The sequence below is a fragment of the Paenibacillus sp. LjRoot153 genome (assembly GCF_964253085.1).
GTDB lineage: Bacteria > Bacillota > Bacilli > Paenibacillales > NBRC-103111 > Paenibacillus_E.
This window is the reverse complement of sequence record NZ_CAXUQH020000001.1, coordinates 3,862,986-3,920,656: the sequence shown is the minus strand read 5'-3', so window position 1 is coordinate 3,920,656 and position 57,671 is coordinate 3,862,986. Positions and strand designations below refer to the sequence as shown.

The window sequence follows — 57,671 nt, the reverse complement described above, 5'->3', positions numbered from 1 at the left end:
ATCCCGTGGTTCGATGCGATCAAGCACTTCAAACACGAAGCAACTGCCACCGAACGTCGCCCAGTCCTTCTGTAGTTCATTGAATGTGTTGGTGTTCATCTGCTTACAAAATTCTAGCCGATTCTTCATGCCATCTAGATCCATGCTGCCATTTACTAATATTTTATCATTCTGGGTATTCCGAATTTGATAAACACCCATCGCACGAAACGTTTGCTTATAGTTGGTGGCAAGCTCCTTTTTCTTCTGTTTGTCTAACATGATAATCAATACCCCATTTCTTTTAAAATCCTGGAAAGCGTAGTTAAACGTTCCCCGATCAACTCTCCGTCATCACTCAATGCTTGGCTGAAAAGCTTGATATCTTCGTTGATTTTCTCATTATCTGTACAAACGCCTACCGTCATGGCATCCCCTTGCAATCCGATTCGGTCAATAACGGGATTCTCGGGATTATACGCGTTCTCAAAGCGATATGCATCCTCTTGGAAATGCAGCTTTGTGCGGCACACTAGAATAGCCAAATCCAACACGCGGTGCAACGGCAGCTCTTCTGATTGACGTGACCATTTCTCGCCGGTATAACGCCAAACTTTAGCAGAGATATCAACCTTTCCTCTGTCGTTCCATTGAGCTAAACCTAAGGAAAGACCTTGCGTATCCGTGTTCTGCGTATATCTACCGTCAATATTGGCATAGTTCTCAACTACGATAACAGGTTTATGTTTGAGTGTTGTAGGGATTTTCATTGTGATTCCTCCATGTTTAAAATTAAGATTTCGATTTACTAATTTACTAATTTACTAAATATCAAAACCGATGATTGAAGTATACCTCAGCTTCTTTTTCAAGTCAATGGATGCCTGTATGTAGCGGTATGACAGATCCTAGAAAATCTGAACTAAAAAAACACAGCACCACCCCAACAGGGAAGCACTGTGTTTTATTTCTGCCTATCCGCTATGCCCTACCCGGTATCCGTTTCGTGGGCTCCGCAAGCTCGCATGCCTCTGGCATCATGTTGCCGGACGTCATTTTCGCATCAATCACATCTATGATCATTTGTAGGGAATTAATCTGATGTTGGATATTCTCCCTATGCTGCTGCAGCTTGACTTGTAGATATGGATGCTCAGTCAAATCGGACTCATAAGTTAGACCAAGAAACGGCTTCATCTCGTCCAATGACATCCCTGTCTTCTTCAGACAAGTAATTAGCTGCATGACTTGAAGATCTTCCGGATGATAAATACGATGACGGTTCTTCTTCCGATCCGCCTGAGGTAACAGTCCAATTTTTTCATAGTATCGAATCGTATCTTCAGATAAAGCGGATTGCTCCGCTGCTTCTTTTATTGAAAAACCTGCCGCCTCACTCATAAATCTCCAACTCCCTTTATGTACATTGACTTCATTATAAAACTTGGAGTTAACTCGAAGTCAATACATAATAATTTAATCCATATAGGGTTGACTTGAAGTCGACTCCAAGTTGTATAGTCAAATCCATACACAAACACATGCTTTGAATATGGAGGAAAATAACATGAATTCGAATCTTTCAGGTAAAATCGTACTAATTACAGGCGCCAGCAGCGGAATTGGGTTGGCTTTGACTCACCGGATGCTTCAAGAAGGCGCGCAAATCATTGCGCTCATTCGCACAGGATTTCCGAAAGACGATACATCGATTCAAGCAGCAATTGGTACGCATCAGTTGCGTGTCTACCATGCGGATTTGAGTGATTTTACAAGCTTAAAGACGGCACTTGGGCAAATTAAAAACAATGAACAGAAGATTGATCTCCTTTTCAACAACGCAGGTGGCAGCTTCCCCGAACTCATGTTATCAAAGCAAGGTCGAGAATTGCATTATGAACTACAAACCGTCGTACCCTATATCATCACGATGGAGTTAATGGCGCTTTTGAAGAACGGTACGCTGAAACGAGTCGTACATACCTCCACTAACGCGTTCAAAACGATGAAGCGTTTTGACCCTGAAACATTAGATCACCCCGCGCAATTTAAAATGCTGTTCGGCCCCTACGCGGCGTCTAAACTCGCGCTATCCTTATGGACGCAAGAACTCGCTCCCCATCTCGCCCTAGAAGGGATTAAGATGATCACTGTTGACCCTGGCGGCAATAATACAATGCGCGAAGGCAAACAATCGGGCATTCCCTTCTATCTCAAGCCGATCATCCGTTTATTTTTTCCACATCCTAGCAAAGGGGCCTCACTGCTCTATCAAGGTGCCCTAGGTGACTATATACCTGGTGCTTATCTGACGAATAACAAGCTTGTAGAGTTGAAATTCATCCAGCATGCACCTCGCGTGCTTGAGAAAGTTCGTACCATTTATGAGTATGCGTATAAGTAAATTGGGTAATAATGAATAGACGCGAACGGCGTTGCCCATACAGAAAAACTCCTGCAATCGTGGTTTACTAGCACTTTTTGCAGGAGTTTTTCCTACTCGCTTATAAGTCTTGACTTAGGCGAATCATATCGCGGCACTGAATACCATTTTCGAAAATTGGTTCCTTATAATGCCTTGTAAAGAAATCGAAATCCACACCATAAATGCGAAAACCACACTTCTGATAGAGACTTAGCTGCTGAACACCAGAATTTCCTGTGCCTATCTCAATCGTCTTATAATTTAACGTTCTTGCAGTTTCCACCGCATGCTTGACTAATTCCTTACCATAACCACGGCCTTGTTTTTTCGTTATTACCGCGATGTTCACCAGTTCAACCGTCTTCGGTCTTGTCGGAAGCAGCAAATAAGCACCGACAATTTCATGGTTTTCTTCCAAGACGAAGCATTTGCTTTGGTACACATAAGATTCAACCATCGAAAGCTCTGGATCAGCTAGAAGAAACAAGTGAATTGGATATTCCTCTGTTAACTGTAATTCTCGAATTTGCAACATTCTGTGTGCCTCCATCCTATTGTGATGGGTTTCAGAAGTGAAACTTTGCTTTAATCATCGCTGCGACATCCTCTGGACTTACACCTGCATTATTGATTCGCATGTAATTCTCTCTAACGATTTCACCATCTAGCGAGTTTAAACGATACTTATCCATGCTTTCTAGTAAATTCTGTTCAGATTGTGTAACGTTTCGTTTGGTAGGCTTATGCGCGAGTCGATGAGGGGTTTTATTCCGTTCAAGTCTCTCCTCCATAGATGCTTCAAGCTCAACGAAATAGATCTCGCCACCTTTGGATTCGAAAATCGAGCAGACTTTTTGCACGAAGTCCCAATCGGCTTGCTTATCGAAAGCCCATACATACGTGAAAATCAATCCATACAGTTCACTTTTCGCCACAGCCTCAAAAATCTCAATCCGAAATAAATCAACTAACCGCCATGTTTCTTGGGTAAACCCGAAATAGGGATGAAGGAGATCAATCGTCATATGATTATGAAAGAGCTTCAACGCGGTTGTTTGTTCAAGTGCGTGGCCGACTGTCATTTTACCAACAGCTTGCGGGCCGAATATGAGCACAAATTTCATAGCAGCACCTCTCTATATTTCATCCCTTATCCTTATTTTATCATGCCTAGTGCCCCTTTATTTGTAAAAAATGAGTAGAATTCAATTTTTCCGAGTTAGGATTACTCCTCTGCAGCTGTTAGTCCGAAATTTCCGAATTAACTCACTGTCCGCGTCATTACTATTGTCAGAACATAAGAAACGGCCGCCCGGAGGCAGCCGCAACTTAATTATACGTAATTTTCAAGCCCAATTCTGCGGCACGCACAAGCGCTGCGTCTGAGAATTTCGGCTTTTTGTATTTGACTTCGAACTCTTCCTTCGTAAGCGGTGTCCAATTGAAATCTCGATTCTGGTACACCCAAGTTTTCGTACCCCAATCTACATGGATGGTACGACTCGCTACCTTTTTCACAACGCCAATTTCAAGAATGACACCTGTTTTACCAAAAAATTTCGCACAAAACTTCCCGACCATTTCACTCACTCGAAACATCCTCATTTCCATTAGTCAAATCACGTAAAATACCAATTGCGATTTCAAAAGTATCCCTATCTGACTGAAATTCATCCAGAAAGGATTTTTTGAAAACTCGTTCGATCTCTTGCACCAATCCAGCAACACTTATCTCTTCCATATGCTTTATTATATAAATGGTAATGCTGCGAGCCTCACCATCGTATTCATCGTCTTGACTTCCATCTTCTAGCAATTGAATCGGATCCCACTGATCCAGATGATACTTCACAACGCCAATGATCGGCGAAGGATCAAACGGCAAAGTTGCTAAGTACTTATTCTCTTTCTTGATTTCATTCTTTATACTCCAAAGCATATAATTCATCTTGGTCTCATGCGATACAGCACGAAATTTCACAGAGTTTGCCTCCTTTGTTGCACACCAGCTTAATCTGCTTATTTCGTGTAAATCAGATCTATCCGCTGCGGTGTCGCCACCTAGCAGTTTATCATGTTAGCTGATGGATGCCAACTTTTTATATTTAATCACCTAAGTTATTAATGGCATTAATTATATGCAACCTTGTCTCTGCCAATCGATTTCTATTGTCATTTCGATCTTCAGGCTCCAACCAACCGAAGCCATCCCCCTCGTATCTCGGGAAAACATGCACATGCACATGGCCTAAATCATTGAATGTACCACCATTTTGGAGAATTGTGACACCATCTGGTTGATAAAGTGTTTTAATCACTCGTGATATTTTCATAACAGCTTTCAGCATAGCTACTGAGGTCTCTTCCTCCAGTTCCTCCAATTCAGTCACATGGCGCTTGGGAAGTAATAGTACATGCCCTTCATTTAACGGAGCAATATCTAAAAGACATGTCAACCACTCATTCTCGTAAACTACGTGAGCTTGAATTTGTTCGTTCGCTAGCTGGCAACCTAGGCACGTATTTTCCATCTCACACATTCATCCTTTCTGACCGTCGGTTAGTGTTATACGCTACTTATCTATTCCATTCATTCCTTGAATTTACCTGCTGGAACAAAAAAACAGCCCCTCCACAGAGTGACTGCCTAACATAAACATCCACGCTAACCGTTCAACTTAAATACGTATAGAATCCTTGCCCTGACTTGCGCCCGAGTCGCCCCGCCTTCACATATTTCCTGAGGAGCGGACAGGGCCGATATTTGGAATCCTTAAACCCTTCGTAGAGAATCTCCATAATCGATAAACACGTGTCCAACCCAATGAAATCAGCGAGCTCTAGCGGTCCCATCGGATGGTTCATCCCGAGCTTCATAACCGTATCTACAGCTTCCACCGTTGCTACACCCTCGTACACCGTAAAGATGGCTTCATTAATCATCGGCATGAGAATGCGATTCGAAACGAATCCTGGAAAATCCTGCACCTCAACTGGTGTTTTTCCAAGCTCCTTGCTAAGCTGAAAGATCGCATCGAATACAGTCTGGGACGTTTCGAGGCCTCGAATAATTTCGATCAGCGGCATTACGGGAACCGGGTTCATGAAATGCATCCCGATAACTTGCGAGGGACGTGTTGTCGCCGCAGCAATCTCGGTGATCGGTAGAGATGATGTATTCGTTGCCATAATCACATGAGGCGGACAGATCACGTCCAACTTCTGAAAAAGTGCCGTTTTCCATGACATATTTTCGGATATCGCCTCGATCACGAGATCCACCTTCTCAGCCTCTTCAATAACTCCCGTCGACTGAATGCGGCTAAGAATGCTTACTTTCTCTTCCTCCGTCAACCTCCCCTTCACAACACTCCGATCTAATTGCTTACGAATGGCCAACATACCCTTGTCGATCAAAGGCATAGATAGATCATGCCAAAGTACCTTGCGGCCTGCAGATGCAGCCACTTGCGCGATGCCGCTCCCCATCTGCCCTGCCCCAACTACCATGATGGTTTGTATAGACATCGTTCATCGCTCCTACTGCTTCATTAAACCGAACTATAGTCGCCGAATAGCATTTCTCTGCTACTCCACGCGAAGCAAGATCGCATCACCTTGCGCCGTACCACTACATATCGCTGCAATCCCGTAACCACCGCCAAGTCTACGAAGTTCATGAATTAAAGTAAGAATAATTCGTGTACCGCTCGCACCAATCGGATGACCAAGCGCAATGGCACCGCCGTTGACGTTAACTCGCTGCGAATTCCACCCTAATAGACTTTCACATGTGAGCACGACAGCGGCAAAAGCTTCATTCACCTCGAATCGATCAATTTGATCCAGCGTCATGCCCGTTTGCTGCAGCAGTTTCCGAATCGCTAACGCAGGCGTCGTAGCGATATAAGGCGCACGCTCGCCTACACTGGCATGGCCAAGTATCGTTGCGAGCGGTATTACGCCCTGTTCTACGGCAGCTTCTCTCGCCATGACTACCAAAGCTGCTGCGCCATCATTCACACCTGGCGCATTTCCGGCCGTAATGCTGCCTTGCTTATCGAATACAGGGACTAATCCGGCAAGCTTAGCTAAACTCGTATCCACACGCGGTCCCTCATCACGATCCACCACATTTGCACCAACTTGGACAGGTACGATTTCTTCTGCGAAAAAACCTCTTGAAATGGCTTGCAATGCTAATTGATGACTGCGTAAGGCCCACTCGTCCTGCTCCTGACGTCCAATATTGAATTCAGCAGCAATGCGACTGCCATGAAGCACCATATGCACGCGTTCGAATGGACATGTCAGACCATCATGAATCATTAGGTCGATCAGTCGCTGTTCGCCCATCCGTGCGCCCCAACGCGCATGCGTCGCCAAATATGGCGCGGAACTCATGCTTTCCATACCACCTGCCACCAATGCCGACGCATCTCCTGCGCGGATAATTTGGTCGGCCATGGTCACACTACGTAGCCCTGAAGCACACACTTTGTTGATTGTCTCCGACGTCACATTCCACGCCAGTCCCGCCCTTCGAGCCGCTTGGCGCGAAGGAATTTGTCCTGCCCCCCCTTGCAGTACCATGCCCATTATGACTTCTTCGATCAATGAAGGATCCAGAGTCGCGCGTCGTATGGCTTCCTTGATGACGATTCCCCCCAGTTCGACAGCTGGGATATCTTTCAACGCGCCACCGAACTTACCGAACGGGGTCCTCGCACCGCCAACAATGACGCTTTCTCGCATACACCTCGCCCTCCAGTCCATGCTCACGTCCTCTTAATCAAGCGAGTAATCGCTCTGCGCTGCTCATCTAATGTTGCTTCAACCATTTGGAGCATTTTAGCATCACGCATATATCGTTCAACAGGGAAAGCTTTCGTATATCCATAGCCACCGTGGATTTGAACAGCCTCAATCGCAACCGCCATCACCGTATCCCCAGCAAAAAGATTGGAATACGCACCTCCATCTCCTCCCTGACTCTCACGCCATGCGGCTTGATACGTAAGCAGTCTCGCAGCTTCAATTTGCGTTGCCATATTCGCTAGCTTGAATGCAATGGCCTGTTGCTGCGCAATCGGCTTACCGAATTGCTTGCGAGTCTTCGCATATGAGGTTGACACTTCCATCGCCGCTTGCGCGAGCCCTACCGCCAGTGCTGCGATGCCACTGCGTGCAGACTCCAGCGTCCGCAACGCAATCCGATGACCGTCTCCCTCCTCGCCAAGACGATTCGCCAATGGAATTCGGCAATCAACAAGTTCAATGGACATGCTGGGTGAACCACGCAGTCCGAGTTTTCGTTCTTTTTGGCCAATAATGAAACCAGGTGTCCCTTTCTCAATGATAAAAGCACTACTTACGTGCGGCGTAGACGCATTTCCCGTCAATGCATACACCAGATAGACGTCCGCTTCACCTGCATTTGATACGAAAAACTTCTTGCCCTGCAGCACGTAATCGTCCCCATCACGCAAAGCTTTCGGATGATGCTCTAGCTCATAAGCCTCCGCCACTGCACGTTCTGACCACGCATAAGCTCCCAGCTTTTGCCCATTTCCCATCGGACCTAAGAACATCTTTTTCTGTTCCTCGGTGCCGAACATCGAGATCGCTGCACTTGCTAGCGCACTGTGCACGAAAAGGGTATACCCTGTCGAAGCACAAGCACGAGCTAACTCCTCCAAAACCAAGCAATTCGTCAAAGCATCCGAGCCAAGTCCGCCATACAACTCAGGCACCAGAATACCCGTTAAGCCAAGCTCTCCCATGGTTTCGAATACATGGCGATCAAACCGTTCCTCTTCATCTCGAAGCGCCGCCGTCGGCGCAACTTCCCCTGATGCAAAATCGCGAACCATTGTGCGTATCATTTCCAATTCTTCTGAAAGGCTATAATCCATGTGGAGCCCTCCCTCAAGCCGCTTGCACTTCTAGCTCTTATCCTCCCATGTTGATCGTGCAATAGAACCATCCAAGGCCTCATAATCTTCATAACGAATCGCCTTATATAACTCGCTGCGTGTTTGCATGCTATCTAGTGAACCGATCTGCGTACCTTGCTGACGAATCTCCTCAAATACCCGCTCATATGCCTTAGCAGCGACACGAAGCGACGTAACCGGATAGAGCACCATGCGATAGCCCCAATTTTCGAATTGCGCTGCCGTATAGTACGGTGTACGTCCAAATTCAGTCATATTCGCCAACAGAGGTGCGTCCACTTCCTTTCGAAAATGCTGAAAGTCCTCTTCACTCTCTAGTGCTTCTGGAAAAATAGCATCCGCCCCAGCGGCGAGATAGTGTTTGGCACGGGTGACGGCTTCCGCCATGCCTTCTACCCCTTTCGCATCTGTCCGTGCAAGAATATATAGCGTCGGGCTGACGGCTTTGAGCGTGCGGATTTTTTGACACATTTCCTCGGTGGAAATGAGTTTCTTACCACTGAGATGTCCGCATTTCTTCGGCATATCTTGGTCTTCTATCTGCACGGCGGCAACTTTCACCTCCACCATCTCTTTCGCGGTCCGCGCGACATTCAGGATGCCGCCATATCCCGTATCGATATCGACCAATAACGGAAGTCCTGCTGCGCGAACGAGCTCCCTAGCTCGCTCTGCAACCTCGTTGGAATAGATAAGTCCCAAATCAGGTAAGCCTCTACTGGCCGTATAAGCAGCACCTGATAAATAAAGGGCTTGAAACCCTGCTTGCTTGGCGATTCTAGCTGCCATGCCATCGTGGGAGCCAACGATTTGGACAATAGGACCCGCTTCAACTAAACGACGCCACCCCGCAGCTAACTGTTCTTGACTCGGCTCCTCCTCAATCAACCATGACATAGTACCCTCCTGCGTCATACAGCTGTGCTGCAGACAAAATCAAATCACGAAAAGCGACATATACGCTGGTACTGTTGTCTGAATAAGCTTCTCATAATCGAGTGATAGCTTCATAATCTCTTCCGTTTGCTTCCGCGGAAAACGCGTTTGCACATTCGATTTGAACTTTTCAATCACCTTCGGCAGCCCTTCCGCACGCCGCTTGCGATGTCCGATTGGGTATTCACAAACGATTTTCCCCGTGGATGTTCCATCCTTAAAATAAATTTGAATGCTGTTCGCGATGGAACGCTTATCTGGATCCAGATAGTCCTTGCTGTACTGCTCGTTCTCAACTACAACCATACGCTCCCGAAGGGCATCAATGCGCGGGTCAGCAGCGATATCATCTTCATAATGCTCGGCAGTCAACGTACCATACAGCAATCCAATGGCAACCATGTATTGTAGACAATGATCTCGATCTGCAGGATTATGCAAAGGACCTTTCTTATCAATAATGCGCAGCGCTGATTTATGAGTTGTTAACATAACTTTAGTTATGTCTACTATACGATCCTTAACAAGTTCATGAAGGGTAAGTGCACACTCAACAGCGGTTTGCGCGTGAAACTCGGCAGGAAATGAAATTTTGAACAAAATATGTTCCATCACATAGCTGCTCAAAGGTCTAGCCAAGGTAAGCGTCTTTCCTTCGAAAAGTACGTCCTGGAATCCCCAGTTCGGCGCTGTCAGAGCTGAGGCATACCCCATCTCACCACCAACTGCCATCAGGGCCAAACGAACAGCTCGGCTCGTTGCATCACCCGCAGCCCATGATTTCCTAGAACCTGTATTCGGCGCGTGCCGATAAGTACGTAAGCTCGCTCCATCAATCCATGCATTGGAGACGGCGCTGCACACCTCCTCCTTCGTCCCTCCCAGCATAACTGCAGCCACTGCGGTGGAGGCAATTTTCACCAGATGGACATGATCCAATCCAACTGCGTTCAAACTATTTTCCAGTGCAAGCACACCTTGTATTTCATGGGCTTTGATTGCCATCGTTAAGACGTCTTTTATGGTAAAAGGCGCTTGCCCCTCAGCAATACGTTTTCGACTCACATAGTCTGCAATAGCAAGAATACTGCCTAAGTTGTCGGATGGATGCCCCCATTCTGCCGCTAGCCACGTGTCGTTGTAATCGAGCCAGCGAATCATACACCCAATGTTAAAAGCCGCTTGAACGGGATCCAATTCGTATCGAGTGCCGGGTACACGAGCACCACCGATCATATCTGCTCCTGGAACAATCGGACCCAGGTGTTTCGTGCAAGCTGGAAAACGCAGTGCAAGCAAGCCTGTTCCCAGTGAGTCCATGAGGACATGATGAGCAATCTGATACGCTTCCTCACTCTCAATCTCGGTATCCAGCACATAATCAGCAATCTCTACAATGAGTGGATCAAAAATCATCTCCCTCTGAGCAGGTTCTCTAGGCGTACTCATACGATCTCGTCCTCACTTTCCAAAAGCGTATCTCCTCCAGGCGGGTGTAAATCTCGCGCGCCCGTGTAACGAACACGTGGTCTGAATAGGCGATTGTTCGCGTGCTGCTCCATCACATGTGCACTTATACCAACCGTACGAGCTGCAAGGAACACCGGAGTAAACATCTCAATTGGAATGCCAAGCAAGTAATAGACAGGCGCGGCATAGTAATCCAAATTGGGATGCAGTCCTTTCTCTGTTCGCATCACGTTTTCCCCACGTACACACATGTCGTATAACTCCTGTTGTTGACATGCGGGTGCGAGCTTCGACAGCGCCTCCTTCATCAGCAGCGCACGTGGATCAGGTTTTCGCATATATACACGATGTCCGAAACCCATGATGCGCTCCTTCCGTGCAAGCTTAGAACGAATCAACGCTTCCAGATCAGCTTCTGAACCCGCTTCAAGCAGCATGTGCATGACCGCTTCGTTCGCTCCCCCGTGTAACGTACCTTTCAGTGAAGCAACCGCGCCAACAAGCGCTCCATAAATATCTGACTGTGTGGACGCGATTACGCGAGCCGTAAAGGTCGAATTCGGCAATTCATGCTCACTGTACACAATAAGCGATTGATCAAAAATCGCCACCTCCATCGGAGACGGAATCGTTCCTGTAATCATGTACAGAAAGTTAGCTGTATAAGACAGTTTGGGATCTGGTTCAATGAGCGGCTGCTTCGTGATGGCCCGGTAGCCATAGGCGACAATTTGCGGTACTTTGGCCAACAGACGTATCGCTTTTCGTCCATTCGCCTCGAGTGAACGATCATCGAGTTCATCATCAAAGCTCGCTAGCGCGGAAATGCTCGTTCGCAGCACATCCATCATATCTGCCCGATCCGGCATCAAATGGAGCATGGCACGCACATTCGGCGGTAATCCATACACAGATTGAATCTGATCTTCAATCGCTTGACGCCTTGTCACATTCGGCAATTCACCCTCTAGCAGCAGCCCAACGACATCCAAATAAGTCATTTGCTCAGCCAGCTCCATCAGATCGTACCCTCGAATCACGATTTCTTCCTTCTCCACATCGAGATATGAAATGCTGGTCTCACTGGCTATCACATGCTCAAGACCAGGCAAATAGTGATCACTCATGTTTTCGCTCTCCCTTCCTACGTGCTTTCAGAAAGCAGCAAACGCGAAATCACAATACGCTGAATCTCATTCGTCCCTTCATAAATTTGCGTCACTTTAGCATCTCGCAGATATCGCTCCACCTTCGACTCCTTCAAGCAACCCCATGCGCCACAGAGCTGAACAGCTCGCAAACATACTTTAACAGCCGTATCACTGGCAAAAAGCTTCGCTATGGCAGCCTGCTTCCCATACGAGAGCCCTTGGCTTTTACGCCAAGCGGCTTGATAGGTCAGCAGCCTTGCGCCTTCGATGTGCGTGGCCATCTCCGAGATATTAGCATCGAATTGCTCGCCGCTGAGCGCGCCAGATCCCGCTCCATATGCAACGACAGCGTCCAAGGCTCCTTGGCCTATCCCCGTTGCTTGCGCAGCGATCCCGATCCGTCCGCCATCCAGACTCCGCATCGCGATGCGGAAGCCATCGCCTTCCGGACCCAATCGGTTGTCCGCTGGCACGCTGCATGACTCAAACCTCAGCTCCATCGTAGTGGATGATCGGATGCCAAGCTTATTTTCTTTGGTGCCGAAAATAAGCCCTTCCGTTCCTTTTTCCACGATGAAAGCTGTACAGCTTTTTGACTTGTTCTGTGCATCCGTTATGGCAAATACGATATACACCTCCGCCTCCCCGCCATTCGTCACGAATAACTTGGAGCCGTTAAGCACGTACGCATCTCCTTCCTTCGTCGCTGTCGTGCGCATAGCACCAGCATCTGAGCCAGATTCGCTTTCCGTTAGACAGTAGGCGCCAAGCTTTTTCCCTTGTGCCAAGGGGAGTAGATACGTTTGTTTCTGCACTTCCGTACCATACGTATGAATCGCCCAGCTGGTCAGCGACGTATGTACGGAGAGCATGACGCCTGTCGAAGCACATACACGGGAAAGCTCCTCAATCACCATCGCATAGGTTAAGAAATCAGAGCCGCCGCCGCCGAATGCTTGTGGCCAGGGGATCCCAGACCATCCAAGCTCACCGATACTGTCGAAAATCCCACGATCAAAACGCTCATATTCATCCCTTTCTTCTGAAGTCGGCTCCATCTTCGCGAGTGCAAACTCACGGACTTTGGCACGGATATCTTGCTGATCTTGCGTATAAGAGAATTGCATGCGACGACCTCCTTCGACGTGTTCATGCTGCTAACACTGGATTGGCCGAGGTTGAATGGGTCGATCGTACTTCTTTGGACAAGTTGTAAACGCTTCCATTTATATGTTATATATACACGCTTTTGTTAGCCAATAGACTGCGCGGCGACAAAAAATGAAAAATACTCATGAAAAGAACCCCCTTCAGATTCATCACCGAAGGAGGTTCTTATTCAAACGGATGTTTACTTTGTAATAACAAGATCAGCAGTTATGGGTAAGTGGTCAGCTGCATTCGTATCGATAACGTTCCCTGCATTAATTTTCACATCATCAGATGTATAAATATAGTCAATACGACGATTGGGCTTATCTGAATAATAGTAGGAAGTATAGGCATCATTTAGACCGAGTTCTGCAAATACATCCTTATACTGCGCAGACATTTTTAGAATTTCTCGACTATCAGGTGTCGCATTGAAGTCTCCTACTAAGATACTTGTTCCTTTATCTTGATTTACAATGTCAAGGATCTCATTGACTTGTATATCCCTCTGTTCGGCTCTCTTATTATCAAGATGCGTATTGTAAAAGTTAATATGATTTCCTCTCACGTTAATCACCGTTTTCGCGAGACCGCGCTGCTCTGCAGGATATTGCGTATTATCGAGCAAATGATTTTCGCTAGAAAGAATAGGATATTTACTTAAAACAACTGTTCCGTATTGACGACGGGGTTCTCCCTCATTTAACGGATCATAGTCAAGATTTGCAGCAAACATATAATGCATGCCTAAGTAATTGGCTAACCATTTCGCCTGATCTTCGAAATCACTGCGCGCGGAAAAATGATTATCGACTTCTTGTAAACCAATGATATCGGCACCCGATGTTTTAATAACGTCAGCAATCCTGTTCAAATTCAAAATGTCATCTGTGCCCTCGGCATGATGAATATTATACTCCATCACTTTTATGGCAGTCTCTTTTCCTTTTTCAAAGTTTGCGGCATGAGATTCACTGCTGTACGAAAACATAGGAATCATAGACATCATTAAAACAGAAGTAACAATAACTGATTTTTTTAGCATGCACAACATCCTCTCGAAGTTATAGGTGAATATGCTACTATATTTTCATATTCTGTTTGATTTTTCCATAGTCTGATAGATTTAGATTGTTCACTGCATAGATTGTCCTACACTAGGACTATGTTTAAAAGAATTGTAAATTTATGTCGTTTTTATCATACGTTTGTACTCCTCGCAAAGCAAAAAGAGGCGCAACAAAACTGCACCTCTTTCCGTATTGCCGCTATTCGGACTTCATCACAACGCCAGCTGGCAATACCCGCTCGACATGCTCACGCAGTGAAGTATTCGTATATAACTCCTCACTGAAAATCGCAATAAGCCCGCTGTCCTCACGCGTTCGGATCAACCTACCCATACCTTGGCGTAGGCGAAGCAACATGTAAGGAATATCAACTTCTTCATAAGGTGAAGCTGCTGCCTCACGCTTGGCATTAAATACTGGATCCTGTGGAGGAAACGGCAGCGCCCAGACAATGACATTGGATAGTGATGGACCTGGAATATCGAGTCCCTCCCACAAGCTAACGGCAGCCAATACACTGTGCTCATTCTCTTGGAACGAAGCGATCACATGCGAAATTTCTCGATCCCCTTCATAATAAAAGGTTAGATCTTTACAATCCGAATGAGATGACATTTCAGCTTTGAAACGCTGCAATTCCTGATGCGTCGGGAACAGAATAAGCGCTCTTCCTTCCGTCCTTTTCAACAAGCCAACGGCTGAAGTCATCTTCTCTTGGAATGTTCCGCCTTCCGCGAAGCGAGGGGCAATGACTTCCATCCGTTCCGCATAGTCATACGGAGAATCCACGGAGAACGAAAGATATTTCTCCAAGCCTAAGCTGTTCGCCACATAGTCGAAGCTACCTTCCACCGAAAGTGTCGCGGAGGAGAAGACAATCGGCATTTTAGATGAAAAGACGTGCTCTTTCAGCACTTCCTTCACCGTTCTTGGCATAATAACAAGACTGAGTCCAGTAATGCTTTCTGTCGCCCAGCAAATGAAGGTATGATCGTTGCGGAATAACGCGAGCGCCTTCTGCATCATCTCCAGATGCTCCTCGACAATCTTCAGCTGATAGTCATTGAGGGTAAACATTTCTCCTTCAAAGACGAGCTCCTCTTCAATCTCAGACAAAATATCACAGAACGTATGAATCTCTCTTTTCAAGAGATCACTCATGATAATTTGCTTACGATCAGAACCTGCAATCGGGCGACAGGAGTTTTCCAACACTTCAAACATACGTTCGCTCTGCTCAATCGCACGATCAATACAGACGGCTAAAGTTTCACGAACTTCCCCTTTTAACAAGCGAATGACCAATTCCTCGAACACCATATGCTTCAACTTATAGGTCAACGCCTTTTGAGCAGCAGATTCCATCAAATGTCCTTCATCAAATACAACGGTGCAGTGATCTGGCAATAGTGGCAGCTGTCCCTCACGCTTTCTAGCGTCGTAGGTCCATACATGCTCCATGTAGAAATCATGCGAACATATGATTAAGTCTGCAGACTTCCTGTAGGATTCACGGGACAGGGTTTGTCCACACCGATGACGTTTATCACACACAAAGCAGTCTTGATAAGCATCCCAATTCATGCGGTGCCACTGCTCATCATTCAATTGCGGGTAGTTTTTGCGATCTCCGTATGCATAGAACGTTTGTAGTGCTTCACGCGTATGCACAAATTCAGGTAGTCCCTCATAAACCTCTCGGTACAGCCCCGTATCTTCGTGGCCGAATCTGGCTTCATCCAGTTTGACCAAGCAAGCATATTGATCCGGTGACTTCGCGAGTCGCGCATCAATTTCCATATTCAAATGACGAGAAATTTTGTCGATATCCCCACCTGGTTTCACGAGCTGCTCAATAAGCGATTCATCGGCACAGGCGATAATTGCCGGTTTCTTCGTAAAACGCGAATAACATAGCGCGTATAATAAATAGACCAACGTTTTACCTGTCCCAACGCCAGCTTCCGCAAAAATTGTCTGTTTCTCCGCATAAGCCCGTTCTAGCTGAAACGCCATGTAAATCTGTTCATCTCGAACTTCAAAACCTGCTTCAGGCAAAATGTCATAGAAGATATCCGCAATCCAGTCGGACACCTGCTGCATATATGGCTGTGCATGATCATATGCAAATGGATAACGTCCCACGTTTGTGCCCCCAACCCATAGTTTGAATCAAACTTGTATTATCTCATGAAAGTCTATTAAAAGCAAAAAAACGAACAGAAAATGAATAGCCCACTCCCTCAGCTTCGCCGCTGCCTGGAATGAGCCATCATTTTACATACTAAAACGTTCGCGATAGCCGCATTTCCGGCATAATTCTTCAACCACTTCTCGTCTGGAGAAGCCTTCGAACAAACGATTCGCACGTTCACCCTCTACGATTTCAGAGAAAGGTGTGTGGTTAATATTCCCTAGATTAATAACCCCTTCCCCATCTAAACAACAAGGAATGACGGTTCCATCAACTAGAATACCCGCTTGGTTGCGTAAGGCGTGGCAGAAGCCAGGACCTGAGATCTCCTCCGCTTTCAAATCAGGCCACTGGAATTCGTGATCCTGATTCAGATAGACGCGATCGGCGAGCTTTACGCCAGTTCCGCGGACGAACTTCTCATCGATTTTGTAATCGAGCTCGAACTCCTTCTCTAGCAATTCCAGCACTTCACGATTCCGATTCCGCTCTAAATTAGTCTGATTATCCGTATCCAAATTCCATAATCGGAAGGAAATAATGACATTCGATTTCGCAACGATTTCTTTAGCAAAACGCAGGATGCTCGTCACATAACCTTCCTTATCCTCAGATCCTTCATGGCCGTCAAAGCTGTGCAATGAGAAATTCATTTGGCGAAGTGCCGGTTTATCGAGCAGCTTGTGCCTATTTTTGTTAATAAGCGTCCCATTCGTTGTGATATTCACCTTGAAGCCCTTCTCGTGGCTTAGGTCTAACAGTTCATCGATCTTGGGATGGAGCAGCGGCTCACCCTTCACGTGCAAATAAATATGATCCGTATGCGGTTTAATTTGGTCAAGGATATTCGTAAACGTATCTATTTTGATGAAATTCGCTTGACGCTTCGTCTGCGGACAGAATGTGCAGGCCAAGTTGCATACACTCGTAATTTCAATATAAAACTTCTTGAACTTCTTCATGGTCGGACTCCGTTTCTTGTTTGCGCTACTATGATAGAGGCTATTATACCAAGCGAGGCGGCTGAATGAAAGGATTTCACACTTTTTAGAAAAACAACTGAACCATCCACCCAATAAAATACGCTGACGGTACTAGAAAAACTTGTGCTAGAAGCGTTCCAAGGAAGCGAGTCGTCATGAGTAAAGCGTAGATTTTACCTAGCTGCTTACGTTGAGATTCGTCATGTAATGCTTTGTCAGTTATGAGACCTAGCTGCGGATCAATGAATATTGTGAGCAAAATAGTAGCAATTCCGTTGATTAGACCTGACGCTTGTGAAGCTGTAGTCGCATGATCGGGCCATAAATGAGCCGCATATAGAGAGGCTAGAACGCCTACGGAGTAGAAAGCTGTAACGACAATATTGATGAATAGGAATCGTTTGGAAATACCGAGATAACGGAACTGACTTAGCTTCACTTTAGGCTTTTTGATATATTTGGTCGTGTTCTTCAGTTGTGAAATGGTTACATTCGTAAGCATTTTCGGCAGTGAGCCTGCAAGTTCGAGACGAGCAATGACTCTAGCGCTCAGGTTGATAAAAGTAGGAAATAACGCGATCGCGATAACCGTCCCGATGGAGGAAGCCAGCAGAGAAATGCGTAAATATCGCACCAAATCAAACGTCGGCTCATGCTTGGCAAAATCCACAAAATGCGCCGTCATCGGCGCCTGAATCAGGTTCGCTGTGCGTGATACGAGCACGACGATGCCGACCAGCGAAAGTGCTACCGCGAGTTTGTTCACCCGTACACCCGCATAGCGAATCGAGTACGAGAGCGTCTCTGCCGTGTGAATGATCATCGTTAAAATGAAAACCAAAATGAGTGTGTTGATCATGCGAAGTGTTCATCCTCTACTTGAGTGATAGGTGCTAAACGAACGAAAACCCACCTTCTGATAGTCACGTCAGGTGGATTTCTTGATGATTGGGTGAGGGAAATGATAGGTTCGAGCGACATTTTCAAACCTCAATCCTCGCTGTTCGGTGGAGCTTTCGGAAATAGATGGAAAACATGTCGTTAAATTCGCCGATTTCATTCAACTGGACAATTTAAATGGAAAATATGTAGCTAATTTCACGGATTGCAACGTTTCCAGCGAATTTTGGTGAAATTAACTACAGAAAATCCAGTTAAATTGAATTTTGGTAAGAAATCGTGAAGATTAGCTGTAGTTTTTACAGTTAATTGATTTAATTTGTGTAAGGGTTTTGATGTTGATGTTGCGACAGACTAACTTTGCTTTTGTTTTACTATTCGTGACACAGATCGAAATTTCCTTTATTGGTAATCGCGAAGCGCACAAGAACTAAGCCTATGTCTATGCCTTGCGGTCGTCACCGTACCATAGCTCACGGAACGTGGAGCTGTGTAGCAGTAGCTTCTCCGATGTGCCTTCCGCTTCGATGCGGCCATCTTTCATCACGATGATGTGGTCGGCACGCGTCAACGCGGTTTTGCGGTGCGAGACGACCAGGCATGTCGCATCTCTGCGACGCTCGAACATCCGCTCCCAGAGCTTCTGCTCCGTCTCGACGTCGAGCGCGCTCGACAGGTCGTCGAAGACATACAGCTCGGCGTCCCGCACGAGCATGCGGGCTGCGGCGGTCCGCTGCGCTTGGCCGCCGGAGAGCTTGACCCCGCGCGGGCCGATGACCGTGTCCAGCCCGCCAGGCAGCTGCGCGACGTCGTACTCGAGCACCGCTGCGTTCAAAGCCTGCTGCAAGCTGTCACCTTGCTCCGCTTGCCCGAGCAAAATATTATTGCGCAGCGTATCGCTGTATAGCCGCGGTACCTGCGCGGTATACGCGCTCTGCGGCGGTGCAAAGAAAGTGCCCGGATCTTCGACGGGCACGCCATTCCACGCAATCGTTCCGCTCTCTTTGGGCAGCAGCCCAAGAAGGGAACGAACCAGCGTGGTTTTGCCTGAGCCGATCGTTCCCGTGATGACGGTGAACGATCCTCTTTGCATGGCGAAGTGAATGTCAGCGATACCTCTACCCGTATCCGGGTAGGTGTAGCTGAGCCCATTCACTTCCAATCGTTGCAGCGGAGGCGCAGCGACGCTGTCGTTCGCTTGATCTGGGTCCATCACTTTATGGTCTGAGTCCATCACTTGGATGCTTTCTACCCCAAGCCCTTCTTTCCGAACAGCCGATTCACTCTTCCCTACCCGCTCCTTCTTCAAATACAACGGCTTCACCATCGTCAACACCTTCGCCGACGCTCCTTGCAACAAGAAGGTCAAACGCTCTAATGAAACACTCATTTGCTTAAAGTACGTAATAAACTTCCCGACATTCGTAATAAACTGCGTCACGAATGTCAAATAGTAAACGAATAATGCAAGGTCACCAACGGTGAACGTCCCTGCTCTCATTTTCGTCCCCGCCAAGAGAAGCAAAAGTCCCGTACCCAAATTGACCGAATTCGAGAAAACGGAGTCAAGTAATTCACTCATCAGTCGATCTTTCAGCATTGCTTTGCGACGCTGATCACCGAAGCTGCTAAACCGCTCCATGACTCTCTTCTCGGCGCCTGCCACTTGAATAGCCTGCACATTGCCGAACATTTCACTAATCTCCCCCGTTACTTTCGAGGTTGATTCCCGACTTGCCGCGCGATATTTCTGCAAACGAACGGTTGCAAGTTGAGCCGCCGTGATGACGATAACGATTGGCATAAACACGAGAAGTGTCATTTGCGCATCAATACGAATCAATATGTATCCTGAAACGAGAGCAAAACACGTCATCCCAAACACATCTACCGACCAGCTCGCCGCTTCCTCGGATTGATCAACATCATCTCGGAAGTGACTTATCGCTTCTCCTGGTGACACAGGAATCGCTTGTGCGCCTGGCTGCTTGAGAACATGCTCTAACAAATTGCGGCGAAGCAGCATCCCCATGCGAAAGCGAAAATTCACATCCGTAATGAATCCAATGATGATCAGTAGGATTCGTCCCAAAGCTGCCCCGATCAACAGCGCGATCAAGCCCCACACGCCAAACTTCAATGTAGCATTCCCCGTCAACGTATCGAAAAAAGCTTTTGTAATAAGACCCGGTGCAATTGGCGCCAAATAAATGATGGTCCATGCGAGAGCATTAATGAAATATCGGAAAGGTTTATACATGATAAGACCTTTTAAATACTGAAACGTTGTCATGCCAACACCTCCTCTAACCCTGTCGCGAGCAATTGGCTGAAGCGGGAATTCGGGTCGGCGGCCAACACTTCTCTTCGACCTGATTCCAGCACACGCCCTCCATCCAGAATAACGATGTGATCTGCACGCTGTACAGTGGCAAGTCGATGGGCAATCATAATGCAGGAGCGCTCCGATAACAATTTGGAAACGGCTTTCTCCATACGTTGCTCAGTCAAAGGATCCAGACGCGATGATGCTTCATCCATAATAACTAGTCCCGGATTCGTCAGGAATACGCGGGCAAAAGCCAACAACTGCGCCTCTCCAGCAGATAAACTGCTTCCCCCCGATGCAAGCCCCGTATCCAAGCCATCTGGCATTGCTTCATACCAAGCACCTAAGCCAAGTTCATGAAGTACCGCAACAATCTGTTCATCCCGAATTGACGCATCATAAAAGGTTAAATTATCGCGAATTGTCCCTTGGATGATTTCAATATTTTGTGTCACTAGCGCGACACGTTTTCGTAGCTCAGCTAGTTTACACGCGCGAATATCAGTACCACTGAGAGCAATCACACCACTTTGCGGATCATAGAAGCGCAATAATAACCTCGCAATCGTAGATTTCCCGCTCCCTGTTCGCCCAAGCAAGCCAAGCACTTCACCAGGCTTCAAAGTCATCGTCAAGTGATCAATCGTCGGCTGATCGTCATCATAACTGAATACGACATCTTTGAAGTCAACCCCAAGCGGTCCATCTGGAAGCCCAGCCCCAGGTCCATCTTGAATCTTTGACTTAATCGCGAATAGCTCACGAATGCGGGAAATACTTGCGTCTGCTTTTTGCAAATCCTCCATTTGCGTCCGAATCTTCTCGATCGGCTTAGCGAGTAATTCCGTGTAGAAGAAAATTAAATACACGGTACCTAAGGATATATGATTGCCATGCCATAAATAGGCGCTGATCGCGAACGCCATCGCATTCCCTAACGCGAAAACGAAGATCGACATGTTCCACATCGCACAGAAACCGAGGAAAGCTTTGACGCGTAACGGTAGCATTTTTCGGAGCATAGTATAGAAGCGATTCATCACAAAGCGTACCGCACCGTTGGCGCGAATATCCTCCGTCCCCTCCAAATGTTCCCCGATAAAACCATAAAACTCAGCATTTGCCTGCCGCCACCCTGCCCAAACAGGCACAGCAAACTGACGAATCCACCCAATCATGTAAATCGCGCATACGACGAAAACAGCCATTCCCACGCCAATCAACCAATTTTCCCGGAATAAAAGGACGAGAATACCCGCCATGAGCAGCACATTCCCAAATAAATGAATGATCATGGAGGAGAAGAAATTCGCAAGCGCATTCACATCTCCATCCACGCGTTCGATCAGCGAACCGGATGTATGACTCTTATGAAAGGACATATCCAGCGACAGGCAATGCGAGGCTAAATCAACGCGCAGCTTATTGGTCGTTTTCCAACCGACATTTTCACTGTAATAGGTCGCAATCACAGATACCAGTTGCTGCACCAATGCAAATCCGATAAACAGAAGCGCCGCAGTAAAAAGTGGCTGCATCGCCCCTTGCGACTGTGCCGTATCAATAAAATAGCGGATAATTTGCGGATTAATCAGCTGCAGCCCGATGGATGCGAATAATAAGAGTGTTAGTCCGATCAGCGTCCCCTTCTGAGGGAACAAATAGCGGCCAAGCAGCTCACGGTATTGTCCCATGGAGTTGCTGTTTTTTCGGTTTTTCTTCATTGTAATGGAGTCCTCCGTATTCCTCTCGACGTACACTCCATCATACTAAATTGACTCCTTCTCGACAACGGACTGTTTGGCTAAAATGAAAAAAAACCGCCTTTGGCGGTGGCTAATCGGGCCTTGAATAGTTGATCCCTTATGACAGCAGGCGTGGGAACTTAATAGAGATGGTTTCATTACATCAGCCGTCACCCACACTCAAAAATACCGCGATGTAATCATCTTCTTCTTCGTATAAAATTCAACGCCGTCTTTCCCATTGGCATGCAAATCGCCATAGAATGAATCCTTCCAACCTGAGAAGGGGAAAAAGGCCATCGGCGCTGGGACGCCTACGTTAACGCCAAGCATCCCCGCTTCTACCTCCTCACGGAATTGACGCACAGCTTTCGCATTCTCCGTGTATATAACTGCTGAGTTCCCGAAGCGGGATTGATTCACTAACGCCAAAGCGCTAGTCAAATCCGCCGCGCGGAATAACGACAAGACAGGCCCGAATATCTCCTCTCTAGCAATCGTCATCTCTGGTTTCACGTGATCAAAAATCGTGGCTCCGAGGAAAAAGCCGTCGCCCTCACACGCCTCCACCGTTCGCCCATCGATCAGCAGCTCAGCACCTTCCGTGATCCCTTTCTCGATGTAGCTCGCGATTCGCGTCCGCTGCTCATCTCGAATAATCGGTGTCAGCGTAACCTGCTCCTCCATCCCACTGCCAAGCACCAACCGAGCAGCAGCTTCTTGCAGCCCGCTTACAAACTCCTCCCCATCCCCCACAACAACGACAGCTGAACACGCCATACATCGTTCGCCTGCAGAGCCAAACGACGACATGACGATATTCTCAATCGTTTTCTCCAGATGCGCATCAGGCATGACGATGTGATAGTTTTTGGCGCCTGCGAGAGCTTGCACTCTTTTACCCGCCGCAGATGCTCTCTCATACACATACTTAGCGACAGGCTGCGAGCCCACAAAGGATACTGCTTTGACGGAAGGTAACATCGTGAGCGCATTGACCACATCATGGGCACCATGCACCACATTCAGCACACCATCAGGAAGTCCAGCTTCTTGCATCAAAGCGGCTAATTTCATAGCTGTTAACGGTGTTCGTTCGGAAGGCTTCAAAACAAAGGTGTTCCCAAGCGCAATCGCAAGTGGGAACATCCAACATGGCACCATCATTGGGAAGTTAAAGGGTGTAATGCCTCCGACTACGCCTAGGGGCACCCGAAATAACTCGGAATCCATCTCCGCAGAAATATTAGCGAGTGTAGTCCCCATCATGTGGGATGGTGCACCAGCTGCAAATTCTACACACTCGATACCGCGCAGCACTTCACCAAGTGCTTCTTTGTAGCTTTTCCCGTTCTCTCGCGTAATCAATTCAGCAAGTTCATGCTCGTGAGCTTGAAGCAGCTGCCAATAATGAAACAAAACGCGCGCACGTTTCGGAACAGGTGTTCTACTCCATGATTCATACGCATTTTGGGCAGCACAGACAGCTTGTTCTACATCACTAGCACTTGATAACGGTACACGCGCAATCACTTGTCCTGTTGCAGGATTAATGACATCACTCATTTCACCACTTGTTGCGTCTACCCAAACGCCATTAATAAAATTTTGCAGGTCCGTCATCGCCGTTCATCTCCTGGGGCAATAAATTTTCTCCACAAGTCATTGGACACATTGTATAATAGGGTTCATTCCCTTACTTTTCGCAATTACGTCAACTTTCCTCACATGAAAGTGGTGATTTCGCTTGGTACAGACCCTTTTGCAATTAACCGTGCATGATATTTTGCAGCGTCCGCTCTTTCATAAGGCCGAAGCGATTGCTACGGAAGAAGCACTGTCCCGTAAAGTTCGCTGGGTTCACATCATGGAAGTTACGCAAGTCGGTCATCTTTTGAACGGAAATGAACTCATTCTTAGCACGGGGATCGGTTGGCAAGACAACGAAGAAACGAGTCTTTCGTTCCTACAGCAATTGATTGACAGCGGTGCTTCAGGACTGTGTATCGAGCTAGGCACCTATACGAAGCAGCCGCTTGAGAGCATGAAGGCACTTGCCCTTCAAGCGAATTTTCCGCTTATTTTTTTCCATGAGGAAGTCCGATACATTGATATCACACAGGATTTACATACACATTTCATTCACCAGCATCACAAAATGGTGTCCGATCTAGAATCACTTTCCACCAAGCTCAATCAGCTGCTTTTGTCCGGCAAAGGCTTGCTGCCTCTTCTTAAGCTGCTTCATGAGACAACACATGTGCAAGTTGCCTTTTTTCCATTCGATACGGATGCCGTGTTCGTACCCTCCTTACCGAAAGAAGAGGGCGCAGCATTTTTTGAGAAATGGATATATGGCGAACTCTTTCACTTATCCGATGTCAAAAACAAGCTAGCCCATCGCCCCATACTCGCTTTAGAACATTTGTTCGCAGACCTACTTTTATTTGCCGAACAAGAGCTGAGCGAGTTCCAAATTCTCGCTTTGGATCGATGCGCGACCGCTATTGCCCAAGAGATGATGCGCACGACCTATATCGAGGAGAAAACCCGTTTTAAACAGGAACTATGGGTGACCGATTGGTTAGGCGGCAAGCATTCGCTGCAGGATATTCGTGAATATGTCATGACCATCAAGCCTCCCATGAAACTAGGTCCAATTATCATTTGTGTATTCGATAAAGCCGCAGGAAGCAATGGTTCCAGAGAGCAGGAAACACTCCTTATTCAGAAACAAATGATCGCCCGCTCCTTATTTGAAAGAGAGGGCTTTTATTTACTTCCTACGGTGTATGAGCAGCGGATCGTCTTCATCCTCTTAGATCAAATGCCCTCTGGAACTAGTCATGAACGAATCTTACGAACGATCCAACGCTTTCAAAAAGCGCAAGAAACGCAACTATTTCAGACTCTTATAGGTATTGGCCGAACAATCAGCGATCCGCTTCAAATTCAAGTCAGCTATGAAACTGCCTTAGAAACACTAGAGATCCAGAAGGATATCGGTGTGCTCCCGAAGCCTTTCTATCACGAACTGCACGTCTACAAAGTGATCCTGCTCATGAAGAAAACAGGTCAACTTACTTCATATGTTGCTGGGTATCTCAGCGGTATTATCGCCTATGATCGTGAGAAAAATGGTCAACTATTGAAAACATTGCACATGTATCTAGCGCTATCCGGCTCGAAACAAGAAACAGCCAAGGAGTTGTTCATTGTTCGGCAAACGTTATACCATCGGCTGGACAAAATTACTGCGATCCTCGGAGACGATTTCCTGCAGCCGCAGAAGCGAATCGCGTTAGAGCTAGCTCTACACGGGTATGAATATCTCTACGGAACTATTTCTTAAACTTTGGTTTTGCCCTGCGACAATAGCACATTGACGTAGTACTTTCTGGCGTTGGCCGTCGTCAAATGAAGCTTCGCCGTTTCACCACCGGGGTGCTCGAGATCCAGCCATGCCCCTTCTAGGTCCTCGAGCACGCCGACTATTTTGAATTTCTGTGCGACATAACCGTCAAGTTTTTGCTTTTCCGATTGAAAGAGCTCGAATTCAGACATGAGGAGCACCTCCTTGGACCGTTTCCTTCTTCGGCTGACTCAACTGTGAGGATGATGAAACATATGTTCCCCTTTTGATGAATTGACCATTTCCGGATTCTCCTACGAATTGTTTATCCCGAATGACATAGGCTCCGCGGGACAATACCGTCACTGGCTCCCCTGTAATCTCAAGCCCTTCGAACGGATTATAATCCACATTCATATGGTGGGTTTCAGCGGAAATCGTGCGCTTCCCATTCGGATCAAAAATCACAATATCCGCGTCCCCGCCAACCGCAATCGTCCCCTTTTTCGGAAACAAACCAAACAGCTTTGCGCTTCGCGTTGACACAATATCCACGAACTGATTCAGTGTGATACGCCCTTTCCCTACCCCTTCAGAGAACAGAATAGAGAAACGGTCTTCGATGCAAGGTCCACCGTTGGGAATTTTACTGAAGTCCCCGAGCCCTAAATCTTTTTGACCGTTAAAATTAAACGAACACTGATCTGAGCCCACCGTCTGCAATTGACCCGTTTTCAACGCATTCCACAGCACGTCTTGGTGAAACTTCGGCCGAAGTGGCGGGGACCACACATATTTCGCGCCTTCGAAATCTGGCTTTTCCAAATACGTTTGATCGAGCATCAGATACTGCGGACACGTTTCTCCCCAGATATCAACACCGCGATTGCGTGCCTCCGTAATTTGCTGCACAGCCTCTTCACACGTCACATGCACCACATAGAGCTGCGAGTTGGCTAATGCCGTGAGCTTGGCAGCGCGCCCTGTCGCTTCACCTTCAATCAAGGATGGCCGAGTCAGCGCGTGATAAATCGGATCAGTCTGACCCGCTTCGAGTGCTTCTTTAATTAAATACTCAATGACATCGCCATTTTCTGCATGTACCATCACGAGTGCTCCATGCTTTTTGGCCTCAAGTAAAGTCCTATACAACGTGCCGTCATCCGCTTGGAAAACGTTCTTATATGCCATAAAAACCTTCAAAGAAGTGATGCCTTCATCATGAATCATGCTCGGTAGCTCAGCCAGCACCTCATCATTGATTTCCGCAATCATGAGATGAAAGCTATAGTCAATGACGGCCTTGCCCTCTGCTTTCTGATGCCAAGTCTGAACAGACTGACTAAGCGGTTTCCCTTTATTCGTCAAGCAAAAATCAATCACGGTCGTCGTTCCGCCAAATGCCGCAGCCATCGTACCAGTCTCAAAATCATCCGCGGTGACCGTTCCGCCAAATGGCATATCCAGATGGGTATGTGGATCAATACCGCCAGGAAAAACATATTTCCCTGTGGCATCTACAATCTCTGCGCCTTCACGTGCGAGGTTCAAACCGATCCCAGTAATAATCCCATCTTCGATGAGAATATCCCCTTGATAGTGATCCGTTGCAGTGACAATCGTTCCATTCTTAATGAGTTTGGCCATGGCTACACAGCCTCCTTCTTATCGGCATCTTTTCCCTCAGTCAACTTAGCAACAGCCGCTTGACGCTCGTTCCACGTCATTGGCTCCTCGGTTCCCTTCACCTCAACCATCGAGATCGCACCATCTACAGGACACACAATCGCGCATAAGTTACAGCCTACACAGTCTTCTTCCCTCACCTGCAAAAAGGACTTCCCTTGCTCATCCGTATGTCGCTCAATGCATTGATGCGAGGTATCCTCGCAGGCAATATGGCACTTATTGCAGTTAATACATGTTTCCGTGTCGATCTTGGCAACTACGGCGTAGTTCAAGTCCAAATTTCCCCAATCTGCATAGCGCGGGACGGATTTCCCGATCAGTTCGGAGACGCTGGCTAACCCTTTTTCATCCAAATAGTTGTTCAGCCCATCGATCATATCCTCCACGATCCGGAAGCCATGATGCATGGCCGCTGTGCACACTTGAACACCTGTTGCGCCCATGAGCATAAATTCAACCGCATCGCGCCAATTGGAAATGCCGCCAATGCCGGAAATCGGAATATTCACCCCTGGATTACGCGCGCAATCCGCGACCATATGAAGGGCAATTGGCTTCACAGCAGGTCCGCAATAACCGCCATGTGAACCTTTGCCGCCGACATGTGGAATGGTGTTCCACGAGTCTATGTCGACGCCTGCGAGCGAGTTAATCGTGTTGATAAGCGAGATCGCATCCGCCCCGCCACGAACTGCCGCTAAAGCTGTGCTCGTGATATCCGTGATGTTCGGTGTCAGCTTCACTATCACGGGTGTCTGAGCAGCTTCCTTCGCCCACATCGTCTGCGCTTCCACAAGGTCAGGCTGCTGCCCGGATGCCGCTCCCATTCCCCGCTCCGCCATACCGTGCGGACACCCGAAGTTCAGCTCAAGTCCGTCCACGCCAACAGCTTCGACCTTTTTGACGATCTCGTGCCACTTCTCTCGCTTGGGCTCAACCATCAGGGAAACCACTAGCGCATGATTCGGAAATCGTTTCTTCGTTTCATAGATTTCCTTCAGATTAACCTCCAGCGGACGGTCAGTGATCAGCTCGATATTATTAAAGCCCGCAACACGCTGTCCGTTGAAATGAACAGCAGCAAAGCGCGAGGATGTATTAATAATAGGATCGCCTAGCGTTTTCCACACGGCACCTCCCCATCCCGCTTCAAAAGCACGCTGAACCTGATAACCCGTGTTCGTCGGTGGAGCCGATGCCAACCAGAAAGGGTTGGGTGACACAATTCCAGCTAGATTCGTTCGTAAATCAGCCATGCTGAATCCCTCCTGATTCTGAAATAACCCTGCCTAAGCTGACGCCTCTTGCCCCTTCACCAACTGCTTGTAAATCGCATAAGCCGCCAGTTTACCTTGTTGAGCTGCCGATACGACCATGGCTTCGCCCTGTCCATCACCAAAAATAACATCGCCAGCTGCGAACACCTTCGGATTCGATGTCATTCCTGCGGCTGCATCAACCAATGTCACTGTGCCCCGTGAATGAGAGAGTCCGAACTGCTCAATCAGCGATATATACTTCGTCTGACCGATCGCCTTGATTACCGTGTCCACGTCGATGACGAATTCAGAGTCTGCAATGGGCACTGGGCGTTTACGCCCCCCGTTATCAGTATCGAGAAGCTCCATCCGCACACATTCGATGCCTATGACGTTCCCCTGTTCATCACCAAGGATCCGTTTCGGCGCCGTTAACCACTGAAATGCAACGCCATCGAGCTTAGCAAACTCATATTCAAAATCATACGCTGTCATTTCTTCTTGTGTTCGTCTGTATACGATTTGCACGTCGCCCGCCCCAAGCCTGACAGAGCACGTAGCCGCATCTATTGCGGTATTCCCAGCGCCAATCACAGCAATCCGCTTCCCTATGAAAGACTCATCGAGATCTGGGGTCGTTTTCGTCGACTCTACGAAATCAATGGCGTCATAGACGCCGGTCAATTCTTCTCCATCGATGCCTAGCATGGGCACTTTAGACATCCCAACTGCGAGCACCACAGCGTCATAATCACTTAACAATTCAGCAGCACTGACGTCAACTCCGACACGCGTGTTCATCCGAATCTCCACACCAAGCTGCCTGACTTGCTCGACTTCCCAAAGCGAGATTTCCTGCGGTAATCGGAAGGATACGATCCCATACGTATCCAAGCCGCCAGCTTGCTCCTTCGCTTCGAATACGGTCACCTTAAAACCGAAGCGGGCTAGCTCACGAGCTGCCGCAAGTCCCGCAGGTCCGCTGCCCACGATCGCAACAGTTTTACCGTTACTTGCCCCTGCTTTAAATAAAATCTGTTCATTCTTGATGGCCCAGTCGGTTGCATACCGCTGCAACTGACCAATTAAGATAGGCTTGGACGAATGATTAAGTACACAAGCCCCTTCGCACAATTCCTCTGTGGGACATACTCTCGAACAGGAAGCGCCAACTGGATTGGCATCCATAATGGTTCTGGCGGAGCCTTTTAGATTGCCAGAGGCAATCTTTTTAATAAATGAAGGAATATCAATGCCTGTCGGACAGGCGTGCGTGCAAGGAGCGTCATAACAGAACAAGCACCGGTTGGATTCTTCGATCGCCTCTTTGGGCTTCATGCCCGCCTTCACTTCCGCAAAATTACGCTTCAACTCCGTAAGCGAAATAAATGTCGTACCCATCTTCGCTCCTCCTCCCTCATTCAAAGTTGCGTGATTTGATCATACGTTTCTGGCCTGCGATCTCGATAAAACTGCCAGTTATTACGGACCTCACGAATCAACGATTTGTCCATCTCCCCGATAATCACTTCGTCTTGATCCCGACTGCCTATGGTAACGATAGAACCCCGCGGATCCACCAAATACGACTGACCATAATATTCACCCATGTTCCACGGTGCTTCCGTTCCAACTCGATTAATCGCGGCTACGTAATACCCGTTAGCTACCGCATGCGCAGGCTGTTCGAGCTTCCATAGATACTCTGACGTGCCTGCAACAGTAGCAGATGGATTAAACACAATTTCCGCACCGCCAAGTCCAAGCGCTCTTGCTCCTTCTGGAAAATGACGATCATAACAAATGTATACGCCAACTTTCGCAAAAGTGGTATCAAAAACAGGATAACCGAGATTGCCCGGCTTAAAATAATACTTCTCCCAGAACCCACAGGAACCTCCGCCTGCCGCAACGTGAGGGATATGATGCTTCCGGTATTTCCCCAGATAAGCCCCATCCGCATCAATGACAGCCGCAGTATTGTAATAAGAGGCAATTCCTTCGCGCTCGTAGATCGGAAGAATAATCACGATACCCAGTTCCTTCGCTACATCTTGAAAGAGCTTTGTCGACGGTCCATTTGGGATTTCCTCGGCCGCATCGTACCACTTCGTCGTTTGCTCTGCACAAAAATAGGGACCATAGAAAATCTCCTGCAAACACACGATTTGTGCTCCTTGCGCAGCCGCTTTGCGTACCAAGCCAAGATGCTTCTGTATAGCGAGCTCCTTATGTTTCGCGATCGGTTCATCGCCGTGTACGTCGTGTGAGGCTTGGATGAGACCGATTGTGACGATACTCATGCCTGGAAGCCCCCCTTCTCAACCACGATCTGGCGGGCAGTTCTGTATAGAAGCTCCGTCCCTAATGTAATATCCTCTGGGCTAGCATATTCCTTCGGATTGTGACTAATGCCCTCGAGGCAGCGCACGAAAATCATGCCATAGTCGCACACGTAGGACATGGCTAGCGAATCATGGAATGGACCGCTCATGAGTTCAGGCGGTTTCATCCCCATCAGCCCCGCTTCCTTGTGAAGCGTATCTTTGATCCATGCCGCGCAATAGCGAGGCTCGCTATTCGTGTCCTCTCGAATCGTATAGGTGAGCCCATGCTCACAGGCTACGTTCTCGATGATACTAAGAAGCTCCGCCTCAAGTGCGTTTCGACGACAAATGTCGATGTCTCGCAGATCAATCGTAAAGCTGACCTTCTCTGGGATAATGTTGCGCGAATCTGGAAATACCGTGAGTGAGCCAACTGTCCCAACTGTTGGTACACCTGGTTCTCGGCGTACAAGCTCGTTTAATGCGACTATGATTTTGGCACTGCCGAGCAGCGCATCATGTCTCATCGACATTGGCACGGAGCCGGCATGACCTGCGAAGCCCGTCATTTCCACGGTGAGCCATAATGGACCAGAGATTCCGCTCACGATACCAATCGGCTCATTGAGAGATTCCAAGACAGGTCCCTGTTCGATATGCAGCTCCAGAAAAGCTCCAATTCGGCCTTCTTGGAACGTATAACCTTCGAAATCCGCTGGATCACAGCCGAATTCCAGCAGTGCTTCTCGACGGGAGATGCCGTTTTTGTCAGTCCGCTCCAACTCATCTGCTTCCAGCTTACCGGTCATGCCCCTAACCCCGAACAACCCTTTATTGAAGCGACTGCCTTCCTCATCACAGAAAGCAACAACTTCGACATTACATGCAGGTGTCACACCTTGTTCTACCATCGTTTGTACCGCTTCTATCGCGCCAAGCACACCGATCGCCCCATCAAATCGCCCCCCATAGGGTTGCGAATCCACATGCGATCCGAGCATTAGCACAGGTGCCCCCGGATCGCTCCCACGCCAAACGCCTATCAGGTTAGCAAAGGGATCGATATATGCCTCCATCCCAGCTTCTTCCATCCAGGATTTCACAAGCTCCACACCAGCACGATCCTCTTTCGAAAGAGCAAGTCTGCAAACGCCCGTTTCGCCGATTTTACCAATTTGCGCCAGATCATGAATGTGCTGTCCAAGACGTTCTTCGTTGATTTGGATAAGTGGCATTGTCGACAAGTCCGATCATCCTTTCTTTTGCTCGATACCAAACACCGTGAGTAAGGTTTCGATAATGAAATTCACATCTTCATCCGTAGAGGATAACGGGGGACTGAGCGTAATGATATTGGCATAGCCAGGAACGGTATCCCCATTCTTACCGACGAGCAATCCTTTGCTTTTGCATGCTAAAATAATATCTGTTACCCGTTCTACCGAAGCGGGAATCTTCGAATTACGATCCTCAACAAGTTCAATGCCCATGGCTGATCCAAAAATGCGAATTTCTCCGACATGAAGATGCTCATTCAACGGTTCTAATTGAGATCTAAATGCTTGCCCAATGTCAGCCGAACGTTCAACAAGCCCCTCACGCTCAATAATGTCGAGATTCGTTAAGGCCACCCTACAGGAAACAGGATTTCCACCAAACGTATTGACATGTCTAAAATGGCTAGTCGCTTCTTTCTCCTTGAAAGTGTCGTATAATTCGGCTGATACAGCTGTGGCTGAAAGCGGCGAATAGGCGCTGGTTAACCCTTTGGCCATCGTGACGATGTCCGGTCTTACCCCATAATTTTGATGACCGAAGGGCTTGCCCGATCGCCCAAAACCACAAATGACTTCATCTACAATCAACAAGACATCATATTTATCACAAATACTTCTTACCGCCGGTAAATAACCGTCATGTGGAACAAGCATTCCCCCGCCAGTAATAACCGGCTCCAGGATCACGCCAGCAACGGAATCTGCTCCCTCCCATACGATGGCATTCTCGATCGCTTTGGCACATTGTAAGCTGCAGGTTTCTTTCGTCTGTCCGAAAGGACACCGATAACAATAAGGCGGGGGCACATGCTGGAAGCCTACCCCAAGCGGTTCATATTTCAGCTTACGTTGCGCTTGACCCGTTGCTCCCAATGCACCCATGGAGTTTCCATGATACGCTCGATGACGCGAGATAAACTTATGTTTACTCGGTTTTCCATTCTGATGATGATATTGACGGGCGATTTTGAAGGCGACTTCATTAGCGTCTGATCCCGAATTAGAGTAAAAAATGCGGTACTCCCCTTCGAGCCATTCATTTAATTTCGCCGCTAACTCAATAGCCGGGATGTGGGATTGAACCAATGTCGCATAAGCAATCTTCATCATTTGGTCAGCTGCTGCTTCAGCAATTTCTCGCCTTCCATGACCGACGTTCACGCACCATAATCCTGACATGCCGTCTAAATAACGATTGCCATCTATATCTGTCACCCAACTACCCTCACCGGAGGCGATGATCATTGGGTTCTCATTATGTGCAGACATATGATGCCAGACATATTTGCGATCTTTCTCTAGCAGCTCCTCTTTGACCAATGGATCAACGTCATTTTGAGCACTCATAAGCAGTCCCTCCATCTCTTGTCCATTCATTCTTACTATATTTCTATGTTCAAAAAGAGGATGTCATCCCTAGCTTTTGTTGTTATTTTTCAGTTGGTAGATTTGGTTTTGGCAGAGTAGTTAGTTGGGTGTTAAATGAAAGGAAACCTTAGCATTGTTTAAAAGTTACTCTTCGAAGGATTCACTTCCCTCGTAAACAGACTTTCGAATAGCAGCGGTTAATTCCTGAAAAAGTGGGGATTCCCTCGTTTGCAAAGTGCGATCATGACCTAATGGGACTTGATGGATCGCATGCACACGACCTGGATTTGCGGATAAGACGATGATCCGATTCGAGAGGAATACGGCTTCGGTTATACTGCGGGTGACGAAAACGATGGTTTTGTTCATTTTCTTCTTCATTTCAAGTAAATCGAGTTGTAATTTGTCCTTCGTAAATTCGTCTAAGGTTGAGAAGGGTTCATCCATAAAGAGTATGGGAGGATCGAGGGATAACGCACGTGCCATAGCGACTCTTATTTGCATACCGACGCTGAGCTGCCAGGGGTAATAATCCTTAAACTTTGCTAATCCGACTGTATCGAGTAATTGGTCTACCCGATCTTGATACGTATGTCGCGACTGTTCGTGAACTTCAAGCGGCAGCTCGATATTCTCTCGTACGGTCCGCCATTCAAACAAATTAGGTGTTCGAAAAATAATGCCGAATTTACGGCGCAGCCGCACTTCCTTGGGATGCTCCTTCTGAATTGTAATTTGACCACTGGAGGGCTGTAAGAGATCAGCCATAAGTCGAAGCAACGTTGATTTGCCACAACCTGAAGGTCCTAATAATGTGACGAATTCATTCTGCCCAACATCGAAGGTAATGTTCTGAAGGACTGTCACTTGCCTCCCTTTTTTACCGAACACCATACCGACGCCATCCAACGAAATTTCCACTTTCTGACGGGAAAAGTCTGAATTCACCGGGCTCCTCCTTCTATCCGAATAACTCGCGTCATCTATCTGTGAGTATTAATAACCCTATATGTTATATTATATAGGGAATTTCTTCAATTTCATTATACATTCTGTTCCTAAATTAGAATTGCGATTTGACATAGTGTAAAATCAAGATCTTATTTTCTGTAACTTGGTTTGTGGATAGTTTCCTTTCGCGAATTAGGATACATAATGATAGTTATGTAAACAAATTCATGACTTACATTTTATATCCAAATATTGTTCGTATTCGCTATTTCTTCAATTTGATAGAATGGGTACGTAACCACATTCGACATCTAGGAGGAAGACTATGAAAAAGATCATTCTTACAACAGTTGTTGCTACTAGTCTCATGTTCGGTGGAATTGCGAATGCCGCGACTACCAATTCGTACATAGCTACGGATTCCGACACATTCTGGTCTATTTCTCAGAAGTTTAATGTGCCCCTATCCGATCTTATCGCAAGTAATCCCAAAGTGAATGCAGATAACATTTATGAAGGCGTTATCATCTCTATCCCATCGAAGGCCACTCCAAAAGCAAGCTGGGAAGTCAAAGCCGATGCGATCATTGCAACGGGGATGAAGCAGTTAGGCGTGCCTTATGTTTTTGGCGGCAGCACACCTTATGTAGCGTTTGATTGTTCTGGCTTTGTTCAATATGCGTTTAATCAACAAGGATTTAATTTGCTTCATTCTGCCGCTTTACAAAGTCAATTAGGAACACCTGTAGAGAAGGGTAATCTTCGTAAAGGAGACCTCATTTTTCTACAAGGAACCTACACGTCAGGCGTTTCCCATGTAGCTATCTATCTTGGTAATAATCAAATTCTTCAAGCAGGAACAATGGGGACAAGAGAAGTGAAAATCAGCACTTTATTTGGCACTCCTTACTATGATGCGCATTATTGGGGAGCGCGTCGCTTAATTAACTAACAACAAACGAAGGACAAAAAAGCCGGTATTTACCGGCCTTTTCTCATATCTTTTCCTTCATTTACGATGTGCTAGCCTGTGACGGTTGGTTCTAATACGGTCAGTTTATTCGCGTGCGTATCTAGTTCAGCCATAGCCCCAATGGGAATGGCCGCTTTGTAATAGCCATGGGCCGTGCTAAAGTTGGTCAAAAGCGGTTTTCCTAAGGGAACAATGATCCCTGAAATTAAATCATTATAGGTCGTAGAATAGGAATTAGTACAATTCGTACATTGTCCCATCACGATCCCCACGCAATCTCGAAATTTCCCCGCCATAATTAATTGCGTCAAATAGCGATATATCGTGTTCGTTGGCTCATGCGTCTCTTCGATGACGATTATTTTACCCACTGTATTTACTTCGAAAGGTGTCCCAAGTGTACCTACCAATGAGGTGAGGTTTCCACCGACAATACTCCCCCTCACAGTACCCTTAACAAGGCCATATAGCGGCATATTCGGCGGATTATGAATGACTCTTGGGCTTACTAGTGTGGATGTCGCCGCATAAAATTGATCGAAATTATAAGCAGGTGTATTCGTGTTAAAATCAATCAACAACAGACTTTGAAACGTAATAAGATTCGCAAATTGATATAAAATATTTAATAAAATCGTAATATCACTGTAGCCCGTAACGATTTTCGGGTGACTATTAATAATGGTGTAATCGAGATATGGCAATATATCCTTAACCCCGGTGCCACCTCTTGTGGGAAGAATCATACTCACATTCGGGTTGAGAAACATATTCATCAGGTCATCCGCTCGCTGCGCTGCCGTAGCTGCAACGATCCCACCGTACGCGTATGCGTATTTGCCCACGACAACTTTAAACCCCATATTTCCGAGTGTCTCTATTCTCGCATCAATCACACTTGCGTCAAGCGGGCTTCCTAATGTAACAATGCCAATGGTATCTCCACTTTGTAAGATGGGTGGGCGTATTGCCATCGCTATACCTCCTACCAATGACATCGTAAGGAAAAGGAACTTCTCCTCAATCCCTTTTATGCTCCGAATTAGCGATTTATGACAACTTCTCCCTTAGATTCCCATTCCAACTGGAATAAATGCGGAAACACGATTCATAGCTTCCTGCTTTTGTTTATCCCCTACATGCGTGTATATTTGCGTCGTTTGAATACTAGCATGTCCAAGCAGCTCTTGCAGCGTTCGGATATCCGTCCCAGCTAACACTTGCATCGTTGCAAATGTATGCCTCAGCTTATGGCTGGAGAATGATTTCCCCTGCAGCTCCATATATTGCCCTTTCAATTGTCCGAACTGCTTCTCGGCAATCGATTGAATCATTCGGATACTGATGCGCCGGCCGAATTGTGATACAAAGAAAGGCTGCTCGTTTCCACTCCTGGCCTCCAGTCGCTCAACTAGCGCGCGCTCAAGCACATGGACGATTTCGATGGGGAGCGGGATTACACGCCATTTGCGTCCTTTCCCTAAGACCATCAAAGAATTCGTGCCGCGATTGAAATCGGATATGTTCAACCAGTGAAGCTCACTGACCCGCAAGCCTGCATAGCTCATTAATAGGAACATCGCTACATTCCGAATTTGATATTTCCCTTCGATGGATTGCAAAAAGACAGAGAGCAGCTCCTCACTCAAAAAGGTCGGAACTGGATTCTTCTCAACCTTCGATTTCTTCACTGTACTCGAAGGATTGTGTTCGACGATCTGTAGCTCAACAAGCGCTGCAAAAAATGTGCGGATCGACGAGAGGTACCGATTCCTCGCCGCATCCCCTGCCCCTCCCTGACGCATCTTCGTCAGGAAACGCATAATATCAATCGCCGCAAGGGATGGCAACTCTTTCTCACCGAGACTTGCAAGAAATAATCGAACATCACCAAGGTAAGCTTGCTGTGTTCGTTTCGTGAACCCTTGATCCTTCATCCAAGAGTCAAATAGCTCCAAATACTCGTCATCAAACGCTAAACTAGTGTCCATGCTGTTAAACTCCGTCCGTTACAATCTAAATTGCGTTAAATATAGATTTAGTGCAATTTTTTTGATGTAAAAAATCGCTTATTCTTCACACTCAGAACCAGTTTAGTAACGCTGGTATTTACTTGAGTAAGTTAAGAATAAGCGTATTGTTGGAATAATTTCAGAAGTACATATTAATCCCGCGGATACTCCACCTTCATTATGTCCATGAACGGAACCTTATCCAACTCGCCGTTACAATGCATATGTACTCTGCCAGTACGTGAATCCATCGTCGCGATCGTGCCTCGCACAGTTTCCTCACGTCCCCATACCGTTAACACAATTTCGGAATTCTCCATCTTGGCTTCTGACAACTGGTTCCCGATTTCTTCTAATACAAATTCATCGCGTGTTGGCCGTTTCGCTACCTTTGCTTTTGCCATCCCCTATTCTCCTCCATGTTCCGTCAGTTGGACGGCGTAATAATTTCTTTCACACGACCGACTTGGCCATCTGTGAGTCTTACTTTTATACCATGGGGATGTGTAGGTGAATTCGTTAATAAATCCTTTACGATCCCGCGTGTAAGTTTCCCGCTGCGTTGGTCTTGCTTTAACACGATGTTCACTTCTCTACCAGGTACAACATCTTTCCGATTTTGTCCATTCATGCTGCGTAAGTCGCCTGCTTTCATGCCATAATGTGATTCATTATACCATAGTTTCCCCATCTACCCCATCTCGATGAAAGATTTTAGCTACAATATTTAATTAACATCATTAATAATTTACCTTGTTAAATGAAAATAAAACACAAAAAAACGGGAATCCTAAGATTCCACGCCTTTAATGACAGCCTTTACAGATGATCCATCGCTTCGCTTGAAAAACTAAAGATCATCATCGTTTAAGCGCGGTTGTCATGTTGTACTCTCTTTCCAAACGAAATTTTGGTAAACTAGTTACGTGGGTATAGATTCTCCCTTATAATGAAAATTACGAAAGTCAGCTCGGAAGGAATGTATGTTATGCCTAGGTTCATGGACGATACGATAAGTCCTTATCCACTTCGAATCATTACGTTACCTATCGATGCTAGTAAATTAAAGCTGCAATCCCTACGGATTCTACATGTCGGACATCTGCCTGGTCGGATTATGTTCCGAGAACAAGCCAGGTTCGAGAGCTTTGCCATTGTATATATTGCAGGTGGCGAGGGAACTTACAAAGTCAACGACGGACCTGTTCAAAAAGTGGAAAGCGGCAGCCTATTCTTCTTCCGTCCGAATCAGGTTTATCAATATGGCCCCGACCCCGGGGGCTTCTGGGATGAGTACTATTTTACGCTCGAAGGCAGCCGAGTCAAGGAATGGCAGAACAGTTGGTTGACGGATTTAGATCAAGTGAAGCAGGTTGGTTATGAGGATGCTGCACAGCATAATCGGATTGAGCGCATATTCATTGGGATGGAAAGTGGCATTCCTGCTAATATTGATCGGGCAGCTTTGCTTATCGAGTCATTACTATTTGAATTCATTCAGCGTGCCGAAGCCACAACGGAAACGACGAAGACGCAGCAGTTCATCAATCTCATCAATGAGCTAAGCGATTCATTATATCAGCCATTTGACGCACAAAGCATTGCGAAACGGCACCACATTTCACTTTCTACCCTTCGCAGAATCGTCAGTGAATATTCCGGCTATCCGCTCAATACCTACATGCACAGAATGAAAATGGCAGAGGCCAAAAATATTTTGTTAAACACAACGAATTCCGTGAAAGAAATTGCCGATTCACTTGGATACAAAGATGTATTCTACTTCTCACGCATATTTAAGAAATATGTCGGCGTTTCCCCGCTTATTTTTCGAAATAATATGCACACTTAGCTGTAAAATTTTTCGACTACCTAGCACGACTTGTCACATTGCTGCATATGATAGATTGAAAGCAAATCTTCGTATGTGGAGGTGAATCAGACATGGCACTTACACTATCGGGTTTAATGCTTTATGCAATGTGGCTTGTCTTAGGGGTCATGGGTCTTAGCTTTGTAGTAGATTTGTTCAAATCGTTTGCAGCAGGAACTTTTTCCAGCTCTTCGGTTACATCTTACTTGAAAGACCTCTTGTACTTTGTGTTCCCTTTATTCTTGCTTTCCAACATGATGCCGCTGGATCATACCGATTTCCTTCTAAAAATTGCCTACTATCTCGGTGTTCTTGGGGTCGTCTATCATTATGTCGGGGGCTATTTTAAAAAGTAAATCTGTAACCGCATTCATAGCTGCTGAGTTCGCTTAGCAGCTTTTTTAATGCACAGAAAAAGCTGTCACTAATGTAAACAGCTTTTCTAGCATCCTTTAAAATCGAGGTAAATTTGATAAATTATTGCTTGGATCTCCATCCGGATACGAACGTAAGGTTTTCTCGCCTTTTCGATTTACCCCCGTGTTCGCATCTTCGATTAAATCATCTTCGGTCATCTCAATGGCAGTCTGGACATCGACCACTTGGCCATTTTGAAATTTAACAGCCTCAATACTTCCATTTTCATAATGCACGGATTGGATCATTGCTTTATTCGGATCAATCGTATGTGGACCACTACTGCGACGTCGCGGCATAAATGTCTCCTCCTCTATCTTCCTGCAAGTTTTTTAACCCCACGAGAGTGGGGCTTCATCTTCAGCTTCACACAACTTCTATGACTGTGTAGACTCGCTCTGGGATTTAATTTCCTGCTTCAGATCTTCTGTCTTTTGCTGCGCTTGCTTGATTTGATTTTGAAGATCCTCTAACTGCTGCTCGGCCTCCGTAAGTGCCGCTGCTGTAGCTTGCGAATAGATTTGCTGAGCAACCTGCAAAGTTTGTTCAGCAGCTTGCTCTGCTTTTTGGGCAACATCTTTGATTTGCGCTAAACCAAGTTCCTTTTGTTGCGGCATGGTAATACCCCCAGCTGATGTTTTGCATACCCAATTAATGTAGGCAATGAGGTTCAATTTTATTCGGGCAAAAGATAAGCATGTGTACTTAATTGGTCTACTAAAAGATTGGACGGTATGATAAATTCAGGAACACCCATGTAACCTGGTGAAACCTCATATTTTTGAAACACAATAACAAGCTTGCCGTCCTTATTGATGTAGAAACTTTGATCCTTTTTGATTGACTTAAAGTAAAATTTCACCTCATTCGGTACCCCTTCTACCCAATATACTTTGGCAGGATCATCCTTCATTCGTTGGATCATTTGCGCCTTAATATAGTCACTGATCACTTGTATATATCCTTCATCCTTAAATAAGCTCGGTAATGTAATTAGTAACTGATTTTGCTTATCAATTGTGTCATACTGAAAGGTTGTGGACGAAGAAGCCGCTGTGTTGACAACATATCTGCCTACTGCGAAGATCTGATCATTGTCCGTTTTAACGATATACCCACTATCTACCCCTAGGTGTCCCTCTAAACCACTTGCTTTCATCTTCTCAATATCGAGCATGAAATCCGTGTAGAGCTTCTTGCTTTCTTCCAAGTATTTCGAATTCAGGGATTCCTCTAGCACTTTGTTATCCAAATTCGTGATGATCGGAACTTCCACTTTTGCCTTATTCGCACCATCATCATACTGATATTCTCGAAATGTCAGGACTTTGATCAGTTTGCCAACGACGGGCATATCAGCTAACGACCCAGCGAAAGCTGGACTCGTATTTAGACCAGCTACAAATACGATCGCCGCTGCCGCGACAGCTACTGATAACCACTTCAGATTAGACCTAGGCTTTTTTCTATGTTGATTTATTGCTTGATTGACTATGAAATCAAGTTCTGCAGGAATAGGTATGTCCATATAGGTTTGTTTCATTTGTTCTAACTTCTCGTCCATGGTTAGTTTACCTCCACAAGCGTATCATCGTTCATTTTTATCCGTAAAAGCTTAAGTGCTTGGTAAAGCCGAGTCTTGATCGTACTCGAGTTTTCTTTTAATACATCCGCAATTTCATCGATCTTCAAATCTTCAAAATAGCGAAGCGTAATCACACTCCGATACATGCTCGGCAACTCTTCTAGCGCTTTCTCCAAGTCAATATTCGTATAGGCATCTTCACTGCCGGGCGTTATCGCTTCCATCGTCACATCATCCATGACGGTAAGCTTTTTATGTTTACGCAAGAAATCTAATGAGGTATTGACGACAATTCGGTAAAACCAGCTTTTAATTGCCACATGGCTTTTCAACGAATCTGCGGCTGCAAAAGCTTTTTGAATGGCTTCTTGTACGATGTCGAGTGCATCCTCTTGATTTTTCACATAGCTATAGGCAAGACGATATACATGCTCCTTATGTTCAGTTATACAAGTAATGAGTTCTGTTTCTAGCTTCCTATTCTTAGTCATATCGTTGATGACGCTCCTTTTACCGCGCGGTTAATCAGAATTGAATCATGTTGTAGCTAAGACGTTACAGGGTGCCAAATAGTTTGATTGTGATGCCTACCAATTTAGGGAATCCACTGGTATACTAACAGCAAGACGCTTATGAGGTGAACCGCTATGAACATTATTAAAATCAAAGACCGCCATGAGTTAGATCGACGAGTCCCTTCGATGCCTTGGTATATTGAGAAATTTATTAATTATAAGCTCCCTGATCTTTCACCTTCATCACTTCTTGAATATGTACGTGATTATGAAATTTTCCTCTCTTGGCTTCTAGCCGAAGGACTAAGCACTGCGACTGTAATGAATCTAGTTCCCCTTGAGGACTTAGAGCGATTACATATGGACAGCGTTAATAATTTTCGCATGTTCCTTGCGACTCGTAAAGCACAAGCTAATGGTAAAACCACGATTAACCGCAAATTATCTGCGCTTCGATCGTTATTTCATTATTTGAGTCAAATTGCCGAAGATGATAACTTCTACCCGCTCCTGAAGCGAAATGTGATGGCGAAGGTGGAGATTAAGCGTGCACACAAGGCCAAAGATAGCGCAGCGAAGCTCGAAGGCAAGTTGCTGCAGGAAGAAGAAATTGCAGAGTTCATTGCTTATGTGAAGGAAGGCTATGAGCATGATGTCGCAACGAATAAACAAGCACTCTATGCCTATGAATTAAATAAAGTCAGAGATGCCTGTATCGTTACGCTGATCCTAAATTCAGGACTTCGTGTATCTGAAGTGTTTAATCTAAATGTCGATGATATCGATATGAAAATGAAACTCGTCCATGTGTATCGAAAAGGTAAAAATGACGATACTTTCAAAACACCAGTCTACTTTCGTCTCGATGCCATCCAAGCCATCACGGACTACTTGAGTATTCGCTCCAACCGATATAAGCCAGCAAAAAAAGAAAAAGCCCTCTTCGTTGCCATGGCCAATGGCAAAAAAGAAGGCGAACGTATGACAAAGCGAGCAATTCAAGAGCTTGTGATTAAATATGCGAAACGGTTTGGTAAGCCGTACTTATCTGTACATAAGCTGCGACACTCGTTCGCAACCGATTATTACTTACAGAACGACTTGTACAAAACGCAAGAACAGCTTGGCCATGCTTCCCCAGAGACCACGCAAATCTATGCGCATCTCACGGATCGTACAATGTCTGAAGCGATTGATAAGCGCTTGGAATCCTGAAGATTACTTCAGGATTTTTTCTATTGCAGCAAATTCTTCTGGCGCAAACTCAAGATTTTTCAGAGCAGCAACGTTCTCTTCAATCTGAGATACGCGGCTAGCACCAATCAAAGCAGAGGTAACACGTTCGCCGCGAAGTACCCAAGCCAGCGACATCTGTGCCAAACTTTGACCACGGGAGCCAGCCAATTCGTTCAGTTGAATAATTTGGTTAAGCTTCTCTTCTGTGATGTCTTTTTCTTTCAAGAATTGGCTCTTCCCACCAGCTCTCGAATCCTCTGGAATTCCGTTTACATATTTATTCGTAAGCAAGCCCTGAGCAAGCGGACAGAAAGCGATACTACCTGCACCGATATCATCCAATACATCTTGTAATCCATCCTCAATCCAGCGATTCATCATACTGTAGGCGGGTTGATGAATAAGAAGAGGTGTCCCCAAACCTTTGAGAATGGAAGCCGCTTCTTTCGTTTGCTCAGCTGAGTAGTTGGAAAGACCGACATAGAGCGCTTTACCTTGACGGACGATAAGATCCAATGTCGCCATTGTTTCTTCGAACGGCGTGTTAGGATCTGGTCGGTGAGAGTAGAAAATATCTACATAATCTAATCCCATTCTTTTTAAACTTTGATCTAAGCTGGATATCATGTTTTTCTTAGAGCCCCACTCGCCATAAGGACCTTCCCACATGTGGTAACCCGATTTGGTCGAGATGATTAATTCATCGCGATAAGCCGCGAGGTCACTTTTAAGCACACGCCCCATTAATTCCTCGGCAGAGCCTGGTGGCGGTCCATAGTTATTCGCTAAGTCAAAGTGTGTAATCCCCAAATCAAACGAACGTAGCAGCATAGCTCTTCCGTTCTCATGTAAATCTAAACCTCCGAAATTATGCCACATACCGAGTGAGATGGCTGGAAGCTTCAGTCCCGATTTTCCTGTACGATTATATTTCATTTCGGCATAACGTGTTAAACTTGCTTGATAGACCATGATAGTCCTCCTTCACATTTCTAAGTAACCTTAATAGTAGGTAGGAAACATATGTATTCACTAAAGTTTTCACAAATATTCTACTTCCTATGTACAAGTATAGTTGATGCCTCTCAACAAAAAAAGAACTGAAAAAAACGTGTCTTACTAACCTTGAAGTTAGTATGGCACGCTTTTTTAACTAAATCAGATCGAAACGTAGCAAGGTATTATGCTCTTGGAGCCATTTCGTTTTTTCGAAGGTATTGCCAATAATATCGACAAGCACACCTTGTGGATCTACGCCATCCAAGTATCGCCCGAGGAAATGAATGAAAACATCCAGCCTACGAAGCTCGATCAGCAAAGGTAATATCCTGATTTCATCTTGCGATAATTGAACAAACTGGCGGTAACCATCATAGAAAGCTTGACTATTCCTTCTCAGTCTATCTTCGGAAAGCATCGGGTCAATCAGATCGGATAAACACACGGCAAGTTCCATGACCCTTGCATCAATGGTTACAAATTCAAAATCGAGAATGGCTACAAAACGTCCCTCGTCATCCACCAGCATATTGGAACCATTAATATCGCCATGGACGAGTTGATGGGGCAGCTGACGAATGGTGGGAATTGCGCTGTACAAAGCCATGTAACGATTAAATATATAAGCAAGTTCTTCCTGCTGTGCGATAAAAGGCTCTGGCGGTTGCAGCGAAAACGCTCGAATCGCATCTGGCTTGCAGCTAGGATGAATATGTTCTATTTCATAGTAAGGAGCGTACTCCGGTTTACCTACATTCGTAATCTTTGCTAAAGAAGCAGATAGCTGTCCTGCGGCCTTCCCCATATCTTGCAATTGTTTTAAACCTAATTCGATTGGATTATGACCCTCTGTGAAAGTAAACAAGGCAGCAAGCTTACCATCTTCTTCCCCTAAAGTCACCACAGTTCCCCCAGTTGGCAGCTCTAATGGCATCGGAATTTCGAAAGGAAGCTCCTCTTTCATTTCAGCTAAACGAAGCAATACATTGTGTTCAAACTTAATTTTGTTCAGGTCACGATGCGTCTCATACAATCGCAGAACATATGTACGACCCTCTACTTCAACGAATCGAGTTGTATTATTCATCCCGCCTGCACCAACACGAAGCGTCCATGTTTGGGCCCCGAACCAATTAGCTGGGAGTAATGCTAATTGTTCCTCTTTTTCAATGACTCGCATAATACCCTGACTCAGCTCCTCTTCTTAAACTTGGTTGTCGCCTTCAACCGCGAATTCAAAATCCTCTACATCGAAAGCCTCAACAGGTATGGCAAATTCCACTAATCGCTCAATAAAATCAAATTGATCCGTTAATAGTACAGATTGTTCTTTTATCGAAGTCAATATCAATTCCGTTTCGATGGGATCAAATTGATCGCCATAAGCTTCATTATCAATCGCATAAACAATTTTCAATGTCACATGTTCATTAATCGGTAACGGAGGGCTTTTGCCCCATGGCATAGACAAGGCTTTTTCTATTTTTTTCTTATTAAACGATTCCTCAAAAAATGCGATGAGCTCACCGATCATTTGTTTGACAAAGCCATCATCTTCTTGCTCTAACATAATGGGTTCAGGGCTGCTATGAAGTTCATATAATTCTTGAATGGTCGTATAAGGAATCAAATAAGTCACAGGCTTTGATGGCAGCATGAGCTGGCCATGCACGGCTAACATCACAGCTTCGATAATAAACGTTTTGCTCATGGAGTCCCCCCTAATGCTACAATCATCATTCAGCAATACTTCGCTAAGAATACTCGGAAACCCTTTTTTTCAAATAGAAACACTCCGTACCCTTGCTTCATAAACAAAACCGTTAGCTCCCAAGATCGCTTTGACCATTCGAGCTAACGGTTCATTACCCAGCTTATAAACTGCCATCGAACACCTCATTGTCTTCATAAAGGGGTCGATATGGTTTCTTGGAGAAGCGATTCGCATAGGCGGATGCAACATAACAATCGGGTTTAATGACCGGAACCATGCCGACAGATTCCACACGTCTCACCATTTCTTGGACGAATTTGGCCGTCCGATTTCTATTCTCATCATCCCCCGCGTCAATATGAATGAACATATCGAAAGTGGCACCTTGATACAGATGAGGAAGAATAATATTTTCCATATCTAATCGTTTGTTTTCGTCAAAATACATCGCAATCTCTTCACTTAACGTAGTTTCCATCGAAAGCTTTTCTTTAATTGAGTGAAGCGCTCTTGGTACGATGACTTGACGATAACATGCCCACGCTCCTTTCCCTAGCCGCTGGATTACTACGCCGGTAATGAATTTCGTATGACCTGTGTGTACCTGACAATCCGTCCCTATAATGAATTTATAGGTTGCAACGGGGTCAAGACGCATGAAATGAAGAATACGCTCGTGCACGGTATCCAGGTTAAGTCCTCTTTCCGTTGTGTTCCTAAATTCCAGTGGTTGGTTCGTCGCCGAAGGTTTCAAAGATAAGGCTCTCCCTTTCTCCATATACTATGAGAAAAAGGCGGATGCTCAAGGCAGCACCCGCCTCTTCTTATAGTATATGGCAAACCTTGCCTGTTCGAACCATCAACTTATTTTAAAACAGGGCCACCGTACAAAAATCGATTTTCCCACTGCTTGCCATCAATTGTATCAACACGAACGCCGCCTGATTCAACAGAATAGGTATGCAGCATTTGACCGTTGCCTAAGTATAAACCGACATGTGTAATCGGCTCCGTCAGTACATTGATTCCGTCATAATCCGATGCTTTGGCACCTTTATATGAACTGAAAAAAAGAAGATCACCACGTTTAAGATTCGTCCAATCCTTGACAATGGAACCCAATGATCTTACATAAGTACCTTGTGCTGCAGAGTCACCTGGCAATGACATACGGAGCGCATCCCAGAACATCGTCTGAATAAAATCAGAGCAGTCAAAAGTAGTAGGATCATTTCGTGTTGATCCAAATTCATACGGAGTTCCCAGGTACGCTTGTCCCGCTTCAATTACAGCTTCAATCTCATCAGCTACAGGCATATTTGGCTTTATTACGGAGAAGTCTGCTGTTATGTATTTGGAGCTTGAGCTCATATAGCCACTGACACCGTCAGCATCTTTGACTTTATACCAGCTATCATTCACTTTATCTGTGATCAGAACTTCCTCACCCTTTGCCAACATTCGAATCACTTTCGAACCCGAGCTAGCGTCTGAAGAAGGTAATGTACGGAAATTAACGCCATAAATAATTTGTGCATTACTAACAATCGTTATGTATTTACTGTTTGTCGATACGTATCCGCTTACACCTTGTGCATCCTTAATTTGAAACCAATTCACCGTCGTATAGTCTGTCACCGTTACCACTTCGTTGACTTTCAATAAGCGCATGACATTACTCGACGTACTTGGTTGATCTCGAAAGCTTACACCAGCTACAATCTGAGCTTTCGTCACGACACCCTCTGCAGCTTGCGTATCTTTCGGAAGTAGAGCCATGAATGATACCATCAATACCGCGATAACCATTGTCAATTTATTCATCGTCTAACCCTCCCCCTCTTAATGTTAAAAATTTCTTTCGTATCCTTATTATAGTTTGAGGGGGTCATACGCGAATATAGGTGAATGGTAGGGATTATTGTCATAGGATGCGTGGCGATTAGCCTATTGACGGCTAGGTTTAATTTTCCAATTTTCGCGCTTCAGCTTTGCGAGTTATAGATGACCAAAACAGCCGCCATTGCGGGGAGTTTTTCAGTTTTACATTCCCTATTTTCATCTCATTTTCTTCCAATTCAATAACTTGCCAACTGTCAGGATTACTCACGGATTGTGATTCTAAATAGGAACTGGCTTGCTCGATTGCTTCCTCTTGCTCAGTCCAGAACTTCACACCATAGTAAGTGAGTCCATAATGGTTAACCAGTGTAGTCGTATAAATTTGCTCTGACTCTTTCTGCTGCAGCACATAAGGCATCTTTCTATACCTCCTAATGAGAGAGGCACATTCACCACGAGGGGAATGTGCCTCCATTTGTAGGCGAGCTTCTCAGATCATGTTATGGCAACTTACAAATAAGCATTCTCATGCTTCGCCTTCAGCATATTCCAACGACGCTCAACTTCCGTCTCGAACGATTTCAGTGAGCCTTCATACTCGGGTTTTGTAAGATGTTTCGTTTTCCCCATCGTTTTTAACCAATCCGATAACGGAATCTTCTTACTCTTATCCTCTGGATTGTAAGTAATCGAAGTCACCCCATGCTCCACTTCATAAAGTGGGAAGAAACAGGAATCCACCGCAGCACCGACGATGTTAGAGCCCTCTTGATCATCAGACAGCCAGTTCAATGGGCAAGCAATGAGGATTTTGCCATACACCAATCCCTCATGCTGCGCATACCATTGCGCTTTCGCCGCCTTCTTGACCAGATCCTGCGGATACGCTTCAGAACCCGTAAAGACATACGGTATATGCGTCGCTGCCATAATTTGCGCAGTATCCTTATGATGGAATACCTTCCCACCTTGATGCTTCCCGACATTGGATGTCGAAGTCCGATGGCCCATCGGCGTTGAATACGACAACTGTGCACCTGTGTTCATGTAACCTTCATTATCGTACTCAAGAATAATCATTTTATGATTGCGAAGAGCAGCTCCAATCGCTGGTCCCATTCCGATATCCATACCGCCATCGCCTGTAATCATGACGAAAGTGAAATCATCCTTCAACCCCAGATGATCAAGTTCTCCGCGACGCTTCCGCTCCCAGAACATCTCTACAACACCTGACAGTGTTGCTGCGCCATTCTGGAACAGATTGTGGATGTAAGTAGCTTTATGCGCCGAGTACGGATAACCCGTTGTTACAACCATTGCACAGCCAGTATGGAATATGGAGACAATATCGCCCTCTATTCCTTTGAAGAACAGCTCAAGTCCTGAGAAAATACCGCAGCCCGGACAAGCGCCATGACCTGGAGCAATCCGCTTGGGCTTTTTCGTCAAAGAACGAAGAGGCGGGATGCGTACATTTAATTTCCCGGTATTCTCATCCGGGGAAACGGTGATGAGACCCGTCTTTAGGTCTTCATACTTCATTGGCGTCAATACTCGCTTCGGTGCTTTCGAAGGATCCCCCGGCGTATGACCGTAGTAATCGAAAGGCACTTCTACCTTGCCGCTCTCCATCGCGTCAATGGCGAATTGGAACAGATTATGCCCATCCTCGGCATAAAAGTCTTTGCCACCTAAGCCATAGATTCGGCTTATGACAAGCGTGTCTTTGTTCCCATGTGTGAACAATGCCGCTTTAATTTCATTGACCATGTTGCCGCCATGCCCGCCATAGGAATCCGCGCGATCGCCCACAGTGATCGCTTTCACATGCTTCAGCGCCTCTGCAATCTGTTTCGCCGGGAAAGGTCGGATCAGGTTCGGTGCGATCGAACCTGCTTTAATGCCTTTCTCGCGGAGCTGGTCGACGACATCTTTGATGATTTCGGAAGCCGAATTCATCAGGAATACCGCGACTTCCGCGTCCTCCATCCGATATAACTCTAGAATCGGATAGTCACGACCCGTCAATTCGGCATACTCCTGCCGGATACGGTCATATACACCTTCGGCGTTATACATCGCCATTGACTGTTGATAACAATTATTAATGTAATCCGGCTCATTCATATAGGGTCCGACGGTAATCGGATTATTACGATCCAAGGTATCTGGGAAGCCCTGTGGCTTCTCACCTACGAATGCCTGCACATCAGCCCGATGTGCGAAGGTTTGCACTCTACGCTTTTGGTGAGAGGTGAAATAACCATCTGATGCGACCATGACCGGCAAACGCACCTCAGGATCCTCAGCTAATTTCAGCGCCATAATATTCATATCATAGACAGCTTGCGGGTCACGGCACATGACGATCGGCCATCCCGTATTCAAGGCATAATATAAATCAGAATGATCGCCATGAATATTCAAGGGTCCGGACACAGAACGACAAACCAGATTCATGACCATCGGGAAACGTGTCCCTGATTGCACGGGCATTTGTTCCAACATGTACAAATAACCGTTGGCGCTTGTCGCGTTAAATACGCGGCCGCCAGCAGTTGATGCGCCATAACATATACCTGCTGAACCATGTTCGCCGTCGGCAGGAATTAATACAATGTCATGCTGTCCATTGGACTTCATGAGATCTAGAAATTGAGCTACTTCCGTAGATGGTGAAATCGGAAAGTATCCCATGACATGATAATTTATTTGATGTGCTGCATAGGCAGCCATCTCATTCCCTGATTCATACACAATCCGCTGTTCGACTTTGGCTAGACCTAATTCCTGCTTGATATCAATGGCCATGCGTGTAGTTCCACCCTTCTCCCATAAATACTCTCTAAGAGTTTATAGCTAGATTGAATCGATGAGGCATGCGATTAAGATCAGCATAACCATCTTCTTCACGCTCACTGGAGAGCGCATCGGTTGGACAAGCTTGTACACATTTAAGGCAACCTTTACAATATTGATAGTCTATGCCTTGCAGGAACATTTGGGGACGGCCTTTTTTGTCGGGGAGCTCATCCCATACAAAACAAAAGTCAGGACACACATTATCACAAGAAGCGCAGTGAATACATGAATCTTCGTGAAAATGCGGCATCATTCCAGCACGAGAAATGCTCAAATCTTTGAGTATACTGTTACCTGGGTTCGTAACGACGCCCCCGATAGGCTGAGTAGCAAAGCCCAGAACTGGTGTATCATAGCGTACAAAATCTGGCATAGATTCCCCTTCTGGAAGTTCATACGTTTGGAAAACTACTTCGTTATATCCACGATCGAATGTACGTAATGCTGGTGCAACTGCAAGTGGGTATTTCTTTTCTAAAGACTTTCTAATAACGCCGCGCATGACATCTGGATCCAAAAAATCACACAATCGGAACATGGCTCCCAGCATGGCCATATTAACACGATTCTTCTCCTCGAGCGAGATACCAATTGCATCAATAACAGCAATCGTCCCTCCCCTGAGCTTCATCTTCTCCTTCAATTCATCAGGCGTTTTAGTTGAATTTACTAACACGGTACTATCCTCGTAGATGCCACTGATAACGTTTACAGTTTTGGAAAGAGACTCATGAAAAACACCTACAACATGCGGTCGTTCAACGGGGGATGTATCCCGAATCTTCGTATCCATGTCACAAAATCGAATATGTGCTTTTACTGCCGATCCTTTCTTCTCAGACCCATAGGATGAGAAACTGACACCGTTCAAACCAACGCCAACGACTCCTGCTTCTGCCAGCATCTTACCCGCCAGATTCGCGCCTAGACCGCCGATGGATTCCAGTCTTATCTCGAAAAATCCGAGATCGTTCAATTTAGGTAAAGTTACCATGCTTGGTCTCCTTTCAAAAATGAACTGCATATAGAGTGAATAGTATGAATAATAAATCTACTATTATTGTAACAAGAAATGGCTGGTAATCAACCTTTTTTTAAATTAGCCATTTAAAGCAAATAATCAATGATTAGACCGCACGTCCCCAAATAAAAACTTAACGATTCCCGCTCCATGTCTATGTCATTCTCCGATGCCTCACAATCTTCACAAACGTCTACATATTCGTCTTCGATCGGATTAAACACAACACCGCACACCTGTGAGCACGACCGCATTCACATCTCTCCTCGGCTTCAAATCCCTTAATATTGTAAACGTTTGCAAACAGTGTTTTCTTTATTATACAGCGGTTTATACACCAATGACTATAAGTCTTTATGAAATCTTTAGCATTCAAAATAGGCCATTTCTCTTGATTCAAACCGCATTTGTGAGATAATGTAGAAATAATTACCAAATTGTCGAAATATGGAAAGGATGCTTAAGATTGCTTCATTTCATTATTGCCAATGAACTACAAAACCTTTTCTACATCATGAGCGCCGCTCTGCTCCACCTCATTCTTGCTCCCCATTTCATACATAAAGAACAACACTTGAATCTCTTCTTCTCATTCATCCTATTAAGTTTCATCCTTCTATACTGGAACTTTGCGGATATTGACCCATTAATCTACTCCTTACAATTAGTCCCTGTCTGTTTGCTTTTTGTGACATTAGGCGTTGGCATTGCGCCTTCAATCATGACATGGATCATATTTAATATTGGTTGCATGTTCGTACTCAATTATTATTGGGAGCCAGCTCTACTAAGCAGCACTTTCTTATTAATGTTAGGAATTCTAGTTCGAAATCGTGTAACTAGCGCAGATTTGAAGGTGAAACTCCTGTATGCAACCGGTATCCTCATCATTTATGAACTATTGTATGCACCACTTGCTCCTTATGTCTTAGCACCATTTTCCTTATATACTGGCTTTGTTTTAGCCCTTGCCTTTGTCTCACTATGGATTATGATATCTTTACTTTTTTTTATTAACAAATATGAAATACAGAGAAGACATATCACTCATTTAGAGAAAAATCGTATGCTTGCTGAGTTATCGGCTACAGTTTCACATGAAATCCGAAACCCTCTCACGTCAACGCGTGGATTTCTGCAATTACTTGCAAGATCAGACCTTACTACACCAGATCGTAGGCGTTATGTTGATCATGCCTTATCAGGTGTAGACCAAGCCATCACCATACTGACAGATTTCCTTAACTATGCGAAGCCCTCCCTTGACATGAAGGAACAGCTTGATATTAAAGAAGAACTAGAACATACAATTCGATTTATTACCCCTTACGCGAATGATTTTCAAATTACCATTGATATTTCACATGAATGTGAAACACCTCTTTATATTCTTGGTGAGTCTCAAAAGCTTCGCCAATGTTTACTGAATCTCATTAAGAATGCAATTGAATCCATGCCAAATGGCGGAAAACTGTCGTTGCGTACTTGCAAACATCCGAGTGCCGTTCAGATATCGATCACAGACACGGGTGTTGGTATGACTGACAAGCAATTGAACTCCTTGGGTAAGCCTTTCTACACGACCAAACAACACGGTACAGGACTTGGTCTTGTCGTAGTTATGAGTCTAATTAAGAAAATGAATGGCAAAATTTCATTCACTAGCAGCCTCAACTGTGGAACACAATGTTCTATTGTATTCCAACAATACTGAACATAACCCAAAAAGCAAGCTAGATAAGAGACTCGCTCTTATCTAGCTTGCTTTTTGGTATGTTGTATTCCCCTTACTTAATTAGCTTATGTTGATCCACGATAAAAGCAAGCAACCGACTACAACTTTCCTCAACCATCTCATAGACTTCTTGAAATTTCCCCGTATAGTAGGGATCAGGTACTTCAGTAATTGTTTGATTACTTGAGAAGTCCAACAATTTATGTATGGAGGCGCGCTTCTCATTCCCAGCAAGTTCTGGTGCGAATGAGGCCAAGTTCACGACATTACTTTCATCCATGGCGATGATATACGTAAATTGATAGAAATCATCAGGACGGACCTGTCTGGCTTTAAGGCCCTCATAACCAATCTGATATCGGTCAAGAATATCCCGTGTACCTTGATGAGGTGGATGACCAATGTGCCAATCCCCAGTTCCCGCAGAATCAATCGAAATGACACTTTCAAGACCCGCTTCCTTCACTTGATGACGAAACACCGCTTCCGCCATAGGTGAACGACAAATATTTCCCAAACAAACGAATAAGACCCTAATCATATTTGACCAAAAACAAGCATTTTTTCATTCAACGTAAGCGGTCGAGCTGGAATATCCAAAACGATTCGACCTTCCGACACTCCCCAAATTCGTGTTGCAAAACGCTCAGCGAGTTCTACTTTATGTAAAGTTGCAATGACAGTCATGTTGCGGTCTTTGCACAACGACTTCAAATCTTGCAAAATGTACTCAGTAGACTTCGGATCAAGTCCTGATACCGGCTCATCGGCCACTAGCACCTTAGGGCCAAGAATCAAAGCTTTTGCAATGGCAACACGTTGCTGCTCTCCACCGCTAAGCTGACCAACCTTCTTTTCTCCTTTATCCAAAAGACCAACTTTCTCCAAGAAATCCATGCTATCAATTTTCTCATTTCTCGACGATAAGCCTGTAACCATCCGTAGTGGAGCCTGATACACTCTACCCATCAACACATTTTTGACAGCGCTTTTATTCCGATTTAGAAAAGGCTTCTCCTCTAGGAAAGCGAAATCCTTCCCCAATTTGAAACGGTCCCACGGGCCTGGCTTCGTTATATCATTCGAGTTATAAATGAGCTGACCGTTTGTCCATTTCTCTTGATGACTAATACAACGAAGCAGTGTTGTCTTCCCACTGCCACTGCTGCCGATCACCGCGATAAATTCTCCTGCATCTACTTGAAAGCTAATTTGCGATAGGACCTGATTGTCCGGAGGGAATACTTTACTCAAATTTCGAACTGTCAGCATGACAACTCTCCTTCACGTAAGCCTAGTGGTCATTCATAACAAATAGTAAATCGCCGCTCAACTCAGCACCATTGTACTGCTCGTTGAGGGCGATTCCCTTCTCATTTACATGTCTAACTTAATCGCATGAAGTCGGTGCTTCTGCCGCGCCTGCTTCTACAGTAATTTTATCCGAAATCGTGTCTCTTACTACTGACATGACAAGTTGAAGCAAATAGTTAATATCTTCTTGTGTTTGCTTGAACTCATTAACGATTGGAATACCATCTAATTCATCCTGAAGAACTTCGATTTCATTCTCGATTTTTTCCACCATTTTCTTATTTTGGAACGTTTCAAAAGCAACAATCTCTTTTTGTTTCTTCTTAATCGCACTAATCAACCCTTGTATATCAGGATTCGTAGCAATTTGCTTTTCAGCTTTTTGATAGAACTGAACTTCATTAGAAGTTGTAAGTAATGCAGCTAGTTCCTTCGCTTTCGCCAAAATATCTTCGCGGACGATCATTTCTGTATTTGTAAATTCCTCTACTTTAAATGCATGAGGCTGGTTATTGTCATGTGCATGATCACATTGGGACATTTATTAACACGCTCCTATTTATCCAGTTCGAAATTTTATACGGACATCTGAAGAGGCTTCTGTACGATCTCACCCTTCAAAATCCAAGTTTGTGCATGAGTAACTTTGACATGAACCATTTGACCGATCAAGGATGGATTTCCTGTGAAGTGGATTAACTTATTCGTCCGCGTACGACCAGCAAGCACATCTGTATTGTTCTTGCTTTCGCCTTCTACTAAGACTTCGACAGTTTTATCTAACAAGCGTTCATTGCTGTCTTTACTCAGCTTATTTACTAACTCATTAAGCCTGTATAAACGCTGCTTCTTCACTTCCATCGGAACATTATCTTCCATTTCCGCTGCAGGCGTACCTACTCTCGGTGAATAGATAAAAGTAAATGCAAAGTCAAAACCTACTTGCTCGTACAGCGTCATCGTATCCTCGAATTGCTCATCGGTCTCACCGGGAAAACCAACAATAATATCTGTCGTTAATACGACATCCGGCATCGTTGCCTTGATTTTGCCTGCTAGCTGCAAATAATGATCTCTCGAGTATTTCCGACTCATCCGTTTTAAGACATCCGTGTTACCAGCTTGCACGGGTAAATGGATGTGCTCAACAAGATTACCACGCTTCCCTAATACCTCAATCAAACGATCATCGAAATCTCGAGGATGCGATGTTGTAAATCGAATACGTGGAACATCAATCTTACGAATATCGTCCATCAAATCAGCGAAAGTATACGTTATATCTTCAAAGTCTTTGCCATAGGCATTGACATTCTGTCCAAGTAGCGTAATTTCCTGAAAGCCTTGACGAGCCAAATCTCTGACTTCTGCCAAAACGTCCTGCGGTCTACGGCTTCGTTCCTTACCACGTGTATATGGAACAATACAATAGGTGCAGAACTTATCGCATCCGTACATAATGTTAACCCAAGCACGGATACCTTCCCGTTTTTTGGGGAGATTTTCTACGATATCGCCTTCCTTTGACCATACCTCCACAACCATTTCTTTGTTGAAAAAAGCATCCTTCAAAAGGCTTGGCAAGCGATGAATATTATGTGTTCCGAAAATCATATCGACAAACGCATGTTTCTGCATAATGCGATGAACCACGGATTCCTCTTGCGACATACAACCACATACACCAAGAATAAGTCCTGGCTTCTGCGCTTTCAGCGTCTTCAAATGACCAAGTTCACCGAACACCTTGTCTTCAGCATTCTCACGAATCGCGCACGTATTTAATAGGATCACATCTGCGATCTGCTTGTCATCCGTAGCCGTATAACCCATTTGCTCAAAAAGACCTCTCATGACTTCGGTATCATGCTCATTCATCTGACATCCGTAAGTCGTGATTAAATAAAATTTGTCCTTACCAAACTCCTGCATATCTTCTGGAATCGCAAAATCGTAGTGAACTTGAATGTCCTCTTTACCACGTTGCTTTTCATCTTTGTAATTCGGTGCAGAATTAATTTGGATGTTCCTACCTTTAATTCGGTAAGTCGTTTTGCCTTCTTCTTGGCTTAACACTTTCGCATCCGAGAAGTCAAAGTATTTGGAGTAATCCTTAACCTTGTCGGATTTTAAGTCCGATGTATTTTGGTTCTCCTTTGACATGATGAATTCACTTCCCTTTATCTATAAATATAGCTCTAACTTGTATTAACCCAATATCAAATTATAGCACAAAAGATACCTGTATATCCATATTGGCTTCCGTTTCAGAATAATCAGAAAAACCTTCTCCAAAGAGAAGGCCCTGAAATCACTGTTTCCCAAATGTATATTGCTGCTTAATGATACCAGTCATCTCCTGAGCAGGTAATGGGCGGCTAAATAAGTAACCTTGCGCTTCATTGCATTCTTTTAATAGCAAGAATTGAAGCTGCTCCTTCGTTTCTACCCCTTCTGCAATGACCTTCAGATCCAAATTATGAGCCATTGAAATAATCGTATGTACAAGTGCAGCATCCTTCGCATCCTCAAACATATTTCGAGTAAACGATTGGTCGATCTTTAAACTGTCAATAGGGAACAACTTCAAATAATTCAAAGATGAATAACCTGTTCCGAAATCGTCGATGGATAAAAAGATACCCATAGCTTTCAGTTTATGCATCGTCTCAATGGCATACTTGGAATCTTGAATAATACTTTCAGTTAACTCAAGTTCTAGATACTGGTGATCTAATCCGGACTCATCTAAGGCTTTACTCACCATATCGATTAAATTACTTTGCTTAAATTGTCTAGAAGAAATATTTACAGCTATACGAAATGGTTCATAGCCTTGCTTCTGCCATTCTTTATTTTGACGACAAGCCTCATTGAGAACCCACTCACCAATTGGAATGATTAATCCAGTTTCTTCTGCTAGTGGAATAAAATCGGCTGGCGATATTGGTCCCCAATTGGGGTGCTGCCAACGAATTAATGCTTCTGCTCCGGTAATCTTACCTGAATTCACATCAATCTGAGGTTGATAAAACACTTTAAATTCATTTCGCTCT

Annotated in this window: 59 protein-coding genes (2 of these 59 cut by a window edge); 7 read left to right on the top strand and 52 right to left on the bottom strand. The window is 45.4% G+C overall.

The genetic code is table 11. The features are described 5' to 3' along the window. The 3 genes from ACSQ8P_RS16690 to ACSQ8P_RS16680 all read right to left on the bottom strand — a co-directional run. A protein-coding gene (locus tag ACSQ8P_RS16690) for a GIY-YIG nuclease family protein (RefSeq protein ID WP_436236174.1) crosses the window boundary here: on the bottom strand, positions 1–261 show its 5' portion. Its footprint begins 123 nt before the window's first position; 261 of the gene's 384 nt are visible here — the first part of the coding sequence; its start codon is at positions 259–261; the stop codon falls past the left edge of the window. Positions 262–266: 5 nt separating this feature from the next. Next, complete coding sequence (locus ACSQ8P_RS16685; protein WP_436236173.1) at positions 267–749, bottom strand: DUF6530 family protein; 483 nt, start codon at positions 747–749, stop codon at positions 267–269. Between the two features lie 211 nt (positions 750–960). Further along, entirely contained in the window at positions 961–1,380 is a 420-nt protein-coding gene (locus tag ACSQ8P_RS16680; RefSeq protein ID WP_436236172.1) for a MerR family transcriptional regulator, read from the bottom strand. A 166-nt stretch (positions 1,381–1,546) separates the two neighbouring features. On the opposite strand from ACSQ8P_RS16680, the gene ACSQ8P_RS16675 reads away from it, so the two are divergent. After that, on the top strand, positions 1,547–2,383 hold the full coding sequence (locus ACSQ8P_RS16675; RefSeq protein WP_436236171.1) for an SDR family NAD(P)-dependent oxidoreductase: 837 nt from the start codon (positions 1,547–1,549) through the stop codon (positions 2,381–2,383). A gap of 100 nt (positions 2,384–2,483) precedes the next feature. Here ACSQ8P_RS16675 and ACSQ8P_RS16670 read toward each other — a convergent pair whose 3' ends face one another. The 19 genes from ACSQ8P_RS16670 to ACSQ8P_RS16580 form a co-directional block, all read right to left on the bottom strand. Continuing rightward, positions 2,484–2,936, bottom strand: a complete 453-nt coding sequence (locus ACSQ8P_RS16670) for a GNAT family N-acetyltransferase (RefSeq protein ID WP_436239538.1) — start codon at positions 2,934–2,936, stop codon at positions 2,484–2,486. A gap of 34 nt (positions 2,937–2,970) precedes the next feature. Continuing rightward, positions 2,971–3,528 (bottom strand): AAA family ATPase, encoded by a 558-nt coding sequence (locus ACSQ8P_RS16665; RefSeq protein ID WP_436236170.1) that lies wholly within the window; start codon positions 3,526–3,528, stop codon positions 2,971–2,973. A gap of 205 nt (positions 3,529–3,733) precedes the next feature. Further along, positions 3,734–3,994, bottom strand: coding sequence for a hypothetical protein (locus ACSQ8P_RS16660; protein ID WP_436236169.1), 261 nt, complete (start codon positions 3,992–3,994; stop codon positions 3,734–3,736). Continuing rightward, on the bottom strand, positions 3,987–4,385 hold the full coding sequence (locus ACSQ8P_RS16655; RefSeq protein WP_436236168.1) for a hypothetical protein: 399 nt from the start codon (positions 4,383–4,385) through the stop codon (positions 3,987–3,989). Before ACSQ8P_RS16655 ends, ACSQ8P_RS16660 begins: the two co-directional genes overlap by 8 nt. A gap of 124 nt (positions 4,386–4,509) precedes the next feature. Continuing rightward, entirely contained in the window at positions 4,510–4,935 is a 426-nt protein-coding gene (locus tag ACSQ8P_RS16650) for an HIT family protein (protein WP_436236167.1), read from the bottom strand. A 142-nt stretch (positions 4,936–5,077) separates the two neighbouring features. Next, positions 5,078–5,932, bottom strand: a complete 855-nt coding sequence (locus tag ACSQ8P_RS16645; RefSeq protein WP_436236166.1) for a 3-hydroxybutyryl-CoA dehydrogenase — start codon at positions 5,930–5,932, stop codon at positions 5,078–5,080. A gap of 60 nt (positions 5,933–5,992) precedes the next feature. Next, the gene (locus ACSQ8P_RS16640) at positions 5,993–7,159 is read right to left on the bottom strand and encodes an acetyl-CoA C-acetyltransferase (RefSeq protein ID WP_436236165.1); all 1,167 of its coding nucleotides are present in this window, start codon (positions 7,157–7,159) and stop codon (positions 5,993–5,995) included. 23 nt (positions 7,160–7,182) lie between these two features. Then, the gene (locus ACSQ8P_RS16635) at positions 7,183–8,319 is read right to left on the bottom strand and encodes an acyl-CoA dehydrogenase family protein (RefSeq protein WP_436236164.1); all 1,137 of its coding nucleotides are present in this window, start codon (positions 8,317–8,319) and stop codon (positions 7,183–7,185) included. Between the two features lie 30 nt (positions 8,320–8,349). After that, positions 8,350–9,258: a methylisocitrate lyase gene (prpB, locus tag ACSQ8P_RS16630; RefSeq protein ID WP_436236163.1), complete on the bottom strand. Its 909-nt coding sequence runs from the start codon at positions 9,256–9,258 to the stop codon at positions 8,350–8,352. Between the two features lie 39 nt (positions 9,259–9,297). Next, positions 9,298–10,746, bottom strand: coding sequence for a bifunctional 2-methylcitrate dehydratase/aconitate hydratase (locus ACSQ8P_RS16625; RefSeq protein ID WP_436236162.1), 1,449 nt, complete (start codon positions 10,744–10,746; stop codon positions 9,298–9,300). Continuing rightward, positions 10,743–11,894: a citrate synthase gene (gene mmgD / locus ACSQ8P_RS16620; protein WP_436236161.1), complete on the bottom strand. Its 1,152-nt coding sequence runs from the start codon at positions 11,892–11,894 to the stop codon at positions 10,743–10,745. The genes ACSQ8P_RS16625 and mmgD overlap by 4 nt, the downstream gene beginning before the upstream one ends. Before the next feature lie 17 nt (positions 11,895–11,911). Continuing rightward, on the bottom strand, positions 11,912–13,045 hold the full coding sequence (locus tag ACSQ8P_RS16615) for an acyl-CoA dehydrogenase family protein (RefSeq protein ID WP_436236160.1): 1,134 nt from the start codon (positions 13,043–13,045) through the stop codon (positions 11,912–11,914). A 224-nt stretch (positions 13,046–13,269) separates the two neighbouring features. Then, positions 13,270–14,115 carry an endonuclease/exonuclease/phosphatase family protein gene (locus tag ACSQ8P_RS16610; RefSeq protein ID WP_436236159.1) on the bottom strand — a complete coding sequence of 282 codons (846 nt, stop codon included), beginning with the start codon at positions 14,113–14,115 and terminating at the stop codon, positions 13,270–13,272. Between the two features lie 223 nt (positions 14,116–14,338). After that, positions 14,339–16,285, bottom strand: coding sequence for an ATP-dependent DNA helicase (locus tag ACSQ8P_RS16605; RefSeq protein ID WP_436236158.1), 1,947 nt, complete (start codon positions 16,283–16,285; stop codon positions 14,339–14,341). Positions 16,286–16,417: 132 nt separating this feature from the next. After that, the gene (locus ACSQ8P_RS16600) at positions 16,418–17,296 is read right to left on the bottom strand and encodes a radical SAM/SPASM domain-containing protein (protein WP_056625258.1); all 879 of its coding nucleotides are present in this window, start codon (positions 17,294–17,296) and stop codon (positions 16,418–16,420) included. An 85-nt stretch (positions 17,297–17,381) separates the two neighbouring features. Then, positions 17,382–18,176, bottom strand: a complete 795-nt coding sequence (locus ACSQ8P_RS16595; RefSeq protein ID WP_436236157.1) for a lipid II flippase Amj family protein — start codon at positions 18,174–18,176, stop codon at positions 17,382–17,384. Positions 18,177–18,659: 483 nt separating this feature from the next. Then, positions 18,660–20,510, bottom strand: a complete 1,851-nt coding sequence (locus ACSQ8P_RS16590; protein ID WP_436236156.1) for an ABC transporter ATP-binding protein — start codon at positions 20,508–20,510, stop codon at positions 18,660–18,662. After that, on the bottom strand, positions 20,507–22,270 hold the full coding sequence (locus ACSQ8P_RS16585; protein WP_436236155.1) for an ABC transporter ATP-binding protein: 1,764 nt from the start codon (positions 22,268–22,270) through the stop codon (positions 20,507–20,509). Before ACSQ8P_RS16585 ends, ACSQ8P_RS16590 begins: the two co-directional genes overlap by 4 nt. Before the next feature lie 201 nt (positions 22,271–22,471). Then, positions 22,472–23,914 carry a CoA-acylating methylmalonate-semialdehyde dehydrogenase gene (locus ACSQ8P_RS16580; protein WP_436236154.1) on the bottom strand — a complete coding sequence of 481 codons (1,443 nt, stop codon included), beginning with the start codon at positions 23,912–23,914 and terminating at the stop codon, positions 22,472–22,474. A 124-nt stretch (positions 23,915–24,038) separates the two neighbouring features. Between ACSQ8P_RS16580 and ACSQ8P_RS16575 the strand changes: the two genes are divergently transcribed. Further along, a complete protein-coding gene (locus tag ACSQ8P_RS16575; RefSeq protein ID WP_436236153.1) occupies positions 24,039–25,643 on the top strand; it encodes a PucR family transcriptional regulator in 1,605 nt (534 codons plus the stop codon). Here ACSQ8P_RS16575 and ACSQ8P_RS16570 read toward each other — a convergent pair. The 8 genes from ACSQ8P_RS16570 to ACSQ8P_RS16535 form a co-directional block, all read right to left on the bottom strand. After that, on the bottom strand, positions 25,640–25,855 hold the full coding sequence (locus ACSQ8P_RS16570) for a hypothetical protein (protein ID WP_436236152.1): 216 nt from the start codon (positions 25,853–25,855) through the stop codon (positions 25,640–25,642). The two genes, ACSQ8P_RS16575 and ACSQ8P_RS16570, sit on opposite strands and share 4 nt — an antisense overlap. Then, positions 25,848–27,290, bottom strand: coding sequence for a dihydropyrimidinase (gene hydA / locus ACSQ8P_RS16565; RefSeq protein WP_436236151.1), 1,443 nt, complete (start codon positions 27,288–27,290; stop codon positions 25,848–25,850). The genes ACSQ8P_RS16570 and hydA overlap by 8 nt, the downstream gene beginning before the upstream one ends. Positions 27,291–27,292: 2 nt before the next feature. Next, entirely contained in the window at positions 27,293–28,588 is a 1,296-nt protein-coding gene (gene preA, locus ACSQ8P_RS16560; RefSeq protein WP_436236150.1) for an NAD-dependent dihydropyrimidine dehydrogenase subunit PreA, read from the bottom strand. Between the two features lie 33 nt (positions 28,589–28,621). Next, positions 28,622–29,992, bottom strand: a complete 1,371-nt coding sequence (locus ACSQ8P_RS16555; protein ID WP_436236149.1) for an NAD(P)-dependent oxidoreductase — start codon at positions 29,990–29,992, stop codon at positions 28,622–28,624. Positions 29,993–30,012: 20 nt separating this feature from the next. After that, positions 30,013–30,894, bottom strand: a complete 882-nt coding sequence (locus ACSQ8P_RS16550) for a nitrilase-related carbon-nitrogen hydrolase (protein ID WP_436236148.1) — start codon at positions 30,892–30,894, stop codon at positions 30,013–30,015. Then, positions 30,891–32,153 (bottom strand): M20 family metallo-hydrolase, encoded by a 1,263-nt coding sequence (locus tag ACSQ8P_RS16545; protein WP_436236147.1) that lies wholly within the window; start codon positions 32,151–32,153, stop codon positions 30,891–30,893. The genes ACSQ8P_RS16550 and ACSQ8P_RS16545 overlap by 4 nt, the downstream gene beginning before the upstream one ends. Before the next feature lie 15 nt (positions 32,154–32,168). Further along, on the bottom strand, positions 32,169–33,542 hold the full coding sequence (locus ACSQ8P_RS16540; RefSeq protein WP_436236146.1) for an aspartate aminotransferase family protein: 1,374 nt from the start codon (positions 33,540–33,542) through the stop codon (positions 32,169–32,171). Positions 33,543–33,707: 165 nt separating this feature from the next. After that, a complete protein-coding gene (locus ACSQ8P_RS16535) occupies positions 33,708–34,511 on the bottom strand; it encodes an ABC transporter ATP-binding protein (RefSeq protein WP_436236145.1) in 804 nt (267 codons plus the stop codon). A 328-nt stretch (positions 34,512–34,839) separates the two neighbouring features. Here ACSQ8P_RS16535 and ACSQ8P_RS16530 point away from each other — a divergent pair, with 328 nt between their 5' ends. Then, complete coding sequence (locus tag ACSQ8P_RS16530; RefSeq protein ID WP_436236144.1) at positions 34,840–35,466, top strand: C40 family peptidase; 627 nt, start codon at positions 34,840–34,842, stop codon at positions 35,464–35,466. Positions 35,467–35,537: 71 nt separating this feature from the next. On the opposite strand, the gene ACSQ8P_RS16525 is transcribed toward ACSQ8P_RS16530, so the two are convergent. The 4 genes from ACSQ8P_RS16525 to ACSQ8P_RS16510 form a co-directional block, all read right to left on the bottom strand. Then, the gene (locus ACSQ8P_RS16525; protein ID WP_436236143.1) at positions 35,538–36,461 is read right to left on the bottom strand and encodes a S66 peptidase family protein; all 924 of its coding nucleotides are present in this window, start codon (positions 36,459–36,461) and stop codon (positions 35,538–35,540) included. Between the two features lie 93 nt (positions 36,462–36,554). After that, entirely contained in the window at positions 36,555–37,478 is a 924-nt protein-coding gene (locus ACSQ8P_RS16520; protein ID WP_436236142.1) for a tyrosine-type recombinase/integrase, read from the bottom strand. 173 nt (positions 37,479–37,651) lie between these two features. Further along, positions 37,652–37,903, bottom strand: a complete 252-nt coding sequence (locus tag ACSQ8P_RS16515; RefSeq protein WP_436236141.1) for a YolD-like family protein — start codon at positions 37,901–37,903, stop codon at positions 37,652–37,654. A 23-nt stretch (positions 37,904–37,926) separates the two neighbouring features. Next, positions 37,927–38,130 (bottom strand): YwbE family protein, encoded by a 204-nt coding sequence (locus ACSQ8P_RS16510; RefSeq protein WP_056625563.1) that lies wholly within the window; start codon positions 38,128–38,130, stop codon positions 37,927–37,929. 357 nt (positions 38,131–38,487) lie between these two features. On the opposite strand from ACSQ8P_RS16510, the gene ACSQ8P_RS16505 reads away from it, so the two are divergent. Both ACSQ8P_RS16505 and ACSQ8P_RS16500 read left to right on the top strand, forming a co-directional pair. Beyond that, the gene (locus ACSQ8P_RS16505) at positions 38,488–39,351 is read left to right on the top strand and encodes an AraC family transcriptional regulator (RefSeq protein WP_436236140.1); all 864 of its coding nucleotides are present in this window, start codon (positions 38,488–38,490) and stop codon (positions 39,349–39,351) included. Between the two features lie 92 nt (positions 39,352–39,443). Further along, entirely contained in the window at positions 39,444–39,728 is a 285-nt protein-coding gene (locus ACSQ8P_RS16500) for a hypothetical protein (protein WP_436236139.1), read from the top strand. Between the two features lie 96 nt (positions 39,729–39,824). Here the strand turns inward: ACSQ8P_RS16500 and ACSQ8P_RS16495 are convergent, their stop codons facing one another. The 4 genes from ACSQ8P_RS16495 to ACSQ8P_RS16480 all read right to left on the bottom strand — a co-directional run bounded on the left by ACSQ8P_RS16495 (position 39,825) and on the right by ACSQ8P_RS16480 (position 41,865). Next, positions 39,825–40,088: a DUF3892 domain-containing protein gene (locus tag ACSQ8P_RS16495; protein ID WP_436236138.1), complete on the bottom strand. Its 264-nt coding sequence runs from the start codon at positions 40,086–40,088 to the stop codon at positions 39,825–39,827. 78 nt (positions 40,089–40,166) lie between these two features. After that, positions 40,167–40,406: a hypothetical protein gene (locus ACSQ8P_RS16490; RefSeq protein WP_436236137.1), complete on the bottom strand. Its 240-nt coding sequence runs from the start codon at positions 40,404–40,406 to the stop codon at positions 40,167–40,169. Between the two features lie 59 nt (positions 40,407–40,465). Further along, a complete protein-coding gene (locus ACSQ8P_RS16485) occupies positions 40,466–41,353 on the bottom strand; it encodes an RsiV family protein (RefSeq protein WP_436236136.1) in 888 nt (295 codons plus the stop codon). A 2-nt stretch (positions 41,354–41,355) separates the two neighbouring features. After that, positions 41,356–41,865: an RNA polymerase sigma factor gene (locus ACSQ8P_RS16480; RefSeq protein ID WP_436236135.1), complete on the bottom strand. Its 510-nt coding sequence runs from the start codon at positions 41,863–41,865 to the stop codon at positions 41,356–41,358. Positions 41,866–42,021: 156 nt separating this feature from the next. Here ACSQ8P_RS16480 and xerS point away from each other — a divergent pair, with 156 nt between their 5' ends. Then, a complete protein-coding gene (xerS, locus tag ACSQ8P_RS16475) occupies positions 42,022–43,104 on the top strand; it encodes a tyrosine recombinase XerS (protein WP_436236134.1) in 1,083 nt (360 codons plus the stop codon). 3 nt (positions 43,105–43,107) lie between these two features. Here the strand turns inward: xerS and mgrA are convergent, their stop codons facing one another. The 9 genes from mgrA to ACSQ8P_RS16430 form a co-directional block, all read right to left on the bottom strand. After that, on the bottom strand, positions 43,108–44,097 hold the full coding sequence (mgrA, locus tag ACSQ8P_RS16470; protein WP_436236133.1) for an L-glyceraldehyde 3-phosphate reductase: 990 nt from the start codon (positions 44,095–44,097) through the stop codon (positions 43,108–43,110). Between the two features lie 181 nt (positions 44,098–44,278). Beyond that, positions 44,279–45,304: a phosphotransferase gene (locus tag ACSQ8P_RS16465; protein WP_436236132.1), complete on the bottom strand. Its 1,026-nt coding sequence runs from the start codon at positions 45,302–45,304 to the stop codon at positions 44,279–44,281. 24 nt (positions 45,305–45,328) lie between these two features. Further along, positions 45,329–45,835 (bottom strand): ADP-heptose synthase, encoded by a 507-nt coding sequence (locus ACSQ8P_RS16460; RefSeq protein ID WP_436236131.1) that lies wholly within the window; start codon positions 45,833–45,835, stop codon positions 45,329–45,331. Between the two features lie 163 nt (positions 45,836–45,998). Further along, a complete protein-coding gene (locus ACSQ8P_RS16455; protein ID WP_056625171.1) occupies positions 45,999–46,616 on the bottom strand; it encodes a ribonuclease H-like YkuK family protein in 618 nt (205 codons plus the stop codon). An 86-nt stretch (positions 46,617–46,702) separates the two neighbouring features. Further along, a complete protein-coding gene (locus ACSQ8P_RS16450) occupies positions 46,703–47,662 on the bottom strand; it encodes a C40 family peptidase (RefSeq protein WP_436236130.1) in 960 nt (319 codons plus the stop codon). A gap of 139 nt (positions 47,663–47,801) precedes the next feature. Next, complete coding sequence (locus ACSQ8P_RS16445) at positions 47,802–48,098, bottom strand: hypothetical protein (RefSeq protein ID WP_436236129.1); 297 nt, start codon at positions 48,096–48,098, stop codon at positions 47,802–47,804. Between the two features lie 92 nt (positions 48,099–48,190). After that, complete coding sequence (locus tag ACSQ8P_RS16440; protein ID WP_436236128.1) at positions 48,191–50,494, bottom strand: thiamine pyrophosphate-dependent enzyme; 2,304 nt, start codon at positions 50,492–50,494, stop codon at positions 48,191–48,193. A gap of 34 nt (positions 50,495–50,528) precedes the next feature. Further along, the gene (locus ACSQ8P_RS16435; RefSeq protein WP_436236127.1) at positions 50,529–51,539 is read right to left on the bottom strand and encodes a 2-oxoacid:acceptor oxidoreductase family protein; all 1,011 of its coding nucleotides are present in this window, start codon (positions 51,537–51,539) and stop codon (positions 50,529–50,531) included. A gap of 113 nt (positions 51,540–51,652) precedes the next feature. Next, entirely contained in the window at positions 51,653–51,820 is a 168-nt protein-coding gene (locus tag ACSQ8P_RS16430; protein WP_436236126.1) for a hypothetical protein, read from the bottom strand. Positions 51,821–52,032: 212 nt separating this feature from the next. Between ACSQ8P_RS16430 and ACSQ8P_RS16425 the strand changes: the two genes are divergently transcribed. Next, positions 52,033–53,280: an ATP-binding protein gene (locus ACSQ8P_RS16425; protein ID WP_436236125.1), complete on the top strand. Its 1,248-nt coding sequence runs from the start codon at positions 52,033–52,035 to the stop codon at positions 53,278–53,280. 73 nt (positions 53,281–53,353) lie between these two features. Here the strand turns inward: ACSQ8P_RS16425 and ACSQ8P_RS16420 are convergent, their stop codons facing one another. The 5 genes from ACSQ8P_RS16420 to ACSQ8P_RS16400 form a co-directional block, all read right to left on the bottom strand. Continuing rightward, positions 53,354–53,842, bottom strand: a complete 489-nt coding sequence (locus tag ACSQ8P_RS16420; RefSeq protein ID WP_436236124.1) for a low molecular weight protein-tyrosine-phosphatase — start codon at positions 53,840–53,842, stop codon at positions 53,354–53,356. Beyond that, positions 53,839–54,573, bottom strand: a complete 735-nt coding sequence (locus ACSQ8P_RS16415; RefSeq protein WP_436236123.1) for a phosphonate ABC transporter ATP-binding protein — start codon at positions 54,571–54,573, stop codon at positions 53,839–53,841. The genes ACSQ8P_RS16420 and ACSQ8P_RS16415 overlap by 4 nt, the downstream gene beginning before the upstream one ends. Before the next feature lie 118 nt (positions 54,574–54,691). Next, positions 54,692–55,156, bottom strand: a complete 465-nt coding sequence (locus ACSQ8P_RS16410) for a RicAFT regulatory complex protein RicA family protein (protein ID WP_436236122.1) — start codon at positions 55,154–55,156, stop codon at positions 54,692–54,694. A 35-nt stretch (positions 55,157–55,191) separates the two neighbouring features. Continuing rightward, positions 55,192–56,778: a tRNA (N6-isopentenyl adenosine(37)-C2)-methylthiotransferase MiaB gene (miaB, locus tag ACSQ8P_RS16405; protein ID WP_436236121.1), complete on the bottom strand. Its 1,587-nt coding sequence runs from the start codon at positions 56,776–56,778 to the stop codon at positions 55,192–55,194. 148 nt (positions 56,779–56,926) lie between these two features. Further along, positions 56,927–57,671 carry the 3' portion of an EAL domain-containing protein gene (locus ACSQ8P_RS16400; protein ID WP_436236120.1) on the bottom strand. Its footprint extends 1,688 nt past the window's final position, so 745 of the gene's 2,433 nt are visible here — the last part of the coding sequence; its start codon lies off the right edge, out of view; its stop codon occupies positions 56,927–56,929.

Coding starts and splice junctions, on each gene's coding strand:
- ACSQ8P_RS16685 (WP_436236173.1), bottom strand. CDS start 749: ATGAAAATCCCTACAACACTCAAACATAAACCTGTTATCGTAGTTGAG.
- ACSQ8P_RS16680 (WP_436236172.1), bottom strand. CDS start 1,380: ATGAGTGAGGCGGCAGGTTTTTCAATAAAAGAAGCAGCGGAGCAATCC.
- ACSQ8P_RS16675 (WP_436236171.1), top strand. CDS start 1,547: ATGAATTCGAATCTTTCAGGTAAAATCGTACTAATTACAGGCGCCAGC.
- ACSQ8P_RS16665 (WP_436236170.1), bottom strand. CDS start 3,528: ATGAAATTTGTGCTCATATTCGGCCCGCAAGCTGTTGGTAAAATGACA.
- ACSQ8P_RS16650 (WP_436236167.1), bottom strand. CDS start 4,935: ATGGAAAATACGTGCCTAGGTTGCCAGCTAGCGAACGAACAAATTCAA.
- ACSQ8P_RS16645 (WP_436236166.1), bottom strand. CDS start 5,932: ATGTCTATACAAACCATCATGGTAGTTGGGGCAGGGCAGATGGGGAGC.
- ACSQ8P_RS16640 (WP_436236165.1), bottom strand. CDS start 7,159: ATGCGAGAAAGCGTCATTGTTGGCGGTGCGAGGACCCCGTTCGGTAAG.
- ACSQ8P_RS16635 (WP_436236164.1), bottom strand. CDS start 8,319: ATGGATTATAGCCTTTCAGAAGAATTGGAAATGATACGCACAATGGTT.
- prpB (WP_436236163.1), bottom strand. CDS start 9,258: ATGTCATGGTTGATTGAGGAGGAGCCGAGTCAAGAACAGTTAGCTGCG.
- ACSQ8P_RS16625 (WP_436236162.1), bottom strand. CDS start 10,746: ATGAGTACGCCTAGAGAACCTGCTCAGAGGGAGATGATTTTTGATCCA.
- mmgD (WP_436236161.1), bottom strand. CDS start 11,894: ATGAGTGATCACTATTTGCCTGGTCTTGAGCATGTGATAGCCAGTGAG.
- ACSQ8P_RS16615 (WP_436236160.1), bottom strand. CDS start 13,045: ATGCAATTCTCTTATACGCAAGATCAGCAAGATATCCGTGCCAAAGTC.
- ACSQ8P_RS16610 (WP_436236159.1), bottom strand. CDS start 14,115: ATGCTAAAAAAATCAGTTATTGTTACTTCTGTTTTAATGATGTCTATG.
- ACSQ8P_RS16600 (WP_056625258.1), bottom strand. CDS start 17,296: ATGAAGAAGTTCAAGAAGTTTTATATTGAAATTACGAGTGTATGCAAC.
- ACSQ8P_RS16595 (WP_436236157.1), bottom strand. CDS start 18,176: ATGATCAACACACTCATTTTGGTTTTCATTTTAACGATGATCATTCAC.
- ACSQ8P_RS16590 (WP_436236156.1), bottom strand. CDS start 20,510: ATGACAACGTTTCAGTATTTAAAAGGTCTTATCATGTATAAACCTTTC.
- ACSQ8P_RS16585 (WP_436236155.1), bottom strand. CDS start 22,270: ATGAAGAAAAACCGAAAAAACAGCAACTCCATGGGACAATACCGTGAG.
- ACSQ8P_RS16580 (WP_436236154.1), bottom strand. CDS start 23,914: ATGACGGACCTGCAAAATTTTATTAATGGCGTTTGGGTAGACGCAACA.
- ACSQ8P_RS16570 (WP_436236152.1), bottom strand. CDS start 25,855: ATGTCTGAATTCGAGCTCTTTCAATCGGAAAAGCAAAAACTTGACGGT.
- hydA (WP_436236151.1), bottom strand. CDS start 27,290: ATGGCCAAACTCATTAAGAATGGAACGATTGTCACTGCAACGGATCAC.
- preA (WP_436236150.1), bottom strand. CDS start 28,588: ATGGCTGATTTACGAACGAATCTAGCTGGAATTGTGTCACCCAACCCT.
- ACSQ8P_RS16555 (WP_436236149.1), bottom strand. CDS start 29,992: ATGGGTACGACATTTATTTCGCTTACGGAGTTGAAGCGTAATTTTGCG.
- ACSQ8P_RS16550 (WP_436236148.1), bottom strand. CDS start 30,894: ATGAGTATCGTCACAATCGGTCTCATCCAAGCCTCACACGACGTACAC.
- ACSQ8P_RS16545 (WP_436236147.1), bottom strand. CDS start 32,153: ATGCCACTTATCCAAATCAACGAAGAACGTCTTGGACAGCACATTCAT.
- ACSQ8P_RS16540 (WP_436236146.1), bottom strand. CDS start 33,542: ATGAGTGCTCAAAATGACGTTGATCCATTGGTCAAAGAGGAGCTGCTA.
- ACSQ8P_RS16530 (WP_436236144.1), top strand. CDS start 34,840: ATGAAAAAGATCATTCTTACAACAGTTGTTGCTACTAGTCTCATGTTC.
- ACSQ8P_RS16525 (WP_436236143.1), bottom strand. CDS start 36,461: ATGGCAATACGCCCACCCATCTTACAAAGTGGAGATACCATTGGCATT.
- ACSQ8P_RS16520 (WP_436236142.1), bottom strand. CDS start 37,478: ATGGACACTAGTTTAGCGTTTGATGACGAGTATTTGGAGCTATTTGAC.
- ACSQ8P_RS16515 (WP_436236141.1), bottom strand. CDS start 37,903: ATGGCAAAAGCAAAGGTAGCGAAACGGCCAACACGCGATGAATTTGTA.
- ACSQ8P_RS16510 (WP_056625563.1), bottom strand. CDS start 38,130: ATGAATGGACAAAATCGGAAAGATGTTGTACCTGGTAGAGAAGTGAAC.
- ACSQ8P_RS16505 (WP_436236140.1), top strand. CDS start 38,488: ATGCCTAGGTTCATGGACGATACGATAAGTCCTTATCCACTTCGAATC.
- ACSQ8P_RS16500 (WP_436236139.1), top strand. CDS start 39,444: ATGGCACTTACACTATCGGGTTTAATGCTTTATGCAATGTGGCTTGTC.
- ACSQ8P_RS16495 (WP_436236138.1), bottom strand. CDS start 40,088: ATGCCGCGACGTCGCAGTAGTGGTCCACATACGATTGATCCGAATAAA.
- ACSQ8P_RS16490 (WP_436236137.1), bottom strand. CDS start 40,406: ATGCCGCAACAAAAGGAACTTGGTTTAGCGCAAATCAAAGATGTTGCC.
- ACSQ8P_RS16485 (WP_436236136.1), bottom strand. CDS start 41,353: ATGGACGAGAAGTTAGAACAAATGAAACAAACCTATATGGACATACCT.
- ACSQ8P_RS16480 (WP_436236135.1), bottom strand. CDS start 41,865: ATGACTAAGAATAGGAAGCTAGAAACAGAACTCATTACTTGTATAACT.
- xerS (WP_436236134.1), top strand. CDS start 42,022: ATGAACATTATTAAAATCAAAGACCGCCATGAGTTAGATCGACGAGTC.
- mgrA (WP_436236133.1), bottom strand. CDS start 44,097: ATGGTCTATCAAGCAAGTTTAACACGTTATGCCGAAATGAAATATAAT.
- ACSQ8P_RS16465 (WP_436236132.1), bottom strand. CDS start 45,304: ATGCGAGTCATTGAAAAAGAGGAACAATTAGCATTACTCCCAGCTAAT.
- ACSQ8P_RS16460 (WP_436236131.1), bottom strand. CDS start 45,835: ATGAGCAAAACGTTTATTATCGAAGCTGTGATGTTAGCCGTGCATGGC.
- ACSQ8P_RS16455 (WP_056625171.1), bottom strand. CDS start 46,616: ATGGAGAAAGGGAGAGCCTTATCTTTGAAACCTTCGGCGACGAACCAA.
- ACSQ8P_RS16450 (WP_436236130.1), bottom strand. CDS start 47,662: ATGAATAAATTGACAATGGTTATCGCGGTATTGATGGTATCATTCATG.
- ACSQ8P_RS16445 (WP_436236129.1), bottom strand. CDS start 48,098: ATGCCTTATGTGCTGCAGCAGAAAGAGTCAGAGCAAATTTATACGACT.
- ACSQ8P_RS16440 (WP_436236128.1), bottom strand. CDS start 50,494: ATGGCCATTGATATCAAGCAGGAATTAGGTCTAGCCAAAGTCGAACAG.
- ACSQ8P_RS16435 (WP_436236127.1), bottom strand. CDS start 51,539: ATGGTAACTTTACCTAAATTGAACGATCTCGGATTTTTCGAGATAAGA.
- ACSQ8P_RS16430 (WP_436236126.1), bottom strand. CDS start 51,820: ATGCGGTCGTGCTCACAGGTGTGCGGTGTTGTGTTTAATCCGATCGAA.
- ACSQ8P_RS16420 (WP_436236124.1), bottom strand. CDS start 53,842: ATGATTAGGGTCTTATTCGTTTGTTTGGGAAATATTTGTCGTTCACCT.
- ACSQ8P_RS16415 (WP_436236123.1), bottom strand. CDS start 54,573: ATGCTGACAGTTCGAAATTTGAGTAAAGTATTCCCTCCGGACAATCAG.
- ACSQ8P_RS16410 (WP_436236122.1), bottom strand. CDS start 55,156: ATGTCCCAATGTGATCATGCACATGACAATAACCAGCCTCATGCATTT.
- miaB (WP_436236121.1), bottom strand. CDS start 56,778: ATGTCAAAGGAGAACCAAAATACATCGGACTTAAAATCCGACAAGGTT.